Annotated in this window: 50 protein-coding genes, 1 tRNA gene and 3 rRNA genes (1 of these 54 only partly in view); 27 read left to right on the top strand and 27 right to left on the bottom strand. The window is 55.7% G+C overall.

Going from position 1 to position 57,671, the window contains the following annotated elements; translation table 11 throughout:
• The 3 genes in view from rhaD to rhaM are tightly spaced (at most 41 nt apart) and all read left to right on the top strand, a layout consistent with a single transcriptional unit that may run on beyond the window.
• Positions 1-361, top strand: partial view of a rhamnulose-1-phosphate aldolase gene (gene rhaD, locus CWR52_RS12880; RefSeq protein WP_104949847.1) — the end only. It extends 470 nt beyond the left edge of the window; the window shows 361 of its 831 coding nt (coding positions 471-831); the start codon falls outside the window, past its left edge; it ends in the stop codon at positions 359-361.
• A 41-nt stretch (positions 362-402) separates the two neighbouring features.
• On the top strand, positions 403-1,551 hold the full coding sequence (gene fucO, locus CWR52_RS12875; protein WP_104949846.1) for a lactaldehyde reductase: 1,149 nt from the start codon (positions 403-405) through the stop codon (positions 1,549-1,551).
• On the top strand, positions 1,548-1,862 hold the full coding sequence (gene rhaM / locus CWR52_RS12870) for an L-rhamnose mutarotase (protein ID WP_069719780.1): 315 nt from the start codon (positions 1,548-1,550) through the stop codon (positions 1,860-1,862). Before fucO ends, rhaM begins: the two co-directional genes overlap by 4 nt.
• On the opposite strand, the gene CWR52_RS12865 is transcribed toward rhaM, so the two are convergent.
• From CWR52_RS12865 to CWR52_RS12850, 4 genes are all read right to left on the bottom strand, one after another.
• Complete coding sequence (locus CWR52_RS12865; RefSeq protein ID WP_104949845.1) at positions 1,850-3,127, bottom strand: MFS transporter; 1,278 nt, start codon at positions 3,125-3,127, stop codon at positions 1,850-1,852. The genes rhaM and CWR52_RS12865 overlap by 13 nt on opposite strands.
• 44 nt (positions 3,128-3,171) lie before the next feature.
• Positions 3,172-5,295 (bottom strand): alpha-galactosidase, encoded by a 2,124-nt coding sequence (locus tag CWR52_RS12860; protein WP_104949844.1) that lies wholly within the window; start codon positions 5,293-5,295, stop codon positions 3,172-3,174.
• Positions 5,296-5,399: 104 nt separating this feature from the next.
• Complete coding sequence (locus tag CWR52_RS12855) at positions 5,400-6,395, bottom strand: LacI family DNA-binding transcriptional regulator (protein WP_048028374.1); 996 nt, start codon at positions 6,393-6,395, stop codon at positions 5,400-5,402.
• Positions 6,396-6,412: 17 nt separating this feature from the next.
• On the bottom strand, positions 6,413-6,961 hold the full coding sequence (locus CWR52_RS12850; protein ID WP_023309744.1) for a helix-turn-helix domain-containing protein: 549 nt from the start codon (positions 6,959-6,961) through the stop codon (positions 6,413-6,415).
• Positions 6,962-7,063: 102 nt separating this feature from the next.
• Between CWR52_RS12850 and CWR52_RS12845 the strand changes: the two genes are divergently transcribed.
• Both CWR52_RS12845 and CWR52_RS12840 read left to right on the top strand, forming a co-directional pair.
• A complete protein-coding gene (locus tag CWR52_RS12845) occupies positions 7,064-7,723 on the top strand; it encodes an AzlC family ABC transporter permease (RefSeq protein ID WP_045909098.1) in 660 nt (219 codons plus the stop codon).
• Complete coding sequence (locus CWR52_RS12840) at positions 7,723-8,046, top strand: AzlD domain-containing protein (RefSeq protein ID WP_104949843.1); 324 nt, start codon at positions 7,723-7,725, stop codon at positions 8,044-8,046. Before CWR52_RS12845 ends, CWR52_RS12840 begins: the two co-directional genes overlap by 1 nt.
• Before the next feature lie 40 nt (positions 8,047-8,086).
• On the opposite strand, the gene CWR52_RS12835 is transcribed toward CWR52_RS12840, so the two are convergent.
• Positions 8,087-8,299, bottom strand: a complete 213-nt coding sequence (locus CWR52_RS12835) for a DUF1471 domain-containing protein (protein ID WP_021242795.1) — start codon at positions 8,297-8,299, stop codon at positions 8,087-8,089.
• 114 nt (positions 8,300-8,413) lie between these two features.
• Positions 8,414-9,250 (bottom strand): formate dehydrogenase accessory sulfurtransferase FdhD, encoded by an 837-nt coding sequence (gene fdhD, locus CWR52_RS12830; RefSeq protein ID WP_045909097.1) that lies wholly within the window; start codon positions 9,248-9,250, stop codon positions 8,414-8,416.
• 372 nt (positions 9,251-9,622) lie between these two features.
• Between fdhD and fdnG the strand changes: the two genes are divergently transcribed.
• From fdnG to fdhE, 4 genes are read left to right on the top strand one after another with little or no spacing between them, the layout of a single operon-like run.
• Positions 9,623-12,673, top strand: a complete 3,051-nt coding sequence (gene fdnG / locus CWR52_RS12825; protein WP_104949842.1) for a formate dehydrogenase-N subunit alpha — start codon at positions 9,623-9,625, stop codon at positions 12,671-12,673.
• A gap of 12 nt (positions 12,674-12,685) precedes the next feature.
• Positions 12,686-13,588 carry a formate dehydrogenase subunit beta gene (fdxH, locus tag CWR52_RS12820; RefSeq protein WP_008501831.1) on the top strand — a complete coding sequence of 301 codons (903 nt, stop codon included), beginning with the start codon at positions 12,686-12,688 and terminating at the stop codon, positions 13,586-13,588.
• Positions 13,585-14,220 carry a formate dehydrogenase cytochrome b556 subunit gene (gene fdoI, locus CWR52_RS12815; protein ID WP_008501832.1) on the top strand — a complete coding sequence of 212 codons (636 nt, stop codon included), beginning with the start codon at positions 13,585-13,587 and terminating at the stop codon, positions 14,218-14,220. The genes fdxH and fdoI overlap by 4 nt, the downstream gene beginning before the upstream one ends.
• Positions 14,217-15,146: a formate dehydrogenase accessory protein FdhE gene (gene fdhE / locus CWR52_RS12810; RefSeq protein ID WP_008501833.1), complete on the top strand. Its 930-nt coding sequence runs from the start codon at positions 14,217-14,219 to the stop codon at positions 15,144-15,146. The genes fdoI and fdhE overlap by 4 nt, the downstream gene beginning before the upstream one ends.
• A gap of 39 nt (positions 15,147-15,185) precedes the next feature.
• Here the strand turns inward: fdhE and CWR52_RS12805 are convergent, their stop codons facing one another.
• Complete coding sequence (locus CWR52_RS12805; RefSeq protein ID WP_080347348.1) at positions 15,186-15,557, bottom strand: type II toxin-antitoxin system VapC family toxin; 372 nt, start codon at positions 15,555-15,557, stop codon at positions 15,186-15,188.
• A gap of 2 nt (positions 15,558-15,559) precedes the next feature.
• A complete protein-coding gene (locus CWR52_RS12800; protein ID WP_048226827.1) occupies positions 15,560-15,802 on the bottom strand; it encodes a ribbon-helix-helix protein, CopG family in 243 nt (80 codons plus the stop codon).
• A gap of 198 nt (positions 15,803-16,000) precedes the next feature.
• On the opposite strand from CWR52_RS12800, the gene CWR52_RS12795 reads away from it, so the two are divergent.
• Entirely contained in the window at positions 16,001-16,921 is a 921-nt protein-coding gene (locus CWR52_RS12795) for an alpha/beta hydrolase (RefSeq protein ID WP_104949841.1), read from the top strand.
• An 8-nt stretch (positions 16,922-16,929) separates the two neighbouring features.
• On the opposite strand, the gene fabY is transcribed toward CWR52_RS12795, so the two are convergent.
• The 6 genes from fabY to CWR52_RS12765 all read right to left on the bottom strand — a co-directional run bounded on the left by fabY (position 16,930) and on the right by CWR52_RS12765 (position 21,674).
• Entirely contained in the window at positions 16,930-17,871 is a 942-nt protein-coding gene (gene fabY, locus CWR52_RS12790; protein WP_161566068.1) for a fatty acid biosynthesis protein FabY, read from the bottom strand.
• Positions 17,872-17,915: 44 nt separating this feature from the next.
• Positions 17,916-18,353: a D-aminoacyl-tRNA deacylase gene (dtd, locus tag CWR52_RS12785; RefSeq protein WP_008501836.1), complete on the bottom strand. Its 438-nt coding sequence runs from the start codon at positions 18,351-18,353 to the stop codon at positions 17,916-17,918.
• Positions 18,350-19,231 (bottom strand): virulence factor BrkB family protein, encoded by an 882-nt coding sequence (locus CWR52_RS12780; RefSeq protein WP_045329499.1) that lies wholly within the window; start codon positions 19,229-19,231, stop codon positions 18,350-18,352. Before CWR52_RS12780 ends, dtd begins: the two co-directional genes overlap by 4 nt.
• Positions 19,225-19,824 carry a glucose-1-phosphatase gene (gene yihX / locus CWR52_RS12775; protein ID WP_104949839.1) on the bottom strand — a complete coding sequence of 200 codons (600 nt, stop codon included), beginning with the start codon at positions 19,822-19,824 and terminating at the stop codon, positions 19,225-19,227. The genes CWR52_RS12780 and yihX overlap by 7 nt, the downstream gene beginning before the upstream one ends.
• Positions 19,825-19,942: 118 nt before the next feature.
• Complete coding sequence (locus tag CWR52_RS12770; protein WP_104949838.1) at positions 19,943-20,743, bottom strand: DeoR/GlpR family DNA-binding transcription regulator; 801 nt, start codon at positions 20,741-20,743, stop codon at positions 19,943-19,945.
• A gap of 34 nt (positions 20,744-20,777) precedes the next feature.
• On the bottom strand, positions 20,778-21,674 hold the full coding sequence (locus CWR52_RS12765; RefSeq protein WP_104949837.1) for a sugar kinase: 897 nt from the start codon (positions 21,672-21,674) through the stop codon (positions 20,778-20,780).
• Positions 21,675-21,829: 155 nt separating this feature from the next.
• On the opposite strand from CWR52_RS12765, the gene yihU reads away from it, so the two are divergent.
• From yihU to ompL, 7 genes are all read left to right on the top strand, one after another.
• Complete coding sequence (gene yihU, locus CWR52_RS12760) at positions 21,830-22,720, top strand: sulfolactaldehyde 3-reductase (protein ID WP_104949836.1); 891 nt, start codon at positions 21,830-21,832, stop codon at positions 22,718-22,720.
• Positions 22,721-22,737: 17 nt separating this feature from the next.
• Positions 22,738-23,613: a sulfofructosephosphate aldolase gene (gene yihT / locus CWR52_RS12755; protein ID WP_104949835.1), complete on the top strand. Its 876-nt coding sequence runs from the start codon at positions 22,738-22,740 to the stop codon at positions 23,611-23,613.
• Between the two features lie 14 nt (positions 23,614-23,627).
• Positions 23,628-24,869: a sulfoquinovose isomerase gene (gene yihS / locus CWR52_RS12750; RefSeq protein WP_023617638.1), complete on the top strand. Its 1,242-nt coding sequence runs from the start codon at positions 23,628-23,630 to the stop codon at positions 24,867-24,869.
• Between the two features lie 16 nt (positions 24,870-24,885).
• The gene (locus tag CWR52_RS12745; protein WP_104949834.1) at positions 24,886-26,910 is read left to right on the top strand and encodes an alpha-glucosidase; all 2,025 of its coding nucleotides are present in this window, start codon (positions 24,886-24,888) and stop codon (positions 26,908-26,910) included.
• A gap of 45 nt (positions 26,911-26,955) precedes the next feature.
• The gene (locus CWR52_RS12740) at positions 26,956-28,338 is read left to right on the top strand and encodes an MFS transporter (RefSeq protein WP_039265617.1); all 1,383 of its coding nucleotides are present in this window, start codon (positions 26,956-26,958) and stop codon (positions 28,336-28,338) included.
• Between the two features lie 42 nt (positions 28,339-28,380).
• Positions 28,381-29,805, top strand: a complete 1,425-nt coding sequence (locus tag CWR52_RS12735) for an MFS transporter (protein WP_104949833.1) — start codon at positions 28,381-28,383, stop codon at positions 29,803-29,805.
• Between the two features lie 74 nt (positions 29,806-29,879).
• Complete coding sequence (gene ompL, locus CWR52_RS12730) at positions 29,880-30,566, top strand: porin OmpL (protein WP_104949832.1); 687 nt, start codon at positions 29,880-29,882, stop codon at positions 30,564-30,566.
• A 51-nt stretch (positions 30,567-30,617) separates the two neighbouring features.
• Here the strand turns inward: ompL and typA are convergent, their stop codons facing one another.
• Complete coding sequence (typA, locus tag CWR52_RS12725; RefSeq protein WP_023331638.1) at positions 30,618-32,441, bottom strand: ribosome-dependent GTPase TypA; 1,824 nt, start codon at positions 32,439-32,441, stop codon at positions 30,618-30,620.
• 378 nt (positions 32,442-32,819) lie between these two features.
• On the opposite strand from typA, the gene glnA reads away from it, so the two are divergent.
• The 4 genes from glnA to CWR52_RS12700 all read left to right on the top strand — a co-directional run bounded on the left by glnA (position 32,820) and on the right by CWR52_RS12700 (position 37,094).
• Positions 32,820-34,229, top strand: coding sequence for a glutamate--ammonia ligase (gene glnA / locus CWR52_RS12720; RefSeq protein ID WP_008501856.1), 1,410 nt, complete (start codon positions 32,820-32,822; stop codon positions 34,227-34,229).
• 170 nt (positions 34,230-34,399) lie between these two features.
• Entirely contained in the window at positions 34,400-35,449 is a 1,050-nt protein-coding gene (gene glnL / locus CWR52_RS12710; RefSeq protein WP_048028344.1) for a nitrogen regulation protein NR(II), read from the top strand.
• Between the two features lie 11 nt (positions 35,450-35,460).
• Positions 35,461-36,873 (top strand): nitrogen regulation protein NR(I), encoded by a 1,413-nt coding sequence (gene glnG, locus CWR52_RS12705; RefSeq protein WP_023309765.1) that lies wholly within the window; start codon positions 35,461-35,463, stop codon positions 36,871-36,873.
• 110 nt (positions 36,874-36,983) lie between these two features.
• Complete coding sequence (locus CWR52_RS12700) at positions 36,984-37,094, top strand: YshB family small membrane protein (RefSeq protein ID WP_032622955.1); 111 nt, start codon at positions 36,984-36,986, stop codon at positions 37,092-37,094.
• Between the two features lie 51 nt (positions 37,095-37,145).
• Here the strand turns inward: CWR52_RS12700 and hemN are convergent, their stop codons facing one another.
• Both hemN and yihI read right to left on the bottom strand, forming a co-directional pair.
• On the bottom strand, positions 37,146-38,519 hold the full coding sequence (gene hemN / locus CWR52_RS12695) for an oxygen-independent coproporphyrinogen III oxidase (protein WP_104949831.1): 1,374 nt from the start codon (positions 38,517-38,519) through the stop codon (positions 37,146-37,148).
• Between the two features lie 188 nt (positions 38,520-38,707).
• The gene (gene yihI, locus CWR52_RS12690) at positions 38,708-39,223 is read right to left on the bottom strand and encodes a Der GTPase-activating protein YihI (protein ID WP_014885763.1); all 516 of its coding nucleotides are present in this window, start codon (positions 39,221-39,223) and stop codon (positions 38,708-38,710) included.
• Between the two features lie 577 nt (positions 39,224-39,800).
• On the opposite strand from yihI, the gene yihA reads away from it, so the two are divergent.
• A complete protein-coding gene (gene yihA, locus CWR52_RS12685) occupies positions 39,801-40,430 on the top strand; it encodes a ribosome biogenesis GTP-binding protein YihA/YsxC (RefSeq protein WP_008501861.1) in 630 nt (209 codons plus the stop codon).
• Between the two features lie 312 nt (positions 40,431-40,742).
• Here yihA and polA read toward each other — a convergent pair whose 3' ends face one another.
• Complete coding sequence (gene polA / locus CWR52_RS12680; RefSeq protein ID WP_104949830.1) at positions 40,743-43,535, bottom strand: DNA polymerase I; 2,793 nt, start codon at positions 43,533-43,535, stop codon at positions 40,743-40,745.
• Between the two features lie 440 nt (positions 43,536-43,975).
• On the opposite strand from polA, the gene CWR52_RS12675 reads away from it, so the two are divergent.
• The gene (locus CWR52_RS12675) at positions 43,976-44,884 is read left to right on the top strand and encodes an acyltransferase (protein WP_045909134.1); all 909 of its coding nucleotides are present in this window, start codon (positions 43,976-43,978) and stop codon (positions 44,882-44,884) included.
• 23 nt (positions 44,885-44,907) lie between these two features.
• Here the strand turns inward: CWR52_RS12675 and dsbA are convergent, their stop codons facing one another.
• The 3 genes from dsbA to CWR52_RS12660 all read right to left on the bottom strand — a co-directional run bounded on the left by dsbA (position 44,908) and on the right by CWR52_RS12660 (position 46,890).
• Positions 44,908-45,531: a thiol:disulfide interchange protein DsbA gene (gene dsbA, locus CWR52_RS12670; RefSeq protein WP_045909081.1), complete on the bottom strand. Its 624-nt coding sequence runs from the start codon at positions 45,529-45,531 to the stop codon at positions 44,908-44,910.
• A 27-nt stretch (positions 45,532-45,558) separates the two neighbouring features.
• On the bottom strand, positions 45,559-46,545 hold the full coding sequence (locus CWR52_RS12665) for a serine/threonine protein kinase (protein ID WP_104949829.1): 987 nt from the start codon (positions 46,543-46,545) through the stop codon (positions 45,559-45,561).
• A 75-nt stretch (positions 46,546-46,620) separates the two neighbouring features.
• Positions 46,621-46,890, bottom strand: a complete 270-nt coding sequence (locus tag CWR52_RS12660) for a YihD family protein (RefSeq protein WP_008501866.1) — start codon at positions 46,888-46,890, stop codon at positions 46,621-46,623.
• A gap of 68 nt (positions 46,891-46,958) precedes the next feature.
• On the opposite strand from CWR52_RS12660, the gene mobA reads away from it, so the two are divergent.
• The gene (gene mobA, locus CWR52_RS12655) at positions 46,959-47,543 is read left to right on the top strand and encodes a molybdenum cofactor guanylyltransferase MobA (protein WP_104949828.1); all 585 of its coding nucleotides are present in this window, start codon (positions 46,959-46,961) and stop codon (positions 47,541-47,543) included.
• Entirely contained in the window at positions 47,540-48,043 is a 504-nt protein-coding gene (gene mobB, locus CWR52_RS12650; RefSeq protein WP_104949827.1) for a molybdopterin-guanine dinucleotide biosynthesis protein MobB, read from the top strand. Before mobA ends, mobB begins: the two co-directional genes overlap by 4 nt.
• A gap of 99 nt (positions 48,044-48,142) precedes the next feature.
• Here mobB and rrf read toward each other — a convergent pair.
• The 4 genes from rrf to CWR52_RS12630 form a co-directional block, all read right to left on the bottom strand.
• Positions 48,143-48,258 (bottom strand): 5S ribosomal RNA (rrf, locus tag CWR52_RS12645).
• 70 nt (positions 48,259-48,328) lie between these two features.
• Positions 48,329-51,232: ribosomal RNA gene (locus CWR52_RS12640) — 23S ribosomal RNA — on the bottom strand.
• Between the two features lie 182 nt (positions 51,233-51,414).
• A tRNA-Glu gene (locus tag CWR52_RS12635) sits at positions 51,415-51,490 on the bottom strand.
• 85 nt (positions 51,491-51,575) lie between these two features.
• A 16S ribosomal RNA gene (locus CWR52_RS12630) occupies positions 51,576-53,117 on the bottom strand.
• The 16S, 23S and 5S rRNA genes sit together here with 1 tRNA gene alongside, the layout of an rRNA operon.
• A gap of 453 nt (positions 53,118-53,570) precedes the next feature.
• On the opposite strand from CWR52_RS12630, the gene CWR52_RS12625 reads away from it, so the two are divergent.
• Both CWR52_RS12625 and mdtD read left to right on the top strand, forming a co-directional pair.
• Entirely contained in the window at positions 53,571-54,278 is a 708-nt protein-coding gene (locus CWR52_RS12625; protein WP_104949826.1) for a FadR/GntR family transcriptional regulator, read from the top strand.
• The gene (mdtD, locus tag CWR52_RS12620; RefSeq protein WP_104949825.1) at positions 54,275-55,708 is read left to right on the top strand and encodes a multidrug transporter subunit MdtD; all 1,434 of its coding nucleotides are present in this window, start codon (positions 54,275-54,277) and stop codon (positions 55,706-55,708) included. Before CWR52_RS12625 ends, mdtD begins: the two co-directional genes overlap by 4 nt.
• On the opposite strand, the gene rbsR is transcribed toward mdtD, so the two are convergent.
• A complete protein-coding gene (gene rbsR / locus CWR52_RS12615) occupies positions 55,674-56,666 on the bottom strand; it encodes a ribose operon transcriptional repressor RbsR (protein WP_104949824.1) in 993 nt (330 codons plus the stop codon). The genes mdtD and rbsR overlap by 35 nt on opposite strands.
• A 3-nt stretch (positions 56,667-56,669) precedes the next feature.
• Entirely contained in the window at positions 56,670-57,599 is a 930-nt protein-coding gene (gene rbsK, locus CWR52_RS12610; protein WP_104950920.1) for a ribokinase, read from the bottom strand.
• Between the last annotated feature and the right edge of the window lie 72 nt (positions 57,600-57,671).

The following is a 57,671-nucleotide window of genomic DNA, read 5'->3' as shown; positions in this document are numbered from 1 at the left end:
CGCCGATGTCATCACCCGCAAACTGTGGGAAGGCAGTACCGAGTGTCTGGTGGTATTCCCGGATGGCGTGGGCATTCTGCCGTGGATGGTACCGGGTACCGACGAAATCGGCCAGGCAACCGCCGTTGATATGCAAAAACACTCTCTGGTGCTGTGGCCGTTCCACGGCGTATTCGGCAGCGGCCCAACGCTGGATGAAACCTTTGGCCTGATCGACACCGCCGAGAAATCAGCGGAAGTGCTGGTGAAGGTGTACGCCATGGGCGGCATGAAGCAGACCATTGCCCGGGAAGAACTCATCGCCCTCGGCAAGCGCTTTGGCGTGAGCCCGTTGCAGTCCGCGCTGGATTTATACGCATAACGCCTTCGCAGGAAAAACGTTGATCGTTAAGGAGAATTATCATGAGCTTTATGTTGGCGCTTCCAAAAATCAGCCTTCACGGCGCGGGCGCAATCGGCGATATGGTCAATCTGGTAGCGAACAAGCAGTGGGGAAAAGCGCTGATTGTCACCGACGGCCAACTGGTGAAGCTGGGCCTGCTCGACAGCCTGTTTTCCGCGCTGGACGCCCATCAGATGTCGTATCACCTGTTCGATGAGGTGTTCCCGAACCCAACAGAAGCGCTGGTGCAAAAAGGATTTTCGGCTTACCGGGACGCGGAGTGTGATTACGTCATTGCCTTTGGCGGCGGCAGCCCGATTGATACCGCCAAGGCGATTAAAATCCTCACCGCTAACCCCGGCCCGTCAACCGATTATTCCGGCGTCGGCAAGGTGAAAAATGCGGGGGTGCCGCTGGTAGCGATCAACACCACCGCAGGGACGGCGGCGGAGATGACCAGTAATGCGGTGATCATCGACCCCGCGCGTCAGGTGAAAGAGGTGATCATCGACCCGAACATCATCCCGGATATCGCCGTGGACGATGCCAGCGTCATGCTGGATATTCCGGCCTCCGTGACCGCCGCAACCGGTATGGACGCATTAACCCACGCTATTGAAGCCTACGTGTCCGTGGGCGCGCACCCGCTGACCGATGCCAACGCGCTGGAGGCGATTCGCCTGATAGGCCTCTGGCTGCCGGAAGCGGTTGATAACGGTCATAACCTTGAGGCGCGCGAGCAGATGGCGTTTGGCCAGTATCTGGCGGGCATGGCGTTTAACAGTGCGGGTCTGGGTCTGGTACACGCCCTGGCGCACCAGCCGGGCGCGACGCATAACCTGCCGCACGGCGTGTGCAACGCCATTCTGCTGCCGATCGTCGAAAGCTTTAACCGCCCGAACGCAATCACCCGTTTCGCCCGCGTGGCGCAGGCGATGGGCGTCGACACCCGCGGCATGAGTGATGAAGCCGCCAGCATGTCCGCCATTCAGGCGATTCGCGACCTGAGCGCTCGCGTCGGCATTCCTGCGGGCTTCAGCCAGCTCGGCGTCACTAAAGCCGATATCGAAGGCTGGCTGGATAAAGCCCTCGCGGATCCGTGTGCGCCATGCAATCCGCGCACCGCCAGCCGCGATGAAGTCCGCGAGCTCTATCTGGAGGCATTATGATCCGCAAAGCGTTTGTGATGCAGGTGAACCCGGATGCGCACGAGGAGTACGCGCGTCGCCACAATCCAATTTGGCCCGAGCTTGAAGCGGTGCTGAAAGACCACGGCGCTCACCACTACGCCATTTATCTCGACAAAGCACGTAACCTGCTGTTTGCGACCGTGGAGATTGAATCGGAGGAGCGCTGGAACGCGGTAGCGAATACCGACGTCTGCCAGCGCTGGTGGAAACATATGGGCGACGTCATGCCGTCGAACCCGGATAACAGCCCGGTGAGTGCGGAGCTTAAAGAGGTCTTTTACCTGGACTGATGTGTTAGCGCTGCCGCCCCCGCGGCGGCGGCAATCTCCCGCCTGCTGCTCAGCGTAAACGCTGACACCACCGTAATCGCCAGCACGAAACAGCCCAGCATCAGATACGTCTCCTGGAAGCCGATCCGGTCATACATATTCCCGGCAAAAGCGGAGAGAATAATCGCCGCCGACTGTTTGGCAAACTGGAAGCCGATCAGATAGATAGTCGCCGACAGTCGGGTATCAAACACCCCGGTGATGTACTTGAAGGCGCCCACCAGCAGGAACGGGACTTCCAGTGCGTGCAGCATCTTGAGGGCAATCACCTCCACGGCAGTGGTGGCGAACGACGAGCCGATAATGCGCGTCGCCATAATCACCCCGGCGATCAGCAGCGTGTTCTTCGCACCGATGCGGTTAATGATCCACGGCGAACAGAACATAATGATGGCATTACAAATCTCCCCGGCAGTCGTTGCGAAACCAAAGGCGCGGGTCCCCTCCTGCGGCGTGGCGAAGAAGGTTTTAAAGAAGGTGGCAAACTGCTGATCGAAAACGTCATACACGCAGGCCACGCCAATCACGTAGAGGATAAACATCCACATTCTGCGCTGGCGGAACAGGTTGAACACGGTTTTTGCGGTAATTTGCGGCTGGTTCGCGCCCAGGGCATCCATGACCTGCGCCGTCTGGTTGGGCTTTGGCTTCGCGACCACCAGCAGCAGCATCAGCAGCAATGCCGCTCCCGATCCCATCCAGAAAACATACGACGGATCGATGCCGAACAGGATGCCGCCCGTGGAGGCGCACAAGCCCCAGCCGAGACAGCCAAACATGCGCGCCTTGCCGTATTCAAAGAAGCTGTTGCGGCTCACGCGTTCGATATAGGCCTCAATCGCCCCCGATCCGGCCGAAAATACAAAACCGATATACAGCCCGCCGCTCAGCGCGCCCAGCCAGATATTGGCTTTCAGCAGCGGCGCGAAGACATACAGGAAGAACGGTGCGAACAGAACCAGCAGCACCGCGATGATCCACAGAAGGTGTTTTTTCAGCCCCAGCTTGTCCGAAATAACGCCCAGTAGCGGCTGGAACGCGATGGCCGACAGCGAGATGCAGGAGAAGACAATCCCGGTATGGGTTTTATTCAGGCCAATGATATCCGACAGCCAAATCGGCAGGAACGGAAAGCAGGTGGCCATGATGAAGAAGTAGAGAAAGAAGAACAGCCCGAAGATCCAGAAGTTAGGGTTGTCTTTGTGGGTACAGGTTGTTGTGTTCATTATTTTTATCCTCAACGGAGGGCCGGCTGCCCGGCCCGTCACCTTTACACGCGTTCAACGCCAATCAGAACGGCGGTTTCCGGATCCAGAATCGGCAGCGCAATGCCCGCCTGCATCAGCCACTCGCCGCTCACCGTTTGCGGCGTTTCCATCCACGCCGGCAGCTTGCGCATGGTGTGCCCTCCCTCGCCCGTAATCTGAATATTCGGGTGATCGAGCAGCATGACGCGGTACCGCGCGCTAGCCTCCAGCCCCGCCATGCGCAGCGGCATCATCAGGCTGTAATCCGGCATCGCGAGCTGGCTGACCATAAACAGCCCCTGCGCCTTATCTTCGCTCACCATCCCCTGCGCCAGCGTGGTGGCATCCGGCATATCAATACGCCATTGGGTACCGTGGTGGATCACCTCTCGCCACTGCTTGTGCAGCGCGGCGTAATGGCGATAGCCTTCGCGCTCCTGTGCGTCCACGGTGAGCGGATCCAGCTCCAGCCCCATATGGCCAAACAGGGCCGTCAACCCGCGAAACTGGATGCTATGCTGGCGGAAGGTGGCGTGGCATTTATGATGACCGATATGCGCGCCCATCACCTCCGGCGGGAAGAAGTAGCTCATGCCACGCTGGATGGTGCTACGCTCCAGCGCGTCGTTGTTGTCGGACGCCCAGAAGCGGTGGCTGCGGGTCAGTACCTCATAATCAATGCGCCCACCGCCGGAGGAGCACGATTCAAACTCAATGTGCGGGAAGCGCTCGCCCAGCACGTCCAGCAGGCGGTAAAACTGACGGGTCTGCGCGTCGGCAGCGGCTTTACCGTTGTGTCCCGGCTGCACCAGCTCGCGGTTCATGTCCCACTTCACGTAGTCGACCGCATGCTCGCCCAGCAGCCAGCTCATGCGCTCCACCAGGTAATCAAAGGCCTCCGGGATGTTGAGATTGAGCACCAGCTGGTGTCGTCCAGTCGCCTGGGGATAGCCCGGCAGCGCCAGTACCCAGTCAGGATGCGCGCGGTACAAATCGGAATCCGGATTGATCATCTCCGGCTCTACCCAGATGCCAAACTCCATGCCGAGCCGCTTGACGTGGTCGATCACCGGCGTCAGGCCGTTCGGGTATTTTTTCTCATCCAGATACCAGTCGCCCAGCGCGGCATGGTCGTCATTACGGCCTTTGAACCAGCCATCATCAATGATGAAGCGCTCCACGCCCAGCGCGGCAGCCTCGTCGGCCATGCGCATGATGTAGTCCGGATCGTGGTTGAAGTAGATACCTTCCCAGGTATTGAGGTGCACCGGGCGCGGTTTGTTTTCCGGGAAGCGGATGACGTTGTTGCGCAGGTAGCGATGGAACGGCTGGCTCATGCCATTCAGGCCCTGCGTGGAATAGCTGGCATACAGGCGCGGCGTCCAGAGCGTATCGCCCTCCTCAACCGCCATTTCACCCGGCAGGTAGAGTGCTTCGGCCTGCAGGTAGCGACGACCATCGGTTTTCGCTTCCGCGCGCAGGCGGTGATTACCACTCCAGCCCAGATGCACGCCCCAGACGTCACCCTGCATTTCGCTGAACGACGGCGTACCGACAATCAGCGCCGGGAAGTGCTCGTGGGAGGTTTTACCCCGGCGGTTTTCAATCACGAAGCTGTCGTGTTCAAGCTTTACGCGGTGCGGCTGGAATTCACGGATCCAGCGTCCGTGGAAGGCCATCACCTCCTGCGCGCGCTCGGCCACCGGCAGCGTGACGGCGAAACGGTCCACCTGCCAGGGGATCGCTTTCAGATTCGTTAAACCGTGACGAACCACCAGCACGCCGCTGGCATCCAACGCCAGCTCGCTGGTCAGGCGCAGTCCCGCATGCTCATCTTCGGCGGTTATCGTCAGGGTATTTACGCCCTGCTGCACCTGGGTGGTTTTGAACACCGGGGAACCGTCCTGCCCCTGGCGATGCCCCTCAATGCCCGGCGAGCCAAACAGGCCGTGCCCCAGCTCGGCCATCAGCGTGACCGGGGAGTCGACGTCAAGCCTGCCGTTGGCAACAGGACGCGCGAGCAGAGCAACATCTTGCGGCGAAAAGTGCCGAAGGTGAGGCCCCCAGTAGAGAATTTCGGCGAACGGATGGGTTTTAATTACCACGTCTACCGTCGTGGTTTCGAGACGTAAAACGGAATCTTGCATCAGACATCTCCTGTCATCGGGATGATCTGAGTGTTAATCCGAAACGTTTCGGATACAAACCAAAACGTTTCGGTTCTGTGATCGGCTTTAAAATTTTGCGCTATTTAAGCCGTCTGGCCCGGAGAGAATTCAGGCTGCCAGAGCACCTGAAGCTGTTCAATATCGTCGCCGTTAATCAGCTGGCGCACCATATCGGCAATCTGTTTCCCGACGCCCTGGCGGGTAGACTGGATCACCGACGCCACGTCAATATCGACGATGCTGTCCTGGGGTAGTCCGTCATAGACCACCAGTGAGACGGCGTTGTCGCCGGATAAACGCCCCAGCTGCGCCAGCGCCATCGCCGCGCCGTCGCCGTGGGTGTTGCAGTCGGTGATGATGGCCGTGGGCGGCTGCGGCAGGGCAAGCAGTTCTTTCGTGGTGGCATACCCGACGCGGCGCGAAGGCGGCATAGCGCGCAGCCATTCGCTGGAAAGCCCGGCTTCCCGCAACGCGTCCAGATAGCCCTGACGGCGCTGGGTGATAAACGCCTGATTGTTGCTTTCGCCAAGTAGCGCGATACGCTGATGGCCTTTCTCGATCAGCCAGCGGGTAGCCTGATGCGTACCGGCGTAGTTGTCGAAATCAAACCACGCGTACGGCTGCGGGAGATGGCTGCGCCCGAGCGCCAGGAAAGGAAAACCGGCCGCCTGCAGCTGCTCAAGACGGGGATCGTGATCCAGCGTATGTGCCACGATCAGCGCATCCACGCGGCGACTTTGCACCATGCGCATGTAGCTGTGTTTATCGGCCAGATCGTCATCGGCAATCAGCAACAAATCGATTTCATGTCGCGCCAGTTCGTGGCTAATTTCGCCGACCATGTCCATAAATACGCTGTTATTGAGCGGAACAGGATGGACCGGGAACACCAGCCCAACGGCGTCAATTTTGCCCATCTTCAGGCGGCGGGCGAAGGTGTTCGGTCGGTAACCACGGCGCTGGGCCTCTGCTTCCACGCGTGCGCGCGTCTCGGCGGAGACGTCGTCATATCCGTTGAGGGCGCGGCTGACGGTGGTGACTGACAGCCCCAGTTCTTTGGCAATGGCTTTAAGCGACATGAGTTTTCGTATCTCTGTTAATTTTGTTCCGCCACCAGCAGCGCGTAAGTGTCTGGCTCCAGGGCCTTGAAGATATGCGGCTGATCGGCGGGATAACAAATGTAATCCCCTGCGCCGAGCTCTTCCGCCGCGTCGAGCAGACCGACCAGCGCCCGCCCCTGCGTCACAATAATATGTTCAACCGAGCCAGGTGGATGCGGCTGTGAAATACGGTCTGCTCCCGGTTGGGTCATCAGAAGATAGACATCGCGGCGCGCGCCGGGGGGGCATGCCGCCAGTAAAATGGCTTCATAGTTAGCCTGTCCAGCCACCACTTTTGTTCCTTCTCCACGGCGGATCACCTGCGTGGTCGGCAACTGTGGCTCAAGCAAACGGGCGAAAGGAATATCCAGCGCCACGCAGAGCGACCACAGCGTTTCCAGGCTAGGGTTACCGTTGCCGGACTCCAGCTGGGAAAGCGTGGATTTTGCGATCCCGGCACGGCGGGCAATTTCCGCCAGTGAAAGCCCGGTTCGCAGGCGTTCTCGCACCAGACTTTTGGCGATCAGGCTGATCGGCTGCGTCATATAACGGCCTCGCGTTCTATAAAACGAACAAATCGTTCGTCTTGAAAATCAGTTTCGTTGCGTTCATTATAATGGATACACGTTCGATATGGCTAAAATTGTATGAAGCATCATCTCTCTTGTCTGAAAGGCGACACCATAAAAGCAATCATTCTGGTCTGCCTCGCGGTGGGCGTGGTCGGAATGTCCTACGGCTCGCTGGCGATGGCCTACGGTTTCCCGGTCTGGGTGCCGTTTGTGCTCTCCATTACCGTGCTGGCGGGCGCGTCTGAATTTATGTTTATCGGCATCGTGGCGAGCGGCGGCAATCCGCTGGCAGCTGCGGCGGCAGGTTTACTGGTTAACGCGCGGCATGTGCCGTTTGGCGTGACGGTGCGTGAGCTGGTGGGCAAGCGCGGTCTGAGCCTGCTGGGCTGCCACATCATGAACGATGAAAGCGTGGTGTTTGGCCTGTCGCAAAAAACCGCCGAACAGCGTAAAGCCGCCTACTGGCTGTGCGGCTTAGGCGTTGCCATCATCTGGCCGCTGGGCGCGCTGCTGGGTGCCATGGTGGGCAAACTGTTGCCCGACCCGGAAACCATCGGGCTGGACGCGGTATTTCCGGCCATTCTGCTGGCATTAGTGGTTCCCGCATTTAAAAACCGTACCACGCTGATCCGCGCCTGCAGCGGCGCCGTGTTATCGCTGGCCGCCGTGCCGTTTGCCCCGGTGGGCCTGCCGGTACTGCTCTCTTTACTCGGTCTTGCCGCGAGGAAAAAATAATGGAAAACATGACGGTCTTTATTCTCGGCATCGCCATTCTTTCTGCCGGAACCTATTTAATGCGCCTTGGCGGCGCCAAACTCGGCAACCGGCTGGCGTTGTCCGAGCGATCGCAGGCGCTGCTTTCGGATGCAGCTACCGTTTTGCTGTTCTCCGTCGCGCTGGCGACCACGTTTTATGAAGGGGAATATTTTGCGGGCATGGCGCGCGTGCTGGGCGTGGCGTTTGCGGTGTTTTTGGCCTGGCGGAAAATGCCGTTAATCGTGGTCATTGTGGCCGCGGCGGTGGTGACGGCATTGCTGCGCGTGGCGGGCATAAACTAAAAAAGCGCCCCGGGGGCGCTCTTTCGACGGTGTGACTCGCTTATTTGTTCAGTTCAGCAGTCATGTGTACGCGGTTACCGGAGAATGCCTGGGTAATTTTGTACGATGACGCGCCCGCTTCCTGAGCCTGAGCCGCGATTTTCGCTTCTGCACCATCAATGGTAGAGGCGGTTGCGGTCACAGTCTGCGCAGCGAAAGAACCGAAAGAAGCAGCCAGAGCGATTACAGCGACAAAAGTTTTGATGCTTTTCATGATTTAAACCCTTTCATTAAGTTGTTTAGGTAAGGCACCGTGCCTTGATGAGATAAATACTAGACCTCATCGCGAACAACTAAAAGTGGAAGGATTTGCTAATATCATTCAAAATTACTGATCAACTATTAATCGCTGAGGATGGGTATAAATCGTCGCCCTTCCCGGCTTGCAGAAGCCCACCAGCGTCAGGTTACAGCGCTCCGCTACCTCTACCGCCAGCGTGGTCGCCGCCGACACCGCGAACAAAATTTCCACACCGCACATGGCGGACTTTTGCACCATCTCGTAGCTGGCCCGGCTGGAAACGAGCGCCGCGCCCTGCTGCCAGACCTGACTTTCACGCGCACGACGACCGAGCAGCTTATCCAGCGCCACGTGGCGGCCCACGTCCTCATGCCCACCGGCAATCTCTCCCGACGGCAACACCCATGCCGCCGCGTGCGTACAGCCGCTCAGCTGGCCGATGGGCTGTACGTCGTTGAGATGCTCAAGGGCGGGGTCGAGGTGCGCCAGATTAAAGGTCTGCGTAAACGGCAGTGGCGCAACGGGTTTGCCAATATCATTAAGCTGCTCAACGCCGCACACGCCGCAGCCGGTACGCCCGGCCAGCGCGCGACGACGCTCCTTAAGCCCCATAAAGCGGCGGCTGGAGAGTTCGATTTGCACTTCAAGACCGTTGCAGGCCTGGACCACGTCCATGCCGTAGATCTCTTGCGGATGCTCGATGATGCCTTCCGAGAGGGAAAAACCGATGGCGAACAGCTCAAGATCTTTCGGAGATGCCATCATCACCACATGCGAGATGCCGTTGTAAACGAGCGCAACGGGCACTTCTTCCGCCAGAAAATCGGGCGTGGCATCGGTTATGCGGGGCGGTCGGTGTACCGACAGTTCCACAATGCCGGCAGGCAGGGGTGACGAGTGGGGATCACGGTTTTGTTTAGACACAGCGGTATTCCTGAACAACCACGGAAGCGAGCGTGCTATTGCAGCATAAACCACAGGCTGTACGCATAGTATGGATCAACTTTTCGACAACCATTCTCCTACTCATTTAGCAGGGGTGCAACCTGCCACCGGCTACACCGCTTTAACATGCAGAGCTGTTAATGTGATCAATATCACACTTTATAATCAACATGGTGATAATACGTTCACTTTGTATTAACGCCATTAGAACAGCGGTACCGACAATGTGGTATTCTGATGATATCCCTCGTGGAATTGAGGGATTAACGCAAATTTTTCTCCTTTGCGGTCATTCTTCAACCGCGAAGTTAAAACACCATATGTAAGCAATGTCGAAACAAGGAGTGACCCATGCAGGTCAGCAGAAGGCAGTTCTTTAAGATCTGCGCTGGCGGTATGGCAGGCACCACGGCAGCGGCACTGGGCTTTGCGCCCGGCGTAGCGCTGGCGGAAACGCGGCAGTATAAACTGCTGCGCACCCGTGAAACCCGTAATACCTGTACGTACTGCTCTGTCGGTTGCGGGCTGTTAATGTATAGCCTCGGCGACGGTGCTAAAAACGCCAAAGCGTCTATTTTCCATATCGAAGGCGACCCGGATCACCCGGTTAACCGCGGCGCATTGTGCCCGAAAGGGGCCGGTCTGGTGGACTTTATCCACTCCGAAAGCCGTCTGAAATTCCCTGAATATCGCGCGCCGGGTTCCGACAAATGGCAGCAAATCAGCTGGGAAGAGGCGTTTGACCGCATCGCTAAACTGATTAAAGAAGACCGCGATGCCAACTTTGTTGAGAAGAACGCCGACGGCGTCACGGTCAACCGCTGGCTCTCCACCGGGATGCTGTGTGCTTCTGCTTCCAGTAACGAAACCGGTTATTTAACCCAGAAATTTACGCGCGCACTCGGTATGCTCGCGGTCGACAACCAGGCGCGTGTCTGACACGGACCAACGGTAGCAAGTCTTGCTCCAACATTTGGTCGCGGTGCGATGACCAACCACTGGGTCGACATCAAGAACGCCAACCTCATTGTGGTGATGGGCGGTAACGCCGCTGAAGCGCACCCGGTCGGGTTCCGCTGGGCGATGGAAGCCAAAATCCACAACGGTGCGAAACTGATTGTGATCGATCCCCGCTTCACGCGTACAGCGTCAGTGGCGGATTTCTACACCCCTATTCGTTCAGGTACTGACATCACTTTCCTGTCAGGCGTACTGCTGTACCTGATGACCCACGAAAAATACAACCGCGAATACACCGAAGCCTATACCAACGCCAGCCTGATCGTGCGTGAGGATTACCACTTCGAAGATGGCCTGTTCAGCGGTTACGACGCTGAAAAACGCAAGTACGACAAAACCAGCTGGAACTACGAGCTGGATGAAAAAGGCTTTGCGAAGCGCGACACCACTCTGCAACACCCGCGCTGCGTGTGGAACCTGCTGAAAGAGCACGTCTCCCGCTACACGCCGGAGGTTGTCGAAAACATCTGTGGTACGCCGAAGGCGGACTTCCTGAAGGTGTGCGAGCTGATCGCCGAAACCAGCGCGAAAGATAAAACTGCGTCGTTCCTGTATGCCCTCGGCTGGACGCAACACTCCATCGGCGCGCAGAACATCCGCACCATGGCGATGGTGCAGCTGCTGCTCGGCAACATGGGGATGGCAGGCGGCGGCGTGAACGCCCTGCGCGGTCACTCCAACATTCAGGGTCTGACTGACCTCGGCCTGCTGTCTCAGAGCCTGCCGGGCTATATGAACCTGCCAAGCGAGAAACAGACCGACCTGCAAACCTACCTGACGGCCAGCACGCCTAAACCGCTGCTTGAAGGCCAGGTGAACTACTGGGGCAACTATCCGAAGTTCTTCGTCTCGATGATGAAAGCGTTCTTCGGGGATAAAGCAACGGCGGAAAACAGCTGGGGCTTTGACTGGCTGCCGAAGTGGGACAAAGGTTACGACGTTCTGCAGTATTTCGAGATGATGCACCAGGGCAAAGTGAACGGCTATCTGTGCCAGGGCTTTAACCCGGTGGCCTCGTTCCCGAACAAGAACAAGGTTGTTGAGTCGCTGTCGAAACTGAAGTTCCTGGTGACGATTGACCCGCTCAATACCGAGACCTCGACCTTCTGGCAGAACCACGGCGAATCGAACGACGTCGATCCGTCGAAGATTCAGACCGAAGTGTTCCGTCTGCCATCGACCTGCTTTGCGGAAGAGAACGGGTCTATCGTCAACTCCGGACGCTGGCTGCAGTGGCACTGGAAAGGCGCTGACGCCCCGGGCATCGCCATGAACGACGGCGAGATCCTGGCCGGTATCTTCTTGCGCCTGCGTAAGATGTACGCGGCAGAAGGCGGCGCGAACCCGGAACCGGTCCTGAACATGACCTGGAACTACTCGACGCCGGAAAACCCAGCGCCGGAAGAAGTGGCGATGGAGAGCAACGGTAAGGCACTGGCGGACGTTATCGACCCGGCCACCGGCACCGTGCTGGCGAAGAAAGGCGATCAGCTCAGTACCTTCGCGCATCTGCGTGATGATGGTACGACGTCAAGCGGCTGCTGGATCTTTGCCGGTAGCTGGACGCCGAAAGGCAACCAGATGGCCAACCGCGATAACGCCGACCCGTCAGGCCTCGGCAATACGCTGGGCTGGGCCTGGGCGTGGCCACTCAACCGCCGCATCCTCTATAACCGCGCATCCGCTGACCCGCAGGGCAACCCGTGGGATCCGAAGCGTCAGCTTCTGAAGTGGGACGGCGCGAAATGGGGCGGCGTGGATATTCCGGACTACAGCACTGCCGCACCGGGCAGCGACGTTGGGCCGTTTATCATGCAGCCTGAAGGGATGGGACGTCTGTTTGCTATCGATAAGATGGCGGAAGGTCCGTTCCCGGAACACTACGAGCCGTTTGAGACGCCGCTGGGCACCAACCCGCTGCACCCGAACGTGGTCTCTAACCCGGCTGCCCGTATCTTCAAGGGCGACTTTGAAGCGCTGGGTAAAAAAGACAAGTTCCCGTACGTGGGTACCACCTACCGTCTGACCGAGCACTTCCACTACTGGACCAAGCACGCGCTGCTTAACGCCATCGCGCAGCCGGAACAGTTTGTGGAGATCGGCGAGAAGCTGGCGAACAAGCTCGGCATTGCCCATGGCGATACCGTGAAGGTCTCCTCTAACCGCGGCTACATTAAGGCCAAGGCGGTGGTGACCAAGCGTATTCGCACGCTGAACGTTCACGGTCAGCAGGTGGATACCATCGGTATTCCGATTCACTGGGGTTATGAGGGCGTGGCGAAGAAAGGGTTCATTGCGAACACCCTGACGCCGTTCGTCGGTGATGCGAACACGCAGACACCGGAGTTTAAGGCCTTCCTCGTGAACGTGGAAAAGGTGTAACGGAGACGACTTATGGCTTATCAATCTCAAGACATTATCCGTCGTTCCGCGACTAACGGTTTCACGCCCGCGCCTCAGGCGCGGGACCACCAGCAGGAAGTGGCGAAGCTTATCGACGTGACGACCTGTATCGGCTGTAAAGCTTGTCAGGTGGCCTGCTCTGAGTGGAACGACCTGCGTGACGAAGTGGGTCACAACGTCGGGGTGTACGACAACCCGGCAGACCTGACCGCCAAGTCCTGGACGGTGATGCGTTTCTCGGAAGTGGAGCAGAACGACAAACTGGAATGGCTTATCCGCAAAGACGGCTGTATGCACTGTGCGGATCCGGGCTGCCTGAAGGCATGTCCGTCAGAAGGGGCTATCATTCAGTATGCCAACGGCATCGTCGACTTCCAGTCCGAACAGTGCATCGGCTGCGGCTACTGCATCGCGGGCTGTCCGTTCGACGTTCCGCGCCTGAACCCGGAAGACAACCGCGTCTACAAATGCACCCTGTGCGTTGACCGCGTTACCGTCGGCCAGGAGCCTGCATGCGTGAAGACCTGCCCAACCGGCGCCATCCACTTTGGTTCTAAAGAGGATATGAAAACGCTGGCGGCAGAGCGCGTGGGCGAGCTGAAAACCCGTGGTTACGACAACGCGGGCCTGTACGATCCGGCCGGGGTTGGCGGTACGCACGTGATGTACGTGCTGCACCACGCCGACAAGCCGAATCTGTATCACGGCCTGCCGGAGAACCCGGAAATCAGCGCCACCGTGAAGTTCTGGAAAGGCATCTGGAAACCGCTGGCAGCGGTGGGCTTTGCTGCCACCTTCGCAGCGAGCATCTTCCACTACGTCGGCGTCGGTCCGAACCGCGCGGAAGAGGAAGACGACAACCTGCATGAAGAGAAAGACGAGGTGCGCAAATGAGAAAACGTGACACCATCGTGCGCTACACCGCGCCGGAACGCATCAACCACTGGGTCACCGCCTTCTGCTTCATGCTGGCGGCGATAAGCGGGCTGGGGTTCTTCTTCCCGTCCTTCAACTGGCTGATGCAGATCATGGGGACACCACAGCTGGCGCGTATCCTGCACCCGTTTGTGGGCGTCATCATGTTCGCGTCGTTCATCATCATGTTTTTCCGCTACTGGCACCATAACCTAATCAATCGGGATGATATCTTTTGGGCGAAGAATATTCGTAAGATCGTCGTCAACGAGGAAGTGGGTGATACCGGGCGTTATAACTTCGGCCAGAAATGCGTATTCTGGGCGGCGATTATCTTCCTGGTCCTGTTGCTGGTGAGCGGCGTGATCATCTGGCGTCCGTACTTTGCGCCTGCTTTCTCAATCCCGGTGATCCGATTCGCGCTGATGCTGCATTCATTTGCCGCAGTGGCGTTAATTGTGGTTATCATGGTGCATATCTACGCCGCCCTTTGGGTGAAAGGCACCATTACCGCGATGGTGGAAGGATGGGTAACCAGTACGTGGGCGAAGAAACATCACCCGCGCTGGTACCGTGAAGTCCGCCAGAAACAGGAAAAGTCATCTGAATGAGTATTCGCATAATCCCGCAAGATGAGCTGGGGTCGAGCGAGAAACGCACGGCGGATTATATTCCGCCGTTGTTATTCCCCAGACTCAAGAACCTCTACAACCGCCGCGCAGAGCGTCTGCGCGAGCTGGCAGAGAACAACCCGCTGGGCGATTTTCTGCGCTTTGCCGCGCTGGTCGCCCACGCGCAGGAAGTGGTGCTGTATGACCACCCGCTGCAAATGGATCTGACCGCGCGCATCAAAGAAGCCAACGCGCAGGGCAAGCCGCCGCTGGACATTCACGTCCTGCCGCGCGACAAGCACTGGCAAAAGCTGCTGCATTCGCTGATTGCCGAGCTGAAGCCGGAGATGAGCGGTACCGCGCTGGCGGTCATTGAGAATCTGGAAAAAGCGTCTGAACAAGAGCTGGAAGAGATGGCGAGCGCGCTGTTTGCTTCCGACTTCTCGCTGGTCAGTAGTGATAAAGCGCCGTTTATATGGGCTGCGCTGTCGCTGTACTGGGCGCAAATGGCCAGTCTCATTCCCGGAAAAGCCCGCGCCGAATACGGCGAGGCGCGCCAGTTCTGCCCGGTCTGCGGCTCCATGCCAGTATCAAGCATGGTGCAAATCGGCACCACGCAGGGGCTGCGCTACCTGCACTGCAACCTGTGTGAAACCGAGTGGCACGTGGTGCGCATCAAGTGCAGCAACTGCGAGCAGACCCGCGATCTGAACTACTGGTCGCTGGAAAATGAAGACGCGGCGGTGAAAGCCGAAAGCTGCGGCGACTGCGGCACCTACCTGAAGATTCTCTATCAGGAAAAGGATCCGAAAGTCGAAGCGGTGGCCGACGATCTTGCCTCGCTGATTCTGGACGCGAAGATGGAGCAGGAGGGCTTTGCCCGCAGCTCGATCAACCCGTTCCTGTTCCCGGGTGAAGGGGAGTAATTTCCTGTGACAGTGCCGGGCGGCGCGTGCTTGCCCGGCCTACAATTGATAAGGTAAAACCACCCCGGCAATCCCCTGAAAGTCTTTGGTATTCCGGGTGATTAACGGGCAATTTCTGCTTTGGGCAGTCGCTAAAATAATGGCATCCGGCAGTTTCATGCCATGCTTCTCACGGAGCACGACGCTTCTTTCTGCGATCTCTCGGGTTACATCGATAACCTCAAATGCGCCCATTACCGCCGCGGTTTTCGCTTCGTGGCCATGTTTGCGCGCCCCTACCATGACTTCCATCCATGTGATTAGACTGATTGACCGGTGCGATGCTGTGTTTTCGATCGTATTTGCTGCCTCTACGCGATTGTTGAAAAGGTCGATCAAGATATTGGTATCAAAAACCGCCATGTGTTCCATCACTACCACTCCTCACGCAGCTTGCGCTCATACTCTAAACCATCTTCTTGCTGGTTCCCCCAAAGACCAAGCGCATCACGGATAACGGACGAGCTTTGCTGATCGAGATACTGCTCAATTGCTTCACGCAGTAATTCGGCACGAGGTTGGTTACGCAGCTGTTTGAGGTTATCGAGACGTTGAATAACGTCATCCGACAAATCGATCAGAATTCTGCCCATGCTAAGCTCCGCCAGTAAACTCATATATCACCTCAGTATATCACCATTGTCTATTTTCAAGGCAACATACACTTTCTCTCAGTAGGGTTAAAGTCCCTGGCAATAGTTAGCCTTCCATTTGCGAGCCGCTTTCCAGATTGTTGCCCTCAACACTATTCTTGTTTTCTTTTGAATCAAACCAGGCTATAAAACTGTTCATCCATACAGTAAAAGGGAATTTTCATGGCGCTGGAACAGGGTATTGCACAACTGGTTCAGGGATTTATCGCTGCAGGTCGACCCTCATCACGTCGCCAGCGCATTGAGGTGCGACGAGCAGGCTATATTGCCAGCACAGGGCTTGCCGGGGAGACCGAAACGCGCGTTCAGGTGGAGACGCTTGTTCTTGAGGGTCTTACCATTCGGGTATTTTCACCTCTCAATGCGCCTGAACTATTGCCTGCTACCATCTACTACCACGGCGGATGCTTTATCAGCGGCGGCTTTGATACCCATGACAACCAGCTCCGTCAGTTAGCCTGCTACGGCAATTGCCGGGTGGTTGCGATTCAATACAGGCTGGCGCCGGAGCATACCTTCCCCGCCGCACATGACGATGCGGAAAGAGGTGCAGATCTGGTCTGGCAATATGCGGACAAACTGGGCGTGGATAAAAACCGGATCACCTTTTGCGGAGACAGCGCGGGGGGACATCTGGCGCTGGTAACGGCGCTGCGGCTTAAGGCTAAAGGGCTCTGGCAGCCTGTACAGCTTATTCTTATCTACCCCATGCTCGACGCCACGGCCAGTTTTGAAAGCTATACCCTCAACGGCATGGATTACGTAATTACTCGCGATACCCTGTTGAGCGGCTATGAAATATATCTGTCTGGAGCCGACCGTAAGCATCCTGAGGTTAGCCCGCTGTGGCGAGAAGACTTCAGCGGCCTGCCAGCTATCCATATCGTTACCGCTGAGTACGATCCGTTATGCGATGAAGGTGAGGCGCTGTTTCAACGCCTCACGGAGCAAGGAGTGACGTGTACCGCTCAGCGATGGCTGGGAGTAATACATGGCTTCTTCCAACTTGGTGGAATTAGCCAATCAGCGCGAGATGTTATGCGGGATATCGCCGGGCGGATTCAGCACGCCCGGGGAGCGTAAACAGGAGATTACTCCTCCTCGTTCCCGCCCTCTTCATACGCACCATACGGCTTCGCAGGCAGAACAATGTAGGTGCCTTCAAACACCGCGCCCGGTGTTTTATCGCCAAACAGTTCAACCTGCATTTGTACGCGAGCCTTGCGGCCACGTGCCAGACGGTCCAGATCGCCGCCCAGTGACCCCAGATCGGCCACCGCACTCGGCTTGCCGCTGATCGGTGCGCTATAGCGGATGTGAGCATCAGCAAGAATGATGGTGCCACCCAGATGGCGCTCGCGCAGCATCAGCCAGATCAGTCCCCAGCCGGTGAGCGTGGCCAGTGAGAACAGGCTGCCGGCAAACAGCGTGTGGTGCGGGTTCTGATTGCCGGTCTCCGGCATGGTGGTAATAAATTTTTGTCCGGTGTACTGCTGAATGCGTACGCCCATTTTTTCACTGAGCGGAATGTGCTGATACCAGGCCTGCTGCAGCTGTCCGCACCAGTCGGCGCGATGCAGAATATCGTCCAGCGTAGCAATCGGTTTGATCATTAAAAAATGACGAATCGGCGTGGTTTGCGGGGTCGTGATTTCACCCTGATTCACAAAACCGAGTTTAGCGAAGAATTCCACGGCATCTTCGCGGGCGCTACAGGTGACGCGCTTAACGCCTTCCTGACGGGCGACGGACTCCAGGGTCATCGCCATTAGCGTACCCAGACCTTTGTCCTGCACGGAGGGATGAACCGCCATAAAGCGAATCGACGCTTCGTTATCGGCGTTGATATACAAACGCCCGACGGCCACGAGATTGCCCTCTTCGTCCATCACCATCTGATGGTGGGCCATCGCGTCCCAGGCGTCGCGTTCAGATCCTTTTGGCTGATGCAGTGGCTTGCGCAGCATTTCCCAGCGGAACTGGTAATAAGCGTCTAACTCTTCTTCCGTTTGCGGTACTCGAAGGTGATACATAGCTGTACTCTCTCTTGTTACCCGCGGCCATGCCGTAAGTATGCTCATACCTGGAGCCAGAATGTGACGGGGCCATCGTTCACCAGCGATACCTGCATATCTGCAGCGAATCGTCCGGTTTGCGTATTCATTTCCTGCTGGCGACAACGCTCAACAAAGTACTCATAAAGTGCTTCAGCACGATCCGGCGCGGCCCCTTTGGAGAAACTCGGGCGCATGCCGCGCTCGGTATCCGCTGCCAGCGTAAACTGGGAAACCACCAGCACGCTGCCGCCCGCCTGCTGGACGTTCAGGTTCATCTTGCCTTCCGCATCGCTGAAAATACGGTAGCCCAGCACGCGCTCACACAAGCGGTTAGCCTTTTGTTCGTCATCATCCTTTTCGACACCTAACAACACCAAAAGTCCTGGGCCAATTTCACCCGTCACCTCTCCCTCCACGGTGACGCTGGCACGGGTTACGCGCTGTATCAATGCAATCATGGTTGGTCTGCTTCTTGTTGTTTTTCAGCTGCTGCTGCTTTTTTAAGTTCGCGGTATACACCGAGAGTGACAGTTATTTCAGCACCAAGCAAGACGATACACCAGGTCCAGTAGACCCAGACAAACAAAATAGGGATCACCGCCAGCACGCCATAAATCAGCTGATAGGACGGAAACATGGTGATGTAAAGGGCAAACCCTTTCTTACCGAGCTCAAAGAGCAATGCCGCCACCAGCGCCCCCACGACCGCATCACGGTTAGGCACGCGCGTGGTCGGCACGACGCTATAGAGCAGCCAGAACGAGAGCCACGACAGAATCAACGGGAAGATGCGCAGGACGTTATCAATGGCACCGTTAAAATCGCTCGCCCAGCGCAATGACAGAAGGTACGAGCTGATCGCAAGGCTCGCCCCGGCCAGCAGCGGGCCCAGCGTTAAGATCATCCAGTAGACGGCAAACGAGTAAACCTTGGGCCGCGCTTTTTTACTCCGCCAGATGGTGTTGAGCGCGCTATCAATGGCGTACATCAGCAGCAGCGCGGTGACGATAAGACCGCACGCCCCCACCGCCGTCATCTTGTTAGAGTTGGCAACGAACTGCTCGATGTAGTTCTGAATGATGTCGCCTGTAGCGGGAATGAAATTAGCGAAAACAAAGTGGCGAAGCTGTACGCTCACTTCCGCAAACATCGGGAAGGCGGAAAAAAGCGCAAAGATGACCGCCACCAGCGGCACCAATGAGAGCAACGACACATAGGCGAGATTCCCCGCCAGCGTGGTCATATTGTCCTCATCAATGCGGTGCCAGAGCAGTTTAAGCCAGGCCCGGAGCGGCCGAGTATGGTGCGTGGCTTTTTGATGAACGGTTTTTAGCATAGCTGCTTCGCAAAGTAGTTCGGTATCGTCTCTTTTCCGGTCACCAGAATTGACGTAATACCTAACTGGTTAGCTCCCTCTATATTATCGGCGTTGTCATCGAAAAAGACCGCATCGGCCGCGGTGAATCCCTCTGCCTGCAGAACAGCCTGATAAATTCGCGCTTCAGGCTTACGCATCCCCATCTCCTGCGAGAGATAGATCTTATCCGCCGCCGCCTTAACTTCAGGGTACTCCTCAGGCCAGAACGTGGTATGCAGACGGTTGGTGTTTGACAGCACAACGACCCGATGTCCCTGCTCGCGAAGCTTATGCATGATGTCGATCACCTCAGACCGGATGGCGACAAATACCGCCTGCCAGCCATGTGAAAACTGCTCGTAGCTTAACGGTAGATCCATCTCCTGACAGAAACGTTCAGCGAATGTTTCATCGCTGATTTCGCCGCGTTCATGCTGATGGAAGGTCTCACCCATCGCGAAATTCTGCTTCAACGTCGCCAGCGGAACACGGCTAAAATCGCTCCATGCGCCCAGCACCCGATTAAAATCGATGTCGACGATGACATTTCCTAAGTCAAAGATATAAAGCATGTTTATCTCCTGCACGCCGTGGAAAATTAACTGTAGCGGGAAAGAGAAGGTTTGGCTATGCACCAGATACAGCTTAGAGAAAGGAGCAGCCCGAACCTGAAGTCCGGGCCATAACGGATTAACCCGCCTGCTGTTCGTCGTTTGAATTCACTTCAACGACTTCAACCTTGCTGGATTTCAGATGATTTTGCAGCGTGGAGCCGGGGAGCTCATCAGTAAAGAGCGCCGTGGCCTGCGCCACGTTGCCAATTTCTACGGCGGCGGAGGCTGTGTACTTCGTATGATCTGCTGCCAGTAAAATATGGCGCGAGTGGGCCATCATGGTTTTCACCACGCTGGCTTCATTGACGTCAAACTCCATCATCGCGCCGTCGTGCTCAATCGCCCCCACGCTGGTCACGAGATAGTCTGCCCGGAAGCCCGACACAAACGCCGCCGCCGCCGGGCCGATAATGCCGCCGTTATGCGGTCGCAGCGTGCCGCCGGGCACCATCACTTCAAAGCGCGGATTCTTATACAGAATATGCGCCACCCGCAGGCTGTTGGTGATGATGCGCAGATGATTATGGTTAAGCAACGCCCGGGCAACGTGCTCCACGGTCGTGCCGATGGTGATAAAGATGGTCGAACCGTCGGGAATATAGTCCGCAATCGCTTCGGCAATCGCCCGCTTCTCTTCGGTAAGCGAGACTTCACGCTGTTCGAACGCCGTGTTGACCACGCTGGATGCCCTGCCCGCACCGCCGTGATGACGGGTGATCAGCCCCTGCTCGCTGAGCTTACGGATATCCCGGCGCACGGTTTGCGTCGACACATCCAGCAGCTGCGCCAGTTCATCAATGTTCATATACCCGCGATCGGCAATCAGCGTCAGCAGCTGATCGTGACGCGGGTTGCCGGTCAGTTCGGTAAGGCTCATGGGCTGTCCTCTGAAAACCATCACGCCCCGCATTTTATACAAAAAGTGACAAAAAAGAGCGGGTTTGATCACAGTCGGGTATACCCGCGCGTCCACCGGCCTTTGTGCATTTCAGCGCTGCGACGGCGCTGGCAAAACGCACGGCGTCTGCGGCCGGCAATTGCTGCCCCAGGCTGACCGCCAGCGCACCGTGGAACACGTCGCCCGCCCCGGTGGTATCCACCACGTCCACCTCAAAGCCGGGCTGGTGGCACAACGTGCCGTCTTCCAGCCAGAAACAGCCGTCTCGTCCCTGCGTAACATACACATGTCCATTTGTGAGCGTTTGTGCTTTTTTCAGCGCGTCTTCGGTTTCATCCAACTGCGTTAAACGCCGCAACCCCGGCGCGGAGAAGGCCGCGTGGTCGCTTAAGGCGATCAGCTCCGCGATATCCTGCGGGGTAACATCCGCATCCAGCAACGTCGGTACGTCCTGCTGACGGGCCAGGGTAAATGCCTGTTTTGCCCCGTCATGCCAGCGCACATCGGCTAAGACAATATCCCACTGCGAGAAGTCGATTTCATGCAGCCAGTCTGCCGCCGCAGGGAGATCCGGGCTGGGGTAGTTGGCAATCACGCGCTCTCCGCTTGCGTCCACCAGCACCGCCGATTGTGACGATCGTGCATTCTTAAACATGCGCGTGTAGCGGGTATTCACCCCCAGGGATTCCAGCTCCGCGAGCAGCCGTCTGCCGGTATCGTCATCACCCACCCGGCCAATAAAATCCACTTCCGCGCCCAGTTTCGCCGCCGCCACGGCCGCCGTTGCCGCCGGGCCGCCCCCCACTTCCGTATAGTCCTTTGCGACATATTTCCCACCTTCTTTTGGTAAATCATCGAGATACCAGATGCGATCCAGCACGGTAATGCCGACACAAACGATGCGAGTCATGGTGATTCCTTCTGCGATTTCTGATGCCTTCATTTTAATTTCACCAAATGTTTAAAAAGTGACCCGTGTCAATTTTTTGACCATAAATTACAAATACGATCAAAAACAGACAACATGAACGCGCAAAAATTGACACGATGTGACAGGAGAAAGGCATGTCAGCAATCGCATTTATCGGTTTAGGGCAGATGGGCGCGCCAATGGCGAAGAATCTGTTGAAGCAAGGCCACCAGCTTAACGTCTTTGACGTGAACCCGCAGGCGGTTCAGGCGCTGGTAGAGAGCGGCGCACGGGCGGCGGCTTCGCCCGCGCAGGCCGCAACGGACGCCGAATTCGTCATCACCATGCTGCCAAACGGCGACCTGGTGCGCAGCGTGCTGTTCGGCGAGCACGGCGTGTGCGAAGGGTTATCCCGCGACGCGCTGGTGATTGATATGTCCACCATCCACCCGCTGCAAACCGACGCGCTGATCCGTGACATGGCAGAGCGCGGCTTCAGCCTGATGGACGTGCCCGTGGGACGCACCTCTGACCATGCCGTCGCCGGCACGCTGCTCCTGCTGGCAGGCGGCACGGCGCAGCAGGTTGAGCGCGCCACCCCGGTCTTAATGGCGATGGGCAATGAGCTGATAAACGCCGGCGGGCCGGGCATGGGCATCCGCGTGAAGCTTATCAATAACTACATGAGCATCGCCCTGAACGCCCTTTCCGCCGAGGCCGCCGTGCTGTGCGAAGCGCTTGGCCTCTCCTTTGACGTGGCGCTCAAGGTCATGAGCGGTACGCCTGCGGGTAAAGGCCACTTCACGACATCCTGGCCGAACAAGGTGCTGAAAGGGGATCTTTCTCCCGCCTTCATGATCGACCTTGCGCATAAGGATCTGGGGATCGCCCTCGACGTGGCCAACCAGCTCCACGTTCCGATGCCGCTGGGCGCGGCTTCCCGCGAAGTTTACAACCAGGCACGCGCCGCCGGGCGTGGGCGCGAAGACTGGACGGCCATTCTTGAACAGGTTCGCGCATCTGCCGGGCTGAAAAAATCACACTGATACGAAAGGACTGAGGAATGACGATGTACACCCTGAAAGATATCACCCGACCTTCCGGCGGTTTTGCGATGCTGGCCGTGGATCAGCGCGAAGCGATGCGCCTGATGTTTGCTGCAGCAGGCGCGCCGGTTCCGGTAACCGACCAGCACCTGACCGATTTTAAGGTCAACGCGGCAAAAATTCTGTCACCGTACGCCTCTGCCATTCTCGTCGACCAGCAGTTCTGCTATCGCCAGATTGTCGAGCAACAGGCCGTAGCTAAAAGCTGCGCAATGATTGTGGCCGCCGACGAGTTTATCCCGGGGAATGGTATTCCGGTCGACAGCGTAGTGATCGACAAAAGCGTCGACGCGCAGGCGGTCAAACGCGATGGCGGCAAGGCGCTGAAGCTGCTGGTACTGTGGCGCAGCGATGAAGATCCGCAGCAGCGCCTTGAGATGGTGAAGGCGTTCAACACGCTCTGCCACGATAACGGTCTGCTGAGCATTATCGAGCCGGTGGTGCGTCCGCCACGTCGCGGTGCCGCGTTTAACCGCGAACAGGCGATTATCGACGCGGCCAAAGAGCTGGGCGACAGCGGTGCCGACCTCTACAAAGTGGAGATGCCGCTGTTTGGCAAGGGCACGCAGCAGGCGCTGCTGGCAGCCTCGCAGAAGCTGAATGAGAACATCGCCATGCCGTGGGTGATCCTCTCCTCCGGCGTGGACGATAAGTTATTCCCGCGCGCCGTAAGCGTCGCCATGCAGGCGGGGGCATCGGGTTTTTTAGCCGGTCGTGCCGTCTGGTCCTCTGTGATTGGCCTGCCGGACACCGAGCTGATGCTGCGTGATATCTCCGTCCCCAAACTTCAGCGTCTGGGTGAGATCGTCGACGAAATGATGGCTCGCCGTTAAGAAAGGACCCGAACATGAAATGGTTTAACACCCTGAGCCATAACCGCTGGCTCGAGCAAGAGACCGACCGCATTCTCGATTTCGGTAAAAACGCCGCCGTACCGACCGGCTTTGGCTGGCTGGGCAATAACGGCCAGGTGCGTAGCGATATGGGCACGCATCTGTGGATCACCGCGCGTATGCTGCACGTTTACGCGGTGGCGGCGAACATGGGGCGTCCCGGTGCGTATGCCCTGGTTGAGCACGGCATTAACGCCCTGAATGGCCCGCTGCGCGACAAGCAGCACGGCGGCTGGTACGCCTGCGTTAACGATGAGGGCGTCATTGACGCTTCCAAGCAGGGCTATCAGCACTTCTTCGTTCTGCTGGGCGCGGCGAGCGCCGTCACCACCGGCCATCCGCAGGCGCGCAGGCTGCTGGACGATGCCATCGAGGTGATTGAGCGTTACTTCTGGAGCGAACAGGAGCAGATGTGCCTGGAGTCATGGGATGAAGCCTTCAGCAAAACGGAAGATTACCGCGGCGGTAACGCCAACATGCACGCCGTGGAAGCCTTCCTGATCGTTTATGACGTGACCCACGATCGTAAATGGCTCGACCGCGCCCTGCGCATCGCGTCGGTGATTATTCATGACGTAGCGCGCAAAGGTGAGTATCGCGTTAACGAACATTTCGACACCAGCTGGAATCCGATCCGCGACTACAACATTGATAATCCCGCCCACCGCTTCCGCGCCTACGGCGGCACGCCGGGACACTGGATTGAATGGGGCCGCCTGATGCTGCACCTGCGCGCCGCGCTGGAAGCGCGCTTTGAAACCCCGCCGGAATGGCTGCTGGAAGATGCGAAAGGACTGTTCCACGCCACCATCCGCGACGCCTGGGCACCCGACGGGGCCGATGGATTTGTCTACTCCGTGGGCTGGGACGGCAAGCCTATTGTGCGTGAACGCGTGCGCTGGCCAATCGTCGAGGCGATGGGCACGGCCTATGCCCTCTATACCGTGACCGGCGAAGCGCAGTACGAGGCCTGGTATCAGAAGTGGTGGGATTACTGCATCAAGTACCTGATGGATTACGAAAACGGTTCCTGGTGGCAGGAGCTGGACACCAATAACGAAGTGACGACCAAAGTCTGGGACGGCAAGCAGGATATTTACCACCTGCTGCACTGCCTGGTGATCCCTCGCCTGCCGCTGGCGCCGGGCTTAGCGCCTGCGGTCGCCGCCGGATTACTGGATAGCCTGGCCAAATAATTAAGACGGAGTTTTTATGCGTACCCTACACAATATTGACCTGAAAAATAACGAAAGTGGCTTCACCCTGCGCTGGCAGGACCGTCTGATTTTATCCCACTCTGCGGATGCCCCTTGCCTGTGGATTGGCGCAGGCGAGGCCGATATCGAGATGTTTCGCGGCAACTTCAGCATCAAAGACAAGCTCAACGAAAAGATTGCCCTGACGAACGCGACCGTCACGCAGCAAAGCGCGGGCTGGGCAATCCGCTTTACCCGCGGCGACGCGGTGAGCGCGACGCTGCTGGTGGGCGTGGATGCGGAAGGCCGTCTGGAGCTGAAGCTGAAAAATGACGCCGCCAGCCATAACCGCATCTGGCTGCGGCTGGCAGCACAGCCTGACGATCATATTTACGGCTGCGGCGAGCAGTTCTCTTACTTCGATCTGCGCGGCAAGCCGTTCCCGCTGTGGACCAGCGAGCAGGGCGTGGGCCGCAACAAGCAGACCTACGTCACCTGGCAGGCCGACTGCAAAGAGAACGCGGGCGGCGACTACTACTGGACCTTCTTCCCGCAGCCTACGTTCGTGAGCACCCAGAAGTACTACTGCCACGTGGATAACAGCTGTTATATGAACTTCGACTTCAGCGCGCCGGATTTCCACGAGCTGGCGTTCTGGGAAGATAACGCCACGCTGCGCTTCGAATGTGCGGAAACGTACGTCGATCTGCTGGAAAAACTGACCGGCCTGCTGGGGCGTCAGCCAGAGCTACCGGACTGGGTGTACGACGGCGTGACGCTGGGCATTCAGGGCGGCACCGAGGTGTGCCAGCAGAAGCTCGACACCATGCGTAACGGCGGCGTAAAGGTGAACGGCATCTGGGCGCAGGACTGGTCCGGCATCCGCATGACCTCCTTCGGCAAGCGCGTGATGTGGAACTGGAAGTGGAACAGCGCACTCTATCCGCAGCTTGATGCGCGGATTGCGAAGTGGAAACAGGAAGGCGTGCAGTTCCTCTCCTATATCAACCCGTACGTCGCCAGCGATAAAGATCTCTGCGAAGAGGCGGCACAGCGCGGCTATCTGACCAAAAACGCCGACGGCGAGGATTACCACGTCGAGTTCGGCGAGTTCTACGCGGGCGTTATCGACCTGACCAATCCGGAAGCCTACGGCTGGTACAAAGAGGTCATTAAAAAGAACCTGATCGAACTGGGCTGCGGCGGCTGGATGGCCGATTTCGGGGAGTATCTGCCGACCGACACCTTCCTGCATAACGGCGTGAGCGCGGAGATCATGCATAACGCCTGGCCTGCCCTGTGGGCCAAATGTAACTACGAAGCGCTTCAGGAAACCGGCAAGCTCGGCGAGATCCTGTTCTTCATGCGCGCGGGCTACACCGGCAGCCAGAAGCACTCGGTGATGATGTGGGCCGGGGATCAGAACGTCGACTGGAGCCTCGACGACGGCCTGGCCTCGGTGATTCCGGCGGCGCTGTCTCTGGCGATGACTGGCCACGGCCTGCACCACAGCGACATCGGCGGCTATACCACGCTGTTCGAGATGAAGCGCAGCAAAGAACTGCTGTTGCGCTGGTGCGACTTCAGCGCCTTTACGCCCATGATGCGTACCCATGAGGGTAACCGCCCCGGCGATAACTGGCAGTTTGACGGCGACGCGGAAACCATCGCGCACTTTGCGCGCATGACCACCGTTTTCACCACCCTGAAGCCGTATATCAAAGCCGCCGTCGCGCAGAACGCGAAAAGCGGCCTGCCGGTGATGCGCCCGCTGTTCCTGCACTACGAGGACGACGCGCGCGCCTACACGCTGAAATACCAGTACCTGTTTGGCCGCGACCTGCTGGTGGCGCCGGTTTATGAAGAGGGGCGCCGTGACTGGTCGCTCTATCTGCCGCAGGACAGCTGGGTGAATGCGTGGACCGGGGAAACCTGTCAGGGCGGTGACGTGACCGTTGATGCCCCGCTCGGCAAGCCGCCGGTCTTCTACCGCCAGCACAGCGAATGGGCAGATCTGTTTAGCACCTTACGTGATATCTGATAAGGCTCGCCCGCAGGGAAACCTGCGGGCAGACGGAGAACAATAATGAGTCAACATACTTCCGATCCGGCAACCCTACGCCTGCCGTTTAAAGAAAAACTCGCCTACGGGATGGGCGATCTCGGCTCTAACATCCTGCTGGATATCGGCACACTCTATTTGCTGAAGTTTTACACCGACGTGCTGGGGCTGCCCGGCACCTACGGTGGGATTATCTTCCTGATTGCGAAGTTTTTTACCGCCTTCACCGATATGGGCACCGGGATCATGCTCGACTCCCGGCGCAGGATCGGTCCGAAAGGGAAATTCCGCCCGTTCGTACTGTACGCGGCGTTCCCGGTGACGCTGCTGGCAATTGCCAACTTCGTCGGCACGCCGTTTGAAATCACCGGTAAAACGGTGATGGCGACGGTGCTGTTTATGCTGTACGGCCTGTTCTTCAGCATGATGAACTGCTCCTACGGCGCGATGGTGCCCGCCATTACCAAAAACCCGGACGAGCGCGCCTCGCTGGCCGCATGGCGTCAGGGCGGCGCCACGCTGGGCCTGCTGCTCTGTACCGTCGGCTTTGTCCCGGTGATGAACCTGATTGAAGGCAATGACCAGCTTGGCTATATCTTTGCCGCCACCCTCTTCTCGCTGTTCGGACTGTTTTTTATGTGGTGGTGCTACAAGGGGGTGACCGAACGTTACGTCGAGGCGCAGCCCGCTAACCCGGCGCAAAAACCGGGGCTGCTGCAGTCGTTTCGCGCCATTGCCGGGAACCGTCCACTGTTTATCCTGTGCATCGCGAACCTGTGCACGCTGGGCGCGTTTAACGTCAAGCTCGCCATTCAGGTCTACTACACGCAGTACGTGCTGAACGACCCGATCCTGCTGTCGTACATGGGCTTCTTCAGCATGGGCTGCATTTTTATCGGCGTCTTTATGATGCCCGGCGCGGTGCGGCGCTTTGGCAAGAAAAAGGTCTACATCAGCGGGCTGACGATTTGGGTGGCGGGCGATCTGCTCAACTACTTCTTCGGCGGCGGCTCGGTGAGCTTTGTGGCGTTCTCCTGCCTGGCCTTTTTCGGCTCCGCGTTCGTGAACAGCCTGAACTGGGCGCTGGTGTCCGATACCGTGGAGTACGGTGAGTGGCGCACCGGCGTGCGCTCCGAAGGAACGGTGTACACCGGCTTTACCTTCTTCAGGAAGGTCTCCCAGGCGCTGGCGGGCTTCTTCCCGGGGATCATGCTCACCCAGATCGGCTATGTGCCCAACGTGGTGCAATCCAGTGGCACGGTTGAAGGGCTGCGGCAGCTGATATTTATCTATCCGAGCCTGCTGGCGGTCATCACCATCGTGGCGATGGGCTGCTTCTACAACCTCAACGAGAAGATGTATGTGCGCATCGTCGAAGAGATCGAGCTGCGCAAACGTACGGCATAATGACGTGATAGAGCGCCCTGCGGGGCGCTCTGAGGATCGACCATGACACATAACACTGATCCGTTAACCCTGAAGTTGAGCCTGCGAGAGAAGTGCGCCTACGGGATGGGCGATTTTGGCTCGAACCTGATGCTCTGTATCGGGACGTTGTATTTGCTGAAGTTTTACACCGATGAACTGGGCATGCCGGCGTTCTATGGCGGCATTATTTTCCTGGTGGCGAAGTTTTTTACCGCGTTGACCGACATGCTGACCGGCGTACTGCTCGATTCCCGGCGCAACATCGGACCGAGGGGGAAGTTCCGGCCATTCATTCTTTACGCCTCCGTGCCGGTGGCGCTGGTCGCGACGGCGCAGTTTATGGCCAACGACTTTAGCCTGACGGTGAAAACGGCGCTCGCCACCGTGCTCTTCATGATGTTTGGCCTCTGTTATAGCCTGATGAACTGCGCCTACGGCGCGATGGTCCCGGCCATCACCAAAAACCCGAACGAGCGCGCGCAGCTGGCGGCGTGGCGTCAGGGTGGCGCAACGGTAGGGCTCTTGCTCTGCACCGTCGGCTTTATGCCCATTCAGGCGCTGTTCATCCACCAGCCCTCCCTCGGCTATCTGGTGGCTGCGCTGGTGTTCGTCACCGGCGGCCTGTTCTGCATGTGGTGGTGCTATAGCGGCGTGAAAGAACGCTACGTGGAGCTCACGCCCGATCATCATAAGCCCGGCATGCTGAAATCGTTCTGCGCCATCTTTCGTAACCCGCCGCTGCTGGTACTGTGTATCGCCAACCTGTGTACCCTCGCTGCATTTAACATCAAGCTGGCGATTCAGGTCTATTACACCCAGTACGTGCTGAACGATCTGCACCTGCTGTCGTGGATGGGCTTCTTCAGCATGGGCTGCATTCTGATTGGCGTGTTTCTGGTGCCGGGCGCGGTGAAGCGCTTTGGCAAGAAGCCGGTCTATCTGGGTGGGCTGACGCTATGGGCAGTAGGCGACGTGCTGAACTTCTTCTGGGGGACCAGCTCCCTGCTGTTCGTGCTGTTTTCCTGCATGGCCTTCTTCGGCACGGCGTTTGTGAACAGCCTTAACTGGGCGCTGGTGCCGGATACCGTTGATTACGGCGAGTGGAAAACCGGCATCCGCGCCGAAGGGTCGGTGTATACCGGCTATACCTTCTCGCGCAAAATCTCCGCCGCGCTCGCCGGTTTCCTGCCCGGCATTATGCTGACCCAGATTGGCTACGTTCCCCATGCCGTGCAGAGCGTGGGCACGCTGCTTGGGTTGCGTCAGCTTATTTTCCTCTGGCCGTGCGGCCTGGCGATTGTTGCTGCCGTGACCATGGGGCTGTTTTATAAACTCAACGAAGCGCGCTTCGCCTTTATTATCGAGGAGATTGGAAAACGGAAGAAACAAACCGCGAATACCCCTGAGTTAACCACCAACAATAAAGCGTCAGCAGTCACTTTATAACAATAAATCCGGCCACTATGTCCTTCCTGCTTATCAGGAGGGAGGCCTTTCTGTACCTGATACATGGACAAATTATGAAAAGAATCATCACTGTACTGATCGTGTCGTCTGTGTCCTGCCCGGTATTTGCCGGGGCCTATGTCGAAACCCGCGAAGCCTACAATACGGCCTCAGAGCTGCACGAGGTGATCCTGCGTGCGGGCTATAACTTCGATATGGGCGCGGGACTGATGTTCACCAACGCCTATAACGTGGGCAAATGGGATGAGCTGAAACACAGCTATAACGAAGTCGAGGGGTGGTATCCGCTCTTTAAGCCGACCGACAAACTCACCTTCCAGCCCGGTGGATTGATTAACGACAGCAGCGCAGGGTCCGGCGGTGCGGTTTATTTAGATACCAACTACAAATTTACAGACGGGTTTAATCTGACGTTCCGCTATCGCTATAACCATAACAACTACGATACGCCGGACTATAACGGGCAGATGGATAAGAACGACACGCACGAATTTGCCAATTACTGGAATTTCAAAGTGACGGATGCGTTTTTCTACACCTTTGAGCCGCACTTTTTCCAGCGGGTGAATGATTACCACAGCAAAAATGGCAAAGACCATCACTGGGAAATTACCAACAAGTTCAGCTATAAGATCGACAGAAACTGGCTGCCGTACCTCGAACTCCAGTGGCTGGACAGATGGAATGATTACAACCGCGAGCAGTACAGGATCCGCCTGGGGTTACGTTATTCGTTCTAATAAAAAAGCCGCTGATTTCTCAGCGGCTTTTTTTACTACGGATTGACCGTATTAGTCTTCTTTCGCACCGCGCATAGCACGTTTACGATCGTTCTCGGTCAGGTGACGTTTACGGATACGAATTGACTGTGGAGTCACTTCGACCAGTTCGTCATCATCGATGAATTCCAGAGCCTGCTCCAGAGTCATCTTGATCGGTGGAACCAGAACCGTTGCTTCGTCAGTACCGGACGCACGCATGTTGGTCAGTTTCTTACCGGTCAGGCAGTTTACTGTCAGGTCGTTAGAACGACTGTGAATACCGATGATCTGGCCTTCATAAACCTCAGCACCGTGACCCAGGAACAGCTTACCGCGATCCTGCAGACCGAACAGCGCAAACGCAACCGCTTTACCCTGACCGTTGGAGATCAGCACGCCGTTGTTACGCTGGCCCACTTCGCCCGGACGAACGTCGTCGTAGTGGCTGAAGGTGGAGTACAGCAGACCGGTACCGGAGGTCATGGTCATGAACTCTGAACGGAAGCCGATCAGGCCACGGCTTGGGATCACGTAGTCGAGACGTACGCGGCCTTTGCCATCTGGATTCATGTTTTTCAGGTCGCCTTTACGCTCACCCAGAGCCTGCATCACAGAACCCTGGTGCTGCTCTTCAACGTCCAGCGTCACGTTTTCGAACGGCTCTTGTTTACGGCCGTCGATTTCGCGGAAGATTACTTTCGGACGGGAAACCGCCATTTCGAAACCTTCACGACGCATGTTTTCGATCAGAACAGACAGGTGCAGTTCACCACGACCAGAAACGCGGAATGCATCAGCGTCTTCGGTTTCTTCAACACGTAGCGCAACGTTGTGCACGAGCTCTTTGTTCAGACGGTCAAGGATCTGACGAGAGGTAACGAACTTACCTTCTTTACCACAGAACGGAGAGGTGTTGACGTTGAAGAACATGGATACGGTTGGTTCATCAACGGACAGGGCTGGCAGCGCTTCGACGTTCTGCGGATCGCAGATGGTGTCGGAGATGTTCAGTTCACCCAGACCGGTGATCGCGATGATGTCGCCCGCTTCAGCGATGTCGCTCTCGATACGCTCAAGACCCAGGTGAGTCAGTACTTTACCAACTTTACCGTTACGGGTTTTGCCTTCGCTATCGATGATAGTGACCTGCTGGTTCGGCTTCACTTTACCGCGCTTAATACGACCAATGCCGATAACGCCAACGTAGTTGTTGTAGTCGAGCTGAGAGATCTGCATCTGCAGGGTACCGTCGAGATCGACGTTTGGCGCAGGAACACGGTCAACAATCGCCTGATACAGCGGGGTCATGTCTTCAGCCATGTCTTCGTGGTCCAGACCTGCGATACCGTTCAGCGCAGAGGCGTAAACGATAGGGAAGTCCAGCTGCTCGTCTGTCGCGTCGAGGTTAACGAACAGGTCGAATACCTGGTCAACAACCCAGTCAGGACGCGCGCCAGGGCGGTCAACTTTGTTGATAACAACGATTGGCTTCAGACCATGGGCAAATGCTTTTTTGGTCACGAAGCGCGTCTGTGGCATTGGGCCATCCATTGCGTCAACGACCAGCAGAACGGAGTCTACCATGGACATTACACGTTCAACTTCACCACCGAAGTCGGCGTGCCCTGGGGTATCAACGATGTTGATACGGTAGTCATTCCATTTAATCGCGGTGTTTTTCGCGAGGATGGTAATCCCACGCTCTTTCTCCAAATCGTTGGAGTCCATCACGCGTTCTTGGGTTTCGGCACGCGCATCAAACGTACCGGATTGCTGCAGCAGCTTATCAACCAGGGTAGTTTTACCATGGTCAACGTGCGCGATGATGGCGATGTTACGCAAATTTTCGATCACAACTTTGCCTCAGGCATTTAGAAATAGCGCGTTATTGTACACGGATTAATCGCACTACAAAACAGGATCACAAACATCCCCCGCAAACAAGTATTGCAGAGATGCTTTGTGATCGCTTTCACGGAGCGGTAAAAGGGCACTTTAACGTAAATTGCACCAATATGGTGCTCAATGTTCACATTGAAGCACTATACTGGTGCAACAAATCCATCGTGGTGCAGCCCTTTTGCACTATGGTGCGCATGATAACGCCTTTTTGGGGTGTTTTAAAAGTTGGCACAGATTTCGCTTTATAAAAAATACATGGCACCAGCCAGTACAAACAGAAATTGAAGACCTCGTTACCACGACGACAATGACCAATCTGGAGAGTTAAGTATGTCCGCTGAACACGTTTTGACGATGCTGAACGAACATGAAGTGAAGTTTGTTGATCTGCGCTTCACCGATACCAAAGGTAAAGAACAGCACGTCACAATCCCTGCTCATCAGGTGAACGCCGAATTCTTTGAAGAAGGCAAAATGTTTGACGGCTCCTCCATTGGTGGCTGGAAAGGCATTAACGAATCCGACATGGTTCTGATGCCAGATGCGACCACTGCGGTCATTGATCCGTTCTTCGAAGAACCTACCCTGATCATCCGTTGCGACATCCTCGAGCCAGGCACCCTGCAGGGCTACGACCGCGACCCACGTTCCATCGCGAAACGCGCTGAAGAGTACCTGCGTTCTACCGGCATCGCAGACACCGTTCTGTTCGGGCCAGAGCCAGAGTTCTTCCTGTTCGATGACATCCGTTTCGGCGCCTCTATTTCTGGCTCCCACGTGGCTATCGACGACATCGAAGGCGCATGGAACTCCTCCACCAAATACGAAGGTGGTAACAAAGGTCACCGTCCAGGCGTGAAAGGCGGTTACTTCCCGGTTCCTCCGGTCGACTCTGCACAGGACATTCGTTCCACCATGTGTCTGGTGATGGAAGAGATGGGCCTGGTTGTTGAAGCGCACCACCACGAAGTGGCGACGGCGGGTCAGAACGAAGTGGCTACCCGCTTCAACACCATGACCAAAAAAGCGGACGAAATTCAGATCTACAAATACGTTGTGCACAACGTTGCGCACCGTTTCGGTAAAACCGCGACCTTCATGCCAAAACCAATGTTTGGCGATAACGGTTCCGGTATGCACTGCCACATGTCTCTGTCCAAGAACGGTACCAACCTGTTCTCTGGTGACAAATATGCCGGTCTGTCCGAGCAGGCGCTGTATTACATTGGCGGCGTAATCAAACACGCTAAAGCGATCAACGCCCTGGCGAACCCAACCACCAACTCCTACAAGCGTCTGGTCCCGGGCTACGAAGCGCCAGTGATGCTGGCCTACTCTGCGCGTAACCGTTCTGCTTCTATCCGTATCCCGGTGGTGGCATCTCCTAAAGCGCGTCGTATCGAAGTGCGCTTCCCGGATCCAGCGGCTAACCCATACCTGTGCTTCGCAGCACTGCTGATGGCCGGTCTGGACGGTATCAAGAACAAGATCCACCCGGGCGAAGCGATGGACAAAAACCTGTACGACCTGCCGCCAGAAGAAGCGAAAGAGATCCCACAGGTTGCTGGCTCTCTGGAAGAAGCCCTGCAGGCGCTGGACGCAGACCGCGAGTTCCTGACTGCAGGTGGCGTATTCACTGACGACGCTATCGATGCTTACATCGCGCTGCGCACTGAAGAGAACGACCGCGTGCGTATGACTCCGCATCCGGTTGAGTTCGAACTGTACTACAGCGTTTAATTAAGTTGTTTTACCCGGCGTGACAAGCGCCGGGAGTAGTTGCCGTGGAAACTTTTAGCCCATCTCCGGATGGGCTTTTTTCTCCACCAACAATCTGATCTCACGCGCTTTTGACGCCGAAAACGCTATACTGCACTAAATTAGTGCAAACGACTCCAGGAGACTGCTGAATGGCAACTGGCACGCTGCCCGATGCTGGGCAGATCCTCAATTCTTTGATTAACAGCATTTTGCTGGTCGATGACGAGCTGGCCGTTCATTACGCCAACCCGGCGGCACAGCAGCTGCTCGCCCAAAGCGCACGTAAACTGTTTGGCACCCCACTTCCGGAACTCCTGAGCTATTTTTCGCTGAATATTGGCCTGATGCAGGAAAGTTTACAGGCGGGCCAGGGTTTCACCGATAACGAAGTGACGCTGGTGATCGACGGGCGCTCGCACATTCTGTCGCTGACCGCGCAACGTCTTCCCGAAGGCCTGATCCTGCTGGAAATGGCGCCGATGGATAATCAGCGCCGACTGAGCCAGGAACAGCTTCAGCATGCACAGCAAATTGCCGCCCGAGACCTGGTGCGCGGTCTGGCACATGAAATCAAAAACCCGCTGGGCGGATTACGCGGTGCGGCGCAGCTTCTGACCAAGGCGCTGCCCGACCCTGCGCTGGCGGAGTACACCAACGTCATCATCGAGCAGGCGGACCGCCTGCGGAATCTGGTTGACCGCCTTCTCGGGCCACAGCAGCCGGGAATGCACGTCACAGAAAGCATCCATAAAGTGGCTGAACGGGTGGTGAAGCTCGTCTCGATGGAGCTGCCGGAGAACGTCACGCTGGTACGTGATTACGACCCAAGCCTGCCGGAACTGGCCCATGACCCGGATCAGATTGAGCAGGTCCTGTTGAACATTGTGCGCAATGCCCTGCAGGCGCTGGGGTCCGACGGGGGCGAGATTATTTTACGCACCCGTACCGCCTTCCAGCTCACGTTACACGGCGTGCGCTACCGGCTTGCGGCCCGAATCGACGTCGAGGATAACGGGCCCGGCATTCCATCGCATCTGCAGGACACCCTGTTCTACCCGATGGTCAGCGGTCGCGAAGGCGGAACCGGCCTGGGCTTATCCATTGCCCGCAGTTTGATCGATCAACACTCTGGAAAAATTGAATTTACCAGTTGGCCGGGACATACCGAGTTTTCGGTTTTCCTGCCGATTAAAAAATAAAGGTGACGTTTATGCAACGAGGGATAGTCTGGGTAGTCGATGACGATAGCTCCATCCGTTGGGTGCTTGAACGCGCGCTCACGGGGGCGGGATTAAGCTGCACGACGTTTGAGAGCGGCAGCGAAGTGCTCGACGCACTCACCACCAAAACGCCCGATGTTCTGCTGTCGGATATTCGCATGCCGGGCATGGACGGGCTGGCGCTGTTAAAGCAGATCAAACAACGCCACCCTATGCTTCCGGTCATCATAATGACGGCACACTCCGATCTGGATGCCGCGGTGAGCGCTTACCAGCAAGGGGCATTCGATTATCTGCCCAAACCGTTTGATATCGACGAGGCGGTGGCGCTGGTCGAGCGCGCGATTAGCCATTATCAGGAGCAGCAGCAGCCGCGCCACGCGCCCGATTTTGGGCCAACCACCGACATCATCGGCGAAGCGCCGGCGATGCAGGACGTCTTTCGCATTATTGGCCGTCTGTCCCGCTCGTCCATCAGCGTCTTGATTAACGGCGAATCGGGAACCGGTAAAGAGCTTGTGGCGCATGCCCTTCATCGCCACAGCCCGCGGGCAAAAGCACCGTTCATTGCCCTGAATATGGCGGCGATCCCGAAGGATTTGATTGAATCCGAACTGTTCGGGCACGAAAAAGGGGCGTTTACCGGCGCAAATACCATTCGCCAGGGGCGCTTCGAACAGGCAGACGGCGGCACGCTGTTCCTGGATGAGATCGGCGATATGCCGCTGGATGTCCAGACCCGTCTGCTGCGCGTGCTGGCGGACGGACAGTTTTACCGCGTGGGCGGCTATGCGCCGGTGAAGGTGGACGTGCGCATTATCGCCGCGACCCACCAGAACCTGGAGCAGCGCGTGCAGGAAGGCAAATTCCGTGAGGATTTATTCCATCGACTGAACGTCATTCGCGTTCATCTGCCGCCGCTGCGTGAACGTCGGGAAGATATTCCCCGCCTGGCGCGCCATTTCCTGCAGGTTGCCGCCCGCGAGCTGGGTGTGGAGGCCAAGCAGCTTCACCCGGAAACCGATGCCGCCCTGACACGTCTGGCGTGGCCGGGCAACGTGCGTCAGCTGGAAAATACCTGCCGCTGGTTAACCGTGATGGCTGCCGGTCAGGAAGTGCTGATTCAGGATTTACCGGCCGAGCTGTTTGAAGCGACCGCGCCTGAAAGCAGCACCGGGCATGCTTTGCCGGACAGCTGGGCAACGCTGCTGGCGCAGTGGGCCGACCGCGCGCTGCGTTCCGGTCATCAAAACCTGCTGTCTGAAGCGCAACCTGAGATGGAGCGTACGCTGTTAACTACCGCGCTTCGTCATACGCAGGGCCACAAGCAGGAAGCCGCTCGCCTGTTGGGATGGGGACGCAATACCCTGACGCGCAAGCTGAAAGAGCTGGGAATGGAGTAATATCCGCGCTTGTGTAAAGGTTATTAATTGAGCGCAAATTGCCGTTATTTTGCGCTTTACTGTTCCGATGAGTTTTGTATGATCGTGCCCGGAAATTGGGGGTGAACATCATGCTGGAAACATTCGTGAATATGCTCTCTAGCGGAGCCGCTGAAAGCCACACGCCACAAACCGCCGTTGCGGCGGTGCTGTGTGCGGCGCTGGTTGGGCTGTTTAGCTAGCGAGTTGGCGATGAAAAGCCGGGTGGCGCTTCGCTTACCCGGCATTGCAGTTTAAATTACCCGCGAGAACTGCTGCATACGCGCTTTCTGACGCAGATACGCGTCGAAGCACATGCAGATATTCCGGATCAACAGACGCCCTTTTGGCGTGACCTCAATCGCGCTCTCCGACACATCCACCAGCCCGTCTTTCGCCAGCGGCGCCAGCAGCCTCAGGTCTTCCGCAAAATAATCGCTGAAGTTCAGCGCCCACTGCGCTTCCACGTCGCTGAAATCGAGACGGAAGTTGCAGATAAGCGCCTTAATCACATCGCGACGGATACAGTCGTCACGGGTTAATGCGATGCCGCGCCACAGCGCGTTGCCCGTCTCATCAACCTGCTGGTAATACAGCTTTAGCTCTTTCTGGTTCTGCGCGTAGCAGTCGCCAATCATGCTGATGGCGGAGACGCCCATGCCGAGCAGATCGGTATCGCCCTGGGTCGTGTAGCCCTGGAAGTTGCGGTGCAGGACCCCTTCGCGCTGAGCGACCGCCAGTTCGTCGTCCGGACGGGCAAAGTGATCCATCCCGATAAACTGATAGCCGGTGTCGGTCAGCGAGGTGATAGTTTCCTGCAGGATATCCAGCTTCTGCTGGGCAGAAGGCAGATCGGCATCTTTGATTTTGCGCTGGGCAGCAAAGAGCGTCGGCAGATGCGCGTAGTTAAAGACGCTCAGACGGTCCGGGTTGAGCTCGGCCACGCGCTTCAGCGTGAAGGCGAAGCTTTCCGGTGTTTGCTTTGGCAGGCCGTAAATCAGGTCAATATTGGTCGAGGTGAAGCCAATTTCACGCGCATGGTTGAGTAAAGCAAAGATAAAGTCTTCGTCCTGCTCGCGGTTCACCAGGCGCTGAACCTCTTTATTGAAATCCTGCACGCCCATGCTCAGGCGGTTGAAGCCTTCGGCGCGTAAGTGATCGAGGACATCCAGCTCAATTTCACGCGGATCGACTTCGATCGAGATTTCTGCGTCGTCGTTAAAACTGAAATTATCGCGCAGAAGCGCCATCAGGCGGCTGATTTGCGCTTTATTCAGATAGGTTGGCGTACCGCCGCCCCAGTGCAACTGGCTGACGTGACGGCCTTTAAACAGCGGCGCGCGATGCACAATTTCCTGTTCGAGCGCGTCAAGGTACTGGTCGGCTTTATGCTGCTGGCGGGTCACGATTTTATTGCAGCCGCAGAAGTAGCAAAGCTTGTGGCAGAACGGAATATGGACGTAGAGCGACAGCGGACGCTCAGGATAGCGCGCAACAGCCTGCTGAAAATCCCCTTCGCCGAAGGCATCGGAGAACTCCAGCGCGGTGGGGTATGACGTATAACGCGGCCCGGAATAGTTATATTTCTGGATTAGGGCCAAATCCCAGTCGATAGTTGGTGCTGACATGCTCACTCCTTCCGTTGGTGTCGCGTTCGTATACGGCGGCCCGTTCTGACCCCATTGCGGGCCATCATTCGGGTGCGCAGCCACTTCTGTCGCCGCGACAACCGCCGTAGTTTAACGAATAACCACACCAGATAACATATAACCGGAAGGGTTATAAGCAGGACTATCGTGCCTGCCGGGTGCAAATGTTAGTTTCCACCCTTCAGAAGACGCATCATATCTTCCTGCTTTTCGTCTTCTTCTTCGTCGTCTTCATCATCGTAAGACAGACCCAGCTTCTGCATCAGCTCGTCGATGCGATCCAGTTTGGCATCCACCCATGACTGCTCTTCAGCGGTCAGGGTTTCACCCTCTTCAAGACGTTCCAGCAGCGCGTCCAGGCGCTCATCGTTCTCCAGCAAATCCAGCTCAGCCTGCGGTGAAAGCATAGGTTTCTCGCTCTTTGGTTTGTGCTGCTTAGTGACCGGGGTGTCTGTCACGCCCAGTGGAATGGGTGTTTTACTGCCGATACGAGGATCTTTCTGCTGTTTGCCTTTTGCAGAAGCGCCCGCTGCACCACCACCGTTGGCACGGCTACCCGCAGCATGACCGCGATGCTTTTTGTCGCGTTTGCGGTCGCGCGCTTCCTGGTTCAGTTCTTCGCGCGTTTTGCGGCGTGCTTTTGCAGGGCGTTTCGCGCCCGCAGCGGAGGTTGGTTTTTTCATGATGTTTTATCTTTAAGTCGTTTTCTTCAGTATAGAATTGCGGCGAAATCTAGCAGAAAGCAAGCAAAGAAAAAAGGCGACAGAGCAATCTGTCGCCTTTTTTCCTGACTCACAACCCTTAGCGGGTCAGACATTCCATGTTTGCCAACAACAAACCCTGTTTATCCCTTGGCTAATACCGTCCGTGATACGGTTCCATTTCCTGTTAAAACGCCTCCAGGCGCTGGTCGTCCTGACAATCCTGCGTCTTCGCCTCCTGGCGCTCCTGACCCTAATCCTTAAGTCGATTTCCTGTTGGCTTCCTCGCCCTGACGCACACTTTACCTTGTTCCGTTAAACTAACAAGCAACGAAACGGTATAAAAAGAGATTTTCAGACAATTACCCGAAAATAAGCTTATGATTTAAAACAGTTTGCATTTTTTAACGCCTGCGAATTCTCTGAAATCTCCCATAGCATCACTGGCCGATCTCTCACACCGGTGGGGGCATTCGCCTACAGGGCATAGCAATCAGAAAAGCCTTTTGCCTGCATTCGGGTATAATCCCCCTCAGATTACGATTTTGGAGACGACCACGTGACTACCTGGAACTACCAACAGACGCATTTTGTCACCAGTGCGCCCGATATTCGCCACCTCCCCTCTGATACCGGTATTGAAGTGGCCTTTGCTGGCCGCTCTAATGCGGGGAAATCCAGCGCCCTGAATACGCTGACCAATCAGAAGAACCTGGCGCGTACCTCAAAAACACCTGGCCGTACCCAGCTGATCAACCTGTTTGAGGTCGCAGAGGGCAAACGCCTGGTCGACTTACCGGGGTACGGTTACGCGCAGGTGCCTGAAGAGATGAAGATCAAGTGGCAGCGTGCGCTGGGCGAATACCTGGAAAAACGCATGTGCCTGAAAGGTCTGGTGGTGCTGATGGATATTCGTCACCCGCTAAAAGATCTCGATCAGCAGATGATCGACTGGGCCGTAGCAAGCGATATCGCCGTGCTGGTGCTGCTGACGAAAGCCGATAAGCTGGCAAGCGGCGCGCGTAAAGCGCAGGTGAATATGGTTCGCGAAGCGGTGCTGGCGTTCAACGGCGATGTGCAGGTTGAACCGTTCTCCTCGCTGAAAAAGCAGGGCGTGGACAAGCTGCGTCAGAAGCTCGATACCTGGTTTAGCGAGCTGGAACCCGCGACGGAAGCGGAAGAAGAGTAATACCGGGCGCGGCGATGGCCGCGCTTTTTTTTGCCCGAAGGTTTCTTTGCCGCAATAAAAAACGCCCCAGTCATTACTGACTGGGGCGGCTAAAATATTCAGCCAAATCCGATTACGTGAAGTAAAAGGTCTGAAAGATAGAACATCTTACCTCTGTACCCTACGCCGATAACTCTACCCCTTTTTGTGCTGCAGAAAAAGCACTTTTTGTAGTTTTTTTTCATTCTTTACATAGGGAATTCTAATGATCGTCACAAAACGCGCGTTCTTATGTTGCAAACTTACATAAACAGCGCGTTATTCACAGAACCTTTAGTGAGCCTGATCCCAGTTTTCACCACTTCCCACTTCCACCAGCAACGGCACGTCCAGCGTCATGCTGCTTTCCATCAGTTCGTGGATCTTCTTCGACACGGCGTCGAGGTCGTCCTTGTGCACTTCAAATACCAGTTCATCGTGTACCTGCATGATCATTTTCACGCGGGGCTTCTCTTTTTCCAGCCAGGCATCAACGGCGATCATTGCACGCTTAATAATGTCCGCCGCAGTACCCTGCATCGGGGCGTTGATCGCGGCACGCTCTGCACCCGCGCGGCGCGCCGCGTTGCTGGATTTGATGTCCGGGAGATAGAGACGGCGGCCGTCCAGGGTTTCAACGTATCCTTTCTCTTTCGCCTGCGCGCGGGTACGTTCCATATATTCCAGCACGCCCGGATAACGCTCAAAGTAGAGATCCATATACTTCTGCGACTCTTTACGCGGAATGTTGAGCTGGCGCGAAAGCCCGAATGCACTCATGCCGTAAATCAGCCCGAAGTTGATCGCCTTAGCGCTGCGGCGCTGTTCGTTGGTTACGCTGTCCAGCGGCAAACCGAAGACTTCTGCCGCGGTTGCCCGGTGGATATCCTTCCCTTCGGCAAATGCACTCAGCAGGCCTTTGTCACGGGACAGGTGCGCCATAATGCGCAGTTCGATTTGCGAGTAGTCCGCCGAGACAATCAGATAATCCTCTGGCGCGATGAAAGCCTGGCGAATACGGCGGCCCTCTTCGTTACGTACCGGGATGTTCTGCAGGTTGGGATCGGTAGACGAGAGTCGACCGGTCGCCGCGACAGCCTGATGGTATGAGGTGTGCACGCGGCCCGTTTTCGGGTTGATCATCAGCGGGAGCTTATCGGTGTAGGTAGACTTCAGCTTCGCGAGACCACGGTACTCCAGAATTACTTTTGGCAGCGGATAATCCAGCGCCAGCTCTTCCAGCACCTCTTCAGAAGTTGACGGCGCGCCGCCAGGGGTTTTCTTCAGCGGCTTGATGCCCTGCTTTTCAAACAGAATGGTTTGCAGCTGCTTCGGTGAAGAGAGGTTAAACGGCTCGCCTGCAAGATCATGCGCTTTTTGCTCCAGCTCGGTCAGACGCTGCGCCAGTTCCCCGGAGTGGTTATGCAGCACCGTTGGATCGATTTTTACGCCGTTGCGTTCAATGCGGGACAGCACGGGTACCAGCGGCATCTCAATATGCTGGAACACGTTCAGCGGACCTTCGTGCTTCTGCAGCTTTGGCCACATCTTCAGGTGCAGCTGCAGCGTGACGTCAGCGTCTTCCGCCGCGTAGCGTCCTGCCTCTTCGAGCGCAATCTGGTTAAAGGTGAGCTGATTTTTCCCTTTGCCGGCAATCTCTTCGAAGGTGATCGTTTTGTGTTTGAGCCAGCGGTCAGATAAGGAATCCATATCATGGCGGCCCGCGACGCTGTCCAGAATGTAGGATTCGAGCATGGTGTCGAAGGCGATCCCGCGCAGTTCAATGCCGTAGTTTTGTAGAATACCACGGTCGTACTTGAGGTTTTGCCCAACCTTAAGCGCCTTTTCGTCTTCCAGGATCGGCTTCAGCAGCTCAAGCACGCGTTCACGGGAGATCTGCTCCGGCGCGTCCAGGTAATCGTGCGCCACGGGCACATAGGCCGCATGACCAGGCTCTGTCGCAAATGACAGGCCTACCATATTGGCAGAAATGTTATCGAGACTGTCCGTTTCGGTGTCAAAGGCGAAGACCGGCGCTTTTTTCAGCTTTTCGATCCAGGCAATGAGCTGCGACTCTTCAAGAAGGGTTTCGTAGTTGTCGAAGGAAAGCGCCACGGCTTCTTCTTCCGCCTGCTCTTCTGCATCAACGACAATCGTCTCCTTCGGTTTTGCCGCAGGTTTCGCCCCTTTTGCCTGCAGCCACTTGCCGGCTTCCACGTCAGTGATCCAGCGCTTAAATTCGTATTTCTTAAACAGACTCAGAAGCTCGTCCGCAGAAGGCTGCTGCACTTCCAGCTGCTCACAGCCCAGCTCCAGTTCAACATCGGTTTTGATGGTTGCCAGCTTATAAGAGAGATAAGCCACCTCTTTGTTCTCTTCCAGTTTTCCGGCCATGGTTTTTGCACCACGGAAGGAGAGCCCGGCGATTTTGTCTGATTCGGCGTAGAGCGTATCCAGCCCGCCCAGTCCCTGAAGCAGCGCCTGCGCAGTTTTCTCACCGACGCCAGGAACACCAGGAATGTTATCCGAGGAGTCGCCCATCAACGCGAGGAAATCGATAATCAGCTCTGGCGGTACGCCATACTTAGTGACGACCTCTTCAGGCCCCAGAATGGTGTTGGTCATGGTGTTAATCAGGGTAATACCTGGCGTCACCAGCTGTGCCATATCTTTATCACCGGTGCTGATCAGCACCGGACGGCCCATCTTTTCAGCTTCACGCGCCAGCGTACCGATGACGTCATCGGCTTCAACGCCAGAAACGGCCAGCAGCGGTAGCCCCATGGCTTTTACCATGGCATGCAGCGGCTCTATCTGCGCACGCAGATCGTCAGGCATTGGCGGACGATGGGATTTGTAATGTTCAAACAACTCGTCGCGGAACGTTTTGCCTTTCGCATCAAACACAACGGCCGCATGGGTTGGCTGATACTGCAGGATCAGGCTGCGCAGCATATTCAGCACGCCGTACATTGCGCCGGTAGGTTCCCCTGCGCTATTGGTCAGAGGAGGAAACGCATGGTACGCCCGATACAGGTAAGAAGAGCCATCGACGAGAATAAGAGGGTTTTCTGGGATCTGAACCATAATGTCCGTGCCTTTAATCAATTTATGAGTAAAGGATGCCACAGAAGGATGAAAACATCAGTTATTAGCGCCAGATACAGGAAAAGATTTTGCGATCGTGAGGATCGCTCGCAAAAATAAATCTGTGGATAAGTTTGTGAATATTTTCACTTCATATGAATAACAGACGCGAAAAACACATATGAGGTAATATTTAGATCTTAATTATCATGCTGTTATGTTGTTAGATCTTATCTATATGGTCAACTGATGGCAATTTAGTCTATGTGGATATAAGCCTTGATTCGCGCAGAACCCCAGAGAAATCTGCTGCGCCAGGGTAAAAGCCGCCAAATCATCATGTGAAAGCGCCATTCATTTGTCTGTTTTCTGGTAAAATCAGCGCCCAGCGTCGACTAGCCGGTCGCTCACTTACAGCTAACTATTTGAAAAAGCTCATCATGTCGAGATTGCTCGCTGCAATAACATTACTGCTAAGCATCATTTTAACTATCCTGGTGACGATCGCCTGTTCCGTGCCGATCATTCTCGCCGGGATCATTAAACTGCTGCTGCCCATACCCGTGGTGTGGCGAGCCGTGTCCGCATTTTGTAACTTCATGATGTATTGCTGGTGCGAAGGGCTGGCGATCCTGTTGTGCCTTAACCCGCATCTGAAGTGGGATGTCAAAGGGCTGGAGAGTCTCAACAAAAAGAACTGGTACCTGCTGATCTGCAATCACCACAGCTGGGCGGACATCGTGGTGTTATGCGTGCTTTTTCGCAAACACATCCCGATGAACAAATACTTCCTGAAACAGCAGCTCGCCTGGGTGCCTTTTATCGGGCTGGCCTGCTGGGCGCTCGATATGCCGTTTATGAAACGCTATTCGCGCAGCTATTTGATTCGTCATCCGGAACGTCGCGGTAAGGATGTGGAGACCACGCGCCGTTCCTGTGAAAAGTTTCGCGCACATCCTACGACCATCGTGAACTTTGTGGAAGGTTCCCGGTTTACGGAAGAGAAGCGCCAGCAAACTCGCTCTCCTTATCAGCACCTGTTGCCGCCAAAAGCGGCAGGGATTGCGATGGCGCTTAACGTACTGGGAGCACAGTTCGATAAACTTCTTAATGTCACGCTCTGCTATCCGGAAAACGACAGGACACCGTTCTTCGATATGCTCAGCGGCAAACTGACGCGCATTGTCGTGCACGTTGATCTGGTTCCGATTGACGCTGAACTGCACGGTGATTACGTAAACGATAAGAACTTCAAACGTCGTTTCCAGCAGTGGCTTAATACGCTCTGGAAAGAGAAAGACGAACAGATAGACAAGATAAAATCTTCATACAAAAACGCCGGTCAGTGACCGGCGTTTTTACATCAACGAAATTACTTCTTCTCAACCAGGTATTTCACGGTATCTGCATACTGCTGTACGAAAATATCCATGCTGCTGGTGTCCATGCCCTGCATGTTCAGCTGATATTTGCCGTTAACAAACATCGCCGGAACGCCCTGAAGCTGGAGATCAGCAGCCGCTTTTTCCTGCTGGGCAACCAGTGATTTCACCACGAAGCTGTTCCATGCGGCATCGTACTCTTCACCTTTCACGCCCGCATCAACGAACACTTTACGGATATCCGCAGTGGTCTGAACGGTCTGGGTTTTCTGTACGGCTTCAAACATTGGCGAAGTGATCTTATCTTCCACGCCCAGTGCCATCGCCACCGCCCATGCCTGAGTCAGGTCTTTACCCAATGGGCCCAGGAACTCAACGTGGTACTTGGTCATTTTGGTGCCTTCCGGCAGCTTTTTCTTCACGTTGTCAGAAACATGCAGCACCTGCTCGAACTGATAGCAGTGTGGGCAATAGAACGAGAAGAACTCCAGAACCTGTGGCTCGCCAGCGACCGGCTTGTCCAGCGTGATGAACTGTTTGCCGTCGGTAAACTGCGCAGCAGAAGCGCTAAATGCCAGAATCATACCTGCCAGCGCCAGCCAAATTTTTTTCATGATTAACTCTCTCCTGGGTGTGTCCAATTAATACATCGGCGTTAATTGCAGAGGGGGCTCCTGAAGAACCTTAACCTGCTCAGTAAATGTTGATATCTGGCTACGCCAGTAATCCTCTCCGGTAAGCCACGGGAAATTTCGAGGAAATGCCGGATCGTCCCAACGCCTGATTAACCATGCGAGATAATAAACAAAACGCATCGCACGTAAAGGCTCAATCAGGGCAATTTCGTCTGAATTAAACGGGCTAAATTCTTCATAAGCTTCAATAATGGTTTCAAGCTGCATGCGTTGCTCGGCTTTGTCGCCATTGAGCAGCATCCACAGGTCCTGAACCGCTGGCCCCATACGCGCATCATCGAGATCGACAAACAGCGGTCCGTCACGCCAGAGAATATTCCCGGCGTGACAATCGCCATGCAGGCGCAGGACGGAAATATTATCGCGCCAGCAGGTTTTCACTGCAGCAATAAGCTTATCGGTGGCGTTGAGGAAATCATCCTTTAGCGCAGCGGGGATCATTGCAGACGTTTCGAATAGTTCGCGCGGTTCAAGAAGGTATTCCTGAATTCCCATCGTCGGGCGGGCAATAAAGGCTTTTTTGCGTCCCGTCTGGTGTATACGCCCAAGATAGCGGGCAACCCACTCCATCTGATCGATATTATCCGCTTCAAACTGACGACCACCCAGGCTTGGGAATACTGCGTAGTAATACCCTTCGTGCGTGAGGAGCGTTTGGTTATTGAATTTCAGTGGCGCGGCAACAGGGACATCGTCATCCAGCAGATCGTGAGCAAACTGATGCTCTTCCTGAATTTGTTCAGCGGACCAGCGTTCAGGACGATAGAATTTTACGACGTAGCGCTGACGATCCTCGTCCTGAAATTGATAGACGCGGTTTTCGTAGCTGTTTAACGGTGTTAGCCCGGAATCCACCCGAATACCCTGTTCAAACAGGGCATCCATAATGGTGTCCGGGTGTAATGTCTGGAAAGTAAAAGCCTGGTCGTTCATCCGATCATCCGGAAATTATACGAATGATTCAGGATATCATCTTGTGGCGATTTCGGTGCCGCCGCTTACAAGCTTTTACTCTTTAATTACGCCTCGGGCGCGCAACAGCGCAGTCTTAAAATCTTCCTCATAATCTTTCTGAATACCAGGAATAACAGCATCTTTGGCAGAGTCGCGCATTTTAAGGTGGTAAATCAGGATGTCGTCAGAAAGGTCTGCCAGATCGCCGTCAAAACCTGACTCTTTCGCCAGTTTCTGTAAAAATTGCATCAGATTGAGCTCTGGCTCTTTCTGCCAGGCGGGCTGGAGGAGTTCAATAACTTCATTCAGACGTTTACATTTCATGGTGGTGCTCCTTTCATTTAGAGTGACACGTTAGCAGGGTCAATCCCACAATAAAAGAGGCGATATTCGTGAATCTTAGCCAGGAAATCATCGGGGTCGTTCTGGCAGGCGGCAGAGCAACACGAATGGGCGGAAAAGATAAGGGGCTTCAGCTTCTTAATGGCAAGCCCTTGTGGCAGCATGTCGCCGATACGCTCGCCGGTCAGGTGACGACTATAGCCATCAGCGCGAACAGGCATATCGACACTTACCGGCGCAGCGGCTACGCCGTTTATCAGGATAGCCTTGAGAATTACCCGGGCCCGCTTGCCGGTATGCTTTCGGTCATGCAACAGTCGCACGGAGAGTGGTTTATCTTCTGCCCCTGCGATACCCCGTTTATTCCCTCCGGTCTCGTTGAGCGTCTGTTCCTGCTTCGCGGTACGGCCCCTGTGGTCTGGGTACATGACGGCGAGCGTGACCATCCTGCTATCGCGTTGATGCATCGATCGCTAGCGCCTGCTCTGCAGAGCTATCTGGCTGCGGGAGAGCGCAGGGTGATGGCCTTCATGCGTGAGTCTGGCGGCCATTCCGTCGATTTTAGCGATGTGAAATCAGCGTTTGTGAACGTGAATACGCATGAAGATTTGCAGATGATGCAGGAGAAAAAATGATACCTCTTTTAGCCATTTCCGCATGGAGTGGGACCGGGAAAACCACGCTGCTGAAAAAGCTGATACCCGCGCTGTGTGCCAGAGGCCTTCGTCCAGGATTGATTAAGCATAGTCATCACAACATGGATATCGATACGCCAGGAAAAGACAGCTATGAGCTGCGTAAGGCCGGAGCAGCACAAACGATGGTAGCAAGTCCTCAGCGCTGGGCGTTAATGACAGAAACGCCAGATGAGGCGCCGCTGGATCTCGCTTATCTGGTCAGTCGGATGGATCATTCCACCCTGGATCTGGTGCTGATTGAGGGATTTAAGCATGAGGCAGTGCCTAAGATCCTGCTGTTCAGAAGCGATGCCGGGCATGATATGAGTGAGTTGACGCTTGATGAGCATGTCATTGCGGTGGCCAGTGATGTGGTATTGCCGCTTGAGGTTCCGGTGCTGGACTTAAATGATGTGGATGGGATTGCGGGCTTTATTGTGACGTGGAGTGCGGTCTGACGTGCCGGGTTGGTGGTTTTGCCTTGCCCGGCCTGCCGTTTTTTTGGCGCATAAACGCAAAAAGGCCATCCTTCCGGATGGCCTCTTCACTTAATTGATGCCTGGCAGTTCCCTACTCTCACATGGGGAGACCCCACACTACCATCGGCGCTACGGCGTTTCACTTCTGAGTTCGGCATGGGGTCAGGTGGGACCACCGCGCTAAAGCCGCCAGGCAAATTCTGTTTAATCTGTATCAGGCTGAAAATCGTGTCTGTCTCTTCGCCAAAACACCTTCGGCGTTGTAAGGTTAAGCCTCACGGTTCATTAGTATCGGTTAGCTCAACGCATCGCTGCGCTTACACACCCGACCTATCAACGTCGTCGTCTTCAACGTTCCTTCAGGAGACTTATAGTCTCAGGGAGAACTCATCTCGGGGCAAGTTTCGTGCTTAGATGCTTTCAGCACTTATCTTTTCCGCATTTAGCTACCGGGCAGTGCCATTGGCATGACAACCCGAACACCAGTGATGCGTCCACTCCGGTCCTCTCGTACTAGGAGCAGCCCCCCTCAATTCTCCAGCGCCCACGGCAGATAGGGACCGAACTGTCTCACGACGTTCTAAACCCAGCTCGCGTACCACTTTAAATGGCGAACAGCCATACCCTTGGGACCTACTTCAGCCCCAGGATGTGATGAGCCGACATCGAGGTGCCAAACACCGCCGTCGATATGAACTCTTGGGCGGTATCAGCCTGTTATCCCCGGAGTACCTTTTATCCGTTGAGCGATGGCCCTTCCATTCAGAACCACCGGATCACTATGACCTGCTTTCGCACCTGCTCGAGCCGTCACTCTCGCAGTCAAGCTAGCTTATGCCATTGCACTAACCTCCTGATGTCCGACCAGGATTAGCTAACCTTCGTGCTCCTCCGTTACTCTTTGGGAGGAGACCGCCCCAGTCAAACTACCCACCAGACACTGTCCGCAACCCGGATCACGGGTCTACGTTAGAACACCAGCCATTAAAGGGTGGTATTTCAAGGACGGCTCCACGCAGACTGGCGTCCACACTTCAAAGCCTCCCACCTATCCTACACATCAAGGACCAGTGTTCAGTGTCAAGCTATAGTAAAGGTTCACGGGGTCTTTCCGTCTTGCCGCGGGTACACTGCATCTTCACAGCGAGTTCAATTTCACTGAGTCTCGGGTGGAGACAGCCTGGCCATCATTACGCCATTCGTGCAGGTCGGAACTTACCCGACAAGGAATTTCGCTACCTTAGGACCGTTATAGTTACGGCCGCCGTTTACCGGGGCTTCGATCAAGAGCTTCGCGTTGCCGCTAACCCCATCAATTAACCTTCCGGCACCGGGCAGGCGTCACACCGTATACGTCCACTTTCGTGTTTGCACAGTGCTGTGTTTTTAATAAACAGTTGCAGCCAGCTGGTATCTTCGACTGATTTCAGCTCCACCCGCAGGGGCTTCACCTACATATCAGCGTGCCTTCTCCCGAAGTTACGGCACCATTTTGCCTAGTTCCTTCACCCGAGTTCTCTCAAGCGCCTTGGTATTCTCTACCTGACCACCTGTGTCGGTTTGGGGTACGATTTAATGTTACCTGATGCTTAGAGGCTTTTCCTGGAAGCAGGGCATTTGTTACTTCAGCACCGTAGTGCCTCGTCATCACACCTCAGCGTTAAAAGGTACCGGATTTACCTGGAACCTCCGCCTACATGCTTAAACCGGGACAACCGTCGCCCGGCTAACATAGCCTTCTCCGTCCCCCCTTCGCAGTAACACCAAGTACAGGAATATTAACCTGTTTCCCATCGACTACGCCTTTCGGCCTCGCCTTAGGGGTCGACTCACCCTGCCCCGATTAACGTTGGACAGGAACCCTTGGTCTTCCGGCGAGCGGGCTTTTCACCCGCTTTATCGTTACTTATGTCAGCATTCGCACTTCTGATACCTCCAGCATGCCTCACAGCACACCTTCAACGGCTTACAGAACGCTCCCCTACCCAACAACACATAGTGTCGCTGCCGCAGCTTCGGTGCATGGTTTAGCCCCGTTACATCTTCCGCGCAGGCCGACTCGACCAGTGAGCTATTACGCTTTCTTTAAATGATGGCTGCTTCTAAGCCAACATCCTGGCTGTCTGTGCCTTCCCACATCGTTTCCCACTTAACCATGACTTTGGGACCTTAGCTGGCGGTCTGGGTTGTTTCCCTCTTCACGACGGACGTTAGCACCCGCCGTGTGTCTCCCGTGATAACATTCTTCGGTATTCGTAGTTTGCATCGGGTTGGTAAGCCGGGATGGCCCCCTAGCCGAAACAGTGCTCTACCCCCGAAGATGAGTTCACGAGGCGCTACCTAAATAGCTTTCGGGGAGAACCAGCTATCTCCCGGTTTGATTGGCCTTTCACCCCCAGCCACAAGTCATCCGCTAATTTTTCAACATTAGTCGGTTCGGTCCTCCAGTTAGTGTTACCCAACCTTCAACCTGCCCATGGCTAGATCACCGGGTTTCGGGTCTATACCCTGCAACTTAACGCCCAGTTAAGACTCGGTTTCCCTTCGGCTCCCCTATACGGTTAACCTTGCTACAGAATATAAGTCGCTGACCCATTATACAAAAGGTACGCAGTCACACCACGAAGGTGCTCCCACTGCTTGTACGTACACGGTTTCAGGTTCTTTTTCACTCCCCTCGCCGGGGTTCTTTTCGCCTTTCCCTCACGGTACTGGTTCACTATCGGTCAGTCAGGAGTATTTAGCCTTGGAGGATGGTCCCCCCATATTCAGACAGGATATCACGTGTCCCGCCCTACTCTTCGAGTTCACAGCAAGTGTGCTTTCGTGTACGGGACTGTCACCCTGTACCGTGCGACTTTCCAGACGCTTCCACTAACACACAAGCTGATTCAGACTCTGGGCTGCTCCCCGTTCGCTCGCCGCTACTGGGGGAATCTCGGTTGATTTCTTTTCCTCGGGGTACTTAGATGTTTCAGTTCCCCCGGTTCGCCTCGTTAACCTATGTATTCAGTTAACGATAGTGTGACGAATCACACTGGGTTTCCCCATTCGGACATCGCCGGGTCAAAGGTTCATATCACCTCGCCGGCGCTTTTCGCAGATTAGCACGTCCTTCATCGCCTCTGACTGCCAGGGCATCCACCGTGTACGCTTAGTCGCTTAACCTCACAACCCGAAGATGTTTCACTTCTGATTGCGAAAATTTGAGAGACTCGAACACACCATTAAGATGTGTCGTTTCAATTTTCAGCTTGATCCAGATTTTTAAAGAGCAAATATCTCAAACGTGACTCGCAAGTCAGTTTTGAGATATGACGGCAGGTGACTTTCACTCACGAACCAGCAAGTGGCGTCCCCTAGGGGATTCGAACCCCTGTTACCGCCGTGAAAGGGCGGTGTCCTGGGCCTCTAGACGAAGGGGACACTGAAGTCTCAATCGCAAGACGCCTTGCTATTTACTTTTCATCAGACAATCTGTGTGAGCACTGCAAAGGCAGGTTCTTTAAGGTAAGGAGGTGATCCAACCGCAGGTTCCCCTACGGTTACCTTGTTACGACTTCACCCCAGTCATGAATCACAAAGTGGTAAGCGCCCTCCCGAAGGTTAAGCTACCTACTTCTTTTGCAACCCACTCCCATGGTGTGACGGGCGGTGTGTACAAGGCCCGGGAACGTATTCACCGTAGCATTCTGATCTACGATTACTAGCGATTCCGACTTCATGGAGTCGAGTTGCAGACTCCAATCCGGACTACGACGCACTTTATGAGGTCCGCTTGCTCTCGCGAGGTCGCTTCTCTTTGTATGCGCCATTGTAGCACGTGTGTAGCCCTACTCGTAAGGGCCATGATGACTTGACGTCATCCCCACCTTCCTCCAGTTTATCACTGGCAGTCTCCTTTGAGTTCCCGGCCTAACCGCTGGCAACAAAGGATAAGGGTTGCGCTCGTTGCGGGACTTAACCCAACATTTCACAACACGAGCTGACGACAGCCATGCAGCACCTGTCTCAGAGTTCCCGAAGGCACCAATCCATCTCTGGAAAGTTCTCTGGATGTCAAGAGTAGGTAAGGTTCTTCGCGTTGCATCGAATTAAACCACATGCTCCACCGCTTGTGCGGGCCCCCGTCAATTCATTTGAGTTTTAACCTTGCGGCCGTACTCCCCAGGCGGTCGACTTAACGCGTTAGCTCCGGAAGCCACGCCTCAAGGGCACAACCTCCAAGTCGACATCGTTTACGGCGTGGACTACCAGGGTATCTAATCCTGTTTGCTCCCCACGCTTTCGCACCTGAGCGTCAGTCTTTGTCCAGGGGGCCGCCTTCGCCACCGGTATTCCTCCAGATCTCTACGCATTTCACCGCTACACCTGGAATTCTACCCCCCTCTACAAGACTCTAGCCTGCCAGTTTCGAATGCAGTTCCCAGGTTGAGCCCGGGGATTTCACATCCGACTTGACAGACCGCCTGCGTGCGCTTTACGCCCAGTAATTCCGATTAACGCTTGCACCCTCCGTATTACCGCGGCTGCTGGCACGGAGTTAGCCGGTGCTTCTTCTGCGGGTAACGTCAATTGCTGAGGTTATTAACCTCAACACCTTCCTCCCCGCTGAAAGTACTTTACAACCCGAAGGCCTTCTTCATACACGCGGCATGGCTGCATCAGGCTTGCGCCCATTGTGCAATATTCCCCACTGCTGCCTCCCGTAGGAGTCTGGACCGTGTCTCAGTTCCAGTGTGGCTGGTCATCCTCTCAGACCAGCTAGGGATCGTCGCCTAGGTGAGCCATTACCCCACCTACTAGCTAATCCCATCTGGGCACATCTGATGGCAAGAGGCCCGAAGGTCCCCCTCTTTGGTCTTGCGACGTTATGCGGTATTAGCTACCGTTTCCAGTAGTTATCCCCCTCCATCAGGCAGTTTCCCAGACATTACTCACCCGTCCGCCGCTCGCCGGCAAAGTAGCAAGCTACTTTCCGCTGCCGCTCGACTTGCATGTGTTAGGCCTGCCGCCAGCGTTCAATCTGAGCCATGATCAAACTCTTCAATTTAAGTTTGATGCTCGTGAATTAAACTTCGTAATGAATTACGTATGTTCACTCAGAGACTTGGTATTCATTTATTGTCCGAAGACATTAAGAATCCATGTCACTTTGAGTGCCCACACAGATTGTCTGATAAATTGTTAAAGAGCAGTGCCGCTTCGTTTTCGCTGCGGCGCGGGGTGTGCATATTACGCTTTCCCGCTTCAGAGTCAAGCGTTTATTTTCGCTTTTCTCTGCTGACCCGGCGGCGTGTGTGCCGTTGTTCCGTGTCAGTGGAGGCGCATTATAGGGAGTTATTCCGGCGTGACAAGAGGAAATTTAAAAAAAGTTTCTATCCGTGTTTTTTTTCACCAGCAGCGGTGAAATCAAGCTACAAATTGTTCTATTTGATGTATCTGCAACCACAATCACATTCGAGGTGGCATAATTATCAGCATGAATCTTTAAGGAATAAAAGCGATGCCATTAAGCGCACAACAGCTGGCCGCCCAAAAAAACCTGTCTTATGTGCTGGCCGAAAAGCTGGCTCAGCGAATTTTAGCGGGTAAATATGCCCCAGGTAGCATCCTGCCGGGTGAAATGGAGCTGGGTGAGCAGTTTGGGGTGAGCCGTACCGCGGTTCGCGAGGCGGTGAAAACCCTGACGGCGAAAGGTATGGTACTTCCGCGCCCTCGTATTGGCACACGCGTGATGCCACAAAGTAACTGGAATTTTCTCGATCAGGAGCTGCTCTCCTGGTGGATGACGGAAGACAACTTTCATCAAGTGATCGATCACTTTCTGGTAATGCGCAGTAGCCTTGAGCCTCAGGCATGTCTGCTTGCTGCCACACTTGGAACAGCAGAGCAGAAAGCGCAGCTTAACGCATTGATGGAAGAGATGGTGTTTCTGAAAAAACACTTCAACCGCGAACGCTGGGTTGAAGTCGATATGGCCTGGCATGAACATATCTATATGATGAGCGCCAATCCGTTCCTCACCTCGTTTGCCTCATTATTCCATTCGGTGTATCACACCTACTTTACCTCTATTACACAAAACGACGTGGTAAAACTGGAATTGCATCAGGCGATAGTAGATGCCATTCAGGAAAGCGACGGGCAGCGAGCCCTGAGTGCGTGCCAGGCATTACTGGCTGCACCAACCCACCAGCAGGTAAATAAATGACAAAGAAAAAAGCGCGCAGCATGGCCGGATTGCCGTGGATTGCAGCCATGGCGTTTTTTATGCAGGCACTGGATGCCACCATCCTCAACACCGCGCTTCCCGCTATTGCGCAAAGCCTTAACCGCTCCCCGCTGGCGATGCAGTCCGCCATCATCAGCTACACCCTGACGGTCGCAATGCTAATTCCGGTTAGCGGCTGGCTGGCCGACCGCTTCGGCACCCGCAGAGTTTTCATGCTGGCCGTAACGCTCTTTACGCTCGGTTCGCTGGCCTGTGCGCTCTCCTCGTCCTTAACGGAACTGGTTATCTTCCGCGTATTACAGGGCATTGGCGGCGCGATGATGATGCCCGTGGCGCGCCTTGCCTTATTACGAGCCTACCCTCGAAGCGAACTGCTTCCCGTGCTCAACTTCGTCACCATGCCGGGACTGGTCGGCCCGATACTTGGCCCGGTACTCGGTGGCGTGTTTGTCACCTGGGCAAGCTGGCACTGGATCTTCCTGATTAATATTCCGATTGGCGTTGCGGGGCTGCTGTATGCCCGCAAATATATGCCGAACTTCACCACGCCAAGACGCAGCTTCGACATGGGGGGCTTTTTCCTGTTTGGCCTGAGCCTGGTGCTCTTCTCCAGCGGGATGGAGTTGTTTGGCGAGAAGATCGTCGCGACATGGATGGCGCTCTCCGTTATCCTCGCCGGAATTCTGCTGTTCCTTCTTTATATACGTCACGCGCGCCGTCACCCGACGCCGTTAATCTCTCTTGGGCTCTTCAACACCCGAACCTTTTCCGTCGGGATCGCGGGAAATATTGCCTCGCGTCTGGGAACCGGCTGCGTACCGTTCCTGATGCCACTGATGCTGCAGGTCGGTTTCGGCTATCCGGCCCTGATTGCCGGCTGCATGATGGCCCCTACGGCGATGGGTTCGATACTGGCAAAATCGACCGTGACGCAGGTGCTACGCTGGTTTGGCTATCGCAAGACGCTGGTTGGCGTGACGGTCTTTATCGGCCTGATGATTGCGCAGTTCTCGCTGCAGTCCGCCTCGCTTCCCGTCTGGATGCTGATCCTGCCGCTGTTTGTGCTCGGCATGGCGATGTCGACGCAGTTCACATCAATGAACACCATCACCCTTGCGGATCTGACCGACGAGAACGCCAGTAGCGGCAACAGCGTGCTGGCAGTCACCCAGCAGCTGTCGATCAGTTTAGGGGTTGCCGTGAGCGCGGCGGTACTGCGGTTTTATGAAGGTTTCGACAGCGCGAACACCGTCGAGCAGTTCCACTATACCTTTATCACCATGGGCGCACTCACCGTCATTTCAGCGCTGGTCTTTATGCTGTTAAAACCGAAAGATGGCCGTAACCTGATTAAAGAACGCCATAAGGCGAAAGCTAAACCGACCCCCGTTCCATCAGAACAGGAGTAAGCTGCAGGCGTTGCTGCTGCAGCGTGGGCTGAGCCATTCGGTGGATCAACACATCGATGGCCAGCTCGCCCAGCTCATCTTTTGGCTGATGGATGGTGGTGAGCGGCGGCGTCATATAGCTGGCCAGCTCAATATCATCGTAGCCGATTACCGCCATATCGTCGGGAACACGCAAACCGGCCTGATATAACGCCTGATAGGCGCCAAACGCCATGGCGTCGTTGCCGATAAACACCGCCTGTGGACGCTGCGGCTGCGCCAGCAGCGTCTGCATCGCTTCAAAACCACCGTGAAACTCAAAATCACCAGTAATACGGTACTCTTCCGGCACGGAAAGGCCCGCCCGCGCCATCGCGGCGAGATACCCTTCCAGACGCAAACGCGCCGGGGTTTTATCCAGCGGGCCGGTAATACAGGCGATGCGGGTATAGCCTTTATCGATCAGATACTGGGTGGCCATATCGCCCCCCAGCAGGGAGTTATCCTGAATAAGATCGCTGGTGCCGTCGAACGGTGCCCAGTCCATCATCACCGTGGGAATGGAGGGGTAGCGCTGGATGATCTCCTTCGACGGCTGGTGCGTTTCGGTACACAGCAGCAGTAACCCGTCGACGCGTTTTTGCATCAGCGTTTCCAGGTTACGGTTCATGCGCTGCTCGTCCCCTTCGGTATTGCACAGCACCAGGCTGTAGCCACGCTCGAAGCAGCTGCGCTCCACGCCGCGAACCAGCTCAGAATAAAAGGGATTGGTACTGGCGGTGATCAGCATACCGATCGTACGCGTCTGGTTGAGCTTAAGGCTGCGCGCCAGCGCAGACGGCGCATAGTTGAGATCTTTTACTGCCGCTTCGACTTTTTCCCGAATCGCCTCGCTGACGAAGCGATCGTTATTAATGACGTGAGATACCGTCGAGGTAGAAACGCCCGCCAGGCGAGCGACATCTTTCATTGTGGCCAAGCGTTACCCCTGCTGACTTAAGAATTCATCGATCTCTTTACGCCACGGAACGGAAGGCTGAGCGCCCTTGCGCGTCACCGCAATCGCGGCAGCCGCATGCGCGAAGCGGATCGCATCATCCATACTCCTGCCTTCCAGCAGCGCGGTCACCAGTGCACCATTGAAGGTGTCTCCCGCTGCAATGGTATCAATCGCCTTCACCTTAAAGCCCGGCACGCGACGGCCTTCACCGTTTACGCTTGCCCAAACCCCACGGCTGCCCAGGGTGATGATCACGGTTCCGATGCCTTTATCGTGCAGCGCACGCGCGGCTCTCGCGGCATCGTCATCGTTTTCTACGCGAATGCCCGTCAGCTTTTCGGCTTCGGTTTCGTTCGGCGTGATGATGTCCACCAGCGCCAGCAACTCGTCAGATAATACACGGGCAGGGGCCGGATTTAGTACGACAGTGGTATGATTTTCATGCGCAATGTTGGCCGCGGCCAGCACGCTTTCAACCGGTGACTCCAGCTGCATGAGCAGGGCTTCCGCTCCGGCGATAATTGCACGTTGCGCTTCTACGCGCTCCGTCGTCAGCGCTGCGTTAGCGCCAGCATGAATACCGATAACATTCTCACCTTCTGCGTTGACGAAAATCAGCGCCACGCCGGTAGATTCCCCAGCAACAACGCTGACCGGTGCGATATCAATGTTGTCGCTTGCCAGCTGCTTGCGTACGCGCTCACCGGTATCGTCATCGCCCGTGCAGGCGATAAACGCAATATTCGCCCCGCTGCGCCCAGCGGCGACGGCCTGGTTTGCCCCTTTACCGCCGAATGCGACCTGATACTGGTTACCCGTGACGGTTTCGCCCGGTGCAGGGAACGATTCAAGGTTAAGAATGTGATCGGCATTGATACTGCCAAGGACGACGAGGTTGCCTGCGGTTTTCATGGTTGGGTTGTCCATCTGAGAGCGCCACCGGTGTTACCCGGTGGCGTATGCCACACTTTTCTTTATTGGTGT

This window comes from Enterobacter sp. SGAir0187, assembly GCF_002952735.2.
GTDB lineage: Bacteria > Pseudomonadota > Gammaproteobacteria > Enterobacterales > Enterobacteriaceae > Enterobacter > Enterobacter quasiroggenkampii.
The sequence above is the reverse complement of the archived record's forward strand: the minus strand, read 5'-3'. Positions and strand labels throughout refer to the sequence as shown.

Bases quoted from the DNA above. Each gene is read 5' to 3' on its own strand.
- fucO (WP_104949846.1), top strand. From the start codon at position 403: ATGAGCTTTATGTTGGCGCTTCCAAAAATCAGCCTTCACGGCGCGGGC.
- rhaM (WP_069719780.1), top strand. From the start codon at position 1,548: ATGATCCGCAAAGCGTTTGTGATGCAGGTGAACCCGGATGCGCACGAG.
- CWR52_RS12865 (WP_104949845.1), bottom strand. From the start codon at position 3,127: ATGAACACAACAACCTGTACCCACAAAGACAACCCTAACTTCTGGATC.
- CWR52_RS12860 (WP_104949844.1), bottom strand. From the start codon at position 5,295: ATGCAAGATTCCGTTTTACGTCTCGAAACCACGACGGTAGACGTGGTA.
- CWR52_RS12855 (WP_048028374.1), bottom strand. From the start codon at position 6,395: ATGTCGCTTAAAGCCATTGCCAAAGAACTGGGGCTGTCAGTCACCACC.
- CWR52_RS12850 (WP_023309744.1), bottom strand. From the start codon at position 6,961: ATGACGCAGCCGATCAGCCTGATCGCCAAAAGTCTGGTGCGAGAACGC.
- CWR52_RS12845 (WP_045909098.1), top strand. From the start codon at position 7,064: ATGAAGCATCATCTCTCTTGTCTGAAAGGCGACACCATAAAAGCAATC.
- CWR52_RS12840 (WP_104949843.1), top strand. From the start codon at position 7,723: ATGGAAAACATGACGGTCTTTATTCTCGGCATCGCCATTCTTTCTGCC.
- CWR52_RS12835 (WP_021242795.1), bottom strand. From the start codon at position 8,299: ATGAAAAGCATCAAAACTTTTGTCGCTGTAATCGCTCTGGCTGCTTCT.
- fdxH (WP_008501831.1), top strand. From the start codon at position 12,686: ATGGCTTATCAATCTCAAGACATTATCCGTCGTTCCGCGACTAACGGT.
- fdoI (WP_008501832.1), top strand. From the start codon at position 13,585: ATGAGAAAACGTGACACCATCGTGCGCTACACCGCGCCGGAACGCATC.
- fdhE (WP_008501833.1), top strand. From the start codon at position 14,217: ATGAGTATTCGCATAATCCCGCAAGATGAGCTGGGGTCGAGCGAGAAA.
- CWR52_RS12805 (WP_080347348.1), bottom strand. From the start codon at position 15,557: ATGGAACACATGGCGGTTTTTGATACCAATATCTTGATCGACCTTTTC.
- CWR52_RS12800 (WP_048226827.1), bottom strand. From the start codon at position 15,802: ATGAGTTTACTGGCGGAGCTTAGCATGGGCAGAATTCTGATCGATTTG.
- CWR52_RS12795 (WP_104949841.1), top strand. From the start codon at position 16,001: ATGGCGCTGGAACAGGGTATTGCACAACTGGTTCAGGGATTTATCGCT.
- fabY (WP_161566068.1), bottom strand. From the start codon at position 17,871: ATGTATCACCTTCGAGTACCGCAAACGGAAGAAGAGTTAGACGCTTAT.
- dtd (WP_008501836.1), bottom strand. From the start codon at position 18,353: ATGATTGCATTGATACAGCGCGTAACCCGTGCCAGCGTCACCGTGGAG.
- CWR52_RS12780 (WP_045329499.1), bottom strand. From the start codon at position 19,231: ATGCTAAAAACCGTTCATCAAAAAGCCACGCACCATACTCGGCCGCTC.
- yihX (WP_104949839.1), bottom strand. From the start codon at position 19,824: ATGCTTTATATCTTTGACTTAGGAAATGTCATCGTCGACATCGATTTT.
- CWR52_RS12770 (WP_104949838.1), bottom strand. From the start codon at position 20,743: ATGAGCCTTACCGAACTGACCGGCAACCCGCGTCACGATCAGCTGCTG.
- CWR52_RS12765 (WP_104949837.1), bottom strand. From the start codon at position 21,674: ATGACTCGCATCGTTTGTGTCGGCATTACCGTGCTGGATCGCATCTGG.
- yihU (WP_104949836.1), top strand. From the start codon at position 21,830: ATGTCAGCAATCGCATTTATCGGTTTAGGGCAGATGGGCGCGCCAATG.
- yihT (WP_104949835.1), top strand. From the start codon at position 22,738: ATGACGATGTACACCCTGAAAGATATCACCCGACCTTCCGGCGGTTTT.
- yihS (WP_023617638.1), top strand. From the start codon at position 23,628: ATGAAATGGTTTAACACCCTGAGCCATAACCGCTGGCTCGAGCAAGAG.
- CWR52_RS12745 (WP_104949834.1), top strand. From the start codon at position 24,886: ATGCGTACCCTACACAATATTGACCTGAAAAATAACGAAAGTGGCTTC.
- CWR52_RS12740 (WP_039265617.1), top strand. From the start codon at position 26,956: ATGAGTCAACATACTTCCGATCCGGCAACCCTACGCCTGCCGTTTAAA.
- CWR52_RS12735 (WP_104949833.1), top strand. From the start codon at position 28,381: ATGACACATAACACTGATCCGTTAACCCTGAAGTTGAGCCTGCGAGAG.
- ompL (WP_104949832.1), top strand. From the start codon at position 29,880: ATGAAAAGAATCATCACTGTACTGATCGTGTCGTCTGTGTCCTGCCCG.
- glnA (WP_008501856.1), top strand. From the start codon at position 32,820: ATGTCCGCTGAACACGTTTTGACGATGCTGAACGAACATGAAGTGAAG.
- glnL (WP_048028344.1), top strand. From the start codon at position 34,400: ATGGCAACTGGCACGCTGCCCGATGCTGGGCAGATCCTCAATTCTTTG.
- glnG (WP_023309765.1), top strand. From the start codon at position 35,461: ATGCAACGAGGGATAGTCTGGGTAGTCGATGACGATAGCTCCATCCGT.
- CWR52_RS12700 (WP_032622955.1), top strand. From the start codon at position 36,984: ATGCTGGAAACATTCGTGAATATGCTCTCTAGCGGAGCCGCTGAAAGC.
- hemN (WP_104949831.1), bottom strand. From the start codon at position 38,519: ATGTCAGCACCAACTATCGACTGGGATTTGGCCCTAATCCAGAAATAT.
- yihI (WP_014885763.1), bottom strand. From the start codon at position 39,223: ATGAAAAAACCAACCTCCGCTGCGGGCGCGAAACGCCCTGCAAAAGCA.
- polA (WP_104949830.1), bottom strand. From the start codon at position 43,535: ATGGTTCAGATCCCAGAAAACCCTCTTATTCTCGTCGATGGCTCTTCT.
- CWR52_RS12675 (WP_045909134.1), top strand. From the start codon at position 43,976: ATGTCGAGATTGCTCGCTGCAATAACATTACTGCTAAGCATCATTTTA.
- dsbA (WP_045909081.1), bottom strand. From the start codon at position 45,531: ATGAAAAAAATTTGGCTGGCGCTGGCAGGTATGATTCTGGCATTTAGC.
- CWR52_RS12665 (WP_104949829.1), bottom strand. From the start codon at position 46,545: ATGAACGACCAGGCTTTTACTTTCCAGACATTACACCCGGACACCATT.
- CWR52_RS12660 (WP_008501866.1), bottom strand. From the start codon at position 46,890: ATGAAATGTAAACGTCTGAATGAAGTTATTGAACTCCTCCAGCCCGCC.
- mobB (WP_104949827.1), top strand. From the start codon at position 47,540: ATGATACCTCTTTTAGCCATTTCCGCATGGAGTGGGACCGGGAAAACC.
- CWR52_RS12625 (WP_104949826.1), top strand. From the start codon at position 53,571: ATGCCATTAAGCGCACAACAGCTGGCCGCCCAAAAAAACCTGTCTTAT.
- mdtD (WP_104949825.1), top strand. From the start codon at position 54,275: ATGACAAAGAAAAAAGCGCGCAGCATGGCCGGATTGCCGTGGATTGCA.
- rbsK (WP_104950920.1), bottom strand. From the start codon at position 57,599: ATGAAAACCGCAGGCAACCTCGTCGTCCTTGGCAGTATCAATGCCGAT.